30 protein-coding genes, 3 tRNA genes and 1 pseudogene (2 of these 34 only partly in view) are annotated in these 57,671 nt (G+C 25.0%); 27 read left to right on the top strand and 7 right to left on the bottom strand.

The genetic code is table 11. The features are described 5' to 3' along the window. Window positions 1–714, top strand: partial view of an aspartate carbamoyltransferase gene (gene pyrB, locus AB4W73_RS02750; RefSeq protein WP_367680317.1) — the 3' portion only. It extends 207 nt beyond the left edge of the window; the window shows 714 of its 921 coding nt (coding positions 208–921); the start codon falls outside the window, past its left edge; it ends in the stop codon at window positions 712–714. 617 nt (window positions 715–1,331) lie between these two features. Here the strand turns inward: pyrB and ruvB are convergent. Together ruvB and AB4W73_RS02740 are read right to left on the bottom strand one after the other, a co-directional pair. Then, window positions 1,332–2,336, bottom strand: a complete 1,005-nt coding sequence (gene ruvB, locus AB4W73_RS02745; protein WP_367680316.1) for a Holliday junction branch migration DNA helicase RuvB — start codon at window positions 2,334–2,336, stop codon at window positions 1,332–1,334. Between the two features lie 1,688 nt (window positions 2,337–4,024). Beyond that, complete coding sequence (locus AB4W73_RS02740) at window positions 4,025–4,201, bottom strand: hypothetical protein (RefSeq protein WP_367680315.1); 177 nt, start codon at window positions 4,199–4,201, stop codon at window positions 4,025–4,027. Window positions 4,202–6,874: 2,673 nt separating this feature from the next. Here AB4W73_RS02740 and hha point away from each other — a divergent pair. The 5 genes from hha (at window position 6,875) to AB4W73_RS02715 (ending at window position 14,772) form a co-directional block, all read left to right on the top strand. After that, entirely contained in the window at window positions 6,875–7,078 is a 204-nt protein-coding gene (gene hha, locus AB4W73_RS02735) for a hemolysin expression modulator Hha (RefSeq protein ID WP_367680314.1), read from the top strand. A 120-nt stretch (window positions 7,079–7,198) separates the two neighbouring features. After that, window positions 7,199–7,687 carry a tRNA (adenosine(37)-N6)-threonylcarbamoyltransferase complex ATPase subunit type 1 TsaE gene (gene tsaE, locus AB4W73_RS02730; protein ID WP_367680313.1) on the top strand — a complete coding sequence of 163 codons (489 nt, stop codon included), beginning with the start codon at window positions 7,199–7,201 and terminating at the stop codon, window positions 7,685–7,687. Window positions 7,688–10,101: 2,414 nt separating this feature from the next. Beyond that, window positions 10,102–11,538, top strand: a complete 1,437-nt coding sequence (gene hldE / locus AB4W73_RS02725) for a bifunctional D-glycero-beta-D-manno-heptose-7-phosphate kinase/D-glycero-beta-D-manno-heptose 1-phosphate adenylyltransferase HldE (protein WP_367680312.1) — start codon at window positions 10,102–10,104, stop codon at window positions 11,536–11,538. A 967-nt stretch (window positions 11,539–12,505) separates the two neighbouring features. Continuing rightward, entirely contained in the window at window positions 12,506–14,377 is a 1,872-nt protein-coding gene (gene dnaX / locus AB4W73_RS02720; protein ID WP_367680311.1) for a DNA polymerase III subunit gamma/tau, read from the top strand. Between the two features lie 83 nt (window positions 14,378–14,460). Further along, window positions 14,461–14,772 carry a YbaB/EbfC family nucleoid-associated protein gene (locus AB4W73_RS02715; protein ID WP_367680310.1) on the top strand — a complete coding sequence of 104 codons (312 nt, stop codon included), beginning with the start codon at window positions 14,461–14,463 and terminating at the stop codon, window positions 14,770–14,772. A 1,198-nt stretch (window positions 14,773–15,970) separates the two neighbouring features. Here AB4W73_RS02715 and groL read toward each other — a convergent pair. Next, on the bottom strand, window positions 15,971–17,620 hold the full coding sequence (groL, locus tag AB4W73_RS02710) for a chaperonin GroEL (RefSeq protein WP_367680309.1): 1,650 nt from the start codon (window positions 17,618–17,620) through the stop codon (window positions 15,971–15,973). 51 nt (window positions 17,621–17,671) lie between these two features. Beyond that, the gene (locus AB4W73_RS02705) at window positions 17,672–17,968 is read right to left on the bottom strand and encodes a co-chaperone GroES (RefSeq protein ID WP_367680765.1); all 297 of its coding nucleotides are present in this window, start codon (window positions 17,966–17,968) and stop codon (window positions 17,672–17,674) included. 217 nt (window positions 17,969–18,185) lie between these two features. Between AB4W73_RS02705 and asd the strand changes: the two genes are divergently transcribed. The 5 genes from asd (at window position 18,186) to pta (ending at window position 29,862) form a co-directional block, all read left to right on the top strand. After that, window positions 18,186–19,295, top strand: coding sequence for an aspartate-semialdehyde dehydrogenase (gene asd, locus AB4W73_RS02700; RefSeq protein ID WP_367680308.1), 1,110 nt, complete (start codon window positions 18,186–18,188; stop codon window positions 19,293–19,295). A gap of 1,916 nt (window positions 19,296–21,211) precedes the next feature. Then, the gene (gene rppH / locus AB4W73_RS02695; RefSeq protein ID WP_367680307.1) at window positions 21,212–21,712 is read left to right on the top strand and encodes an RNA pyrophosphohydrolase; all 501 of its coding nucleotides are present in this window, start codon (window positions 21,212–21,214) and stop codon (window positions 21,710–21,712) included. A gap of 1,759 nt (window positions 21,713–23,471) precedes the next feature. Then, window positions 23,472–24,707: a pyridoxal phosphate-dependent aminotransferase gene (locus AB4W73_RS02690; RefSeq protein ID WP_367680306.1), complete on the top strand. Its 1,236-nt coding sequence runs from the start codon at window positions 23,472–23,474 to the stop codon at window positions 24,705–24,707. Window positions 24,708–26,320: 1,613 nt separating this feature from the next. Next, a complete protein-coding gene (locus AB4W73_RS02685; RefSeq protein WP_367680305.1) occupies window positions 26,321–27,523 on the top strand; it encodes an acetate kinase in 1,203 nt (400 codons plus the stop codon). Window positions 27,524–27,708: 185 nt separating this feature from the next. Then, entirely contained in the window at window positions 27,709–29,862 is a 2,154-nt protein-coding gene (gene pta / locus AB4W73_RS02680; RefSeq protein ID WP_367680304.1) for a phosphate acetyltransferase, read from the top strand. A 1,104-nt stretch (window positions 29,863–30,966) separates the two neighbouring features. Here pta and AB4W73_RS02675 read toward each other — a convergent pair. Beyond that, window positions 30,967–32,220 carry a YadA-like family protein gene (locus tag AB4W73_RS02675; protein ID WP_367680303.1) on the bottom strand — a complete coding sequence of 418 codons (1,254 nt, stop codon included), beginning with the start codon at window positions 32,218–32,220 and terminating at the stop codon, window positions 30,967–30,969. A gap of 3,665 nt (window positions 32,221–35,885) precedes the next feature. On the opposite strand from AB4W73_RS02675, the gene dolP reads away from it, so the two are divergent. The 5 genes from dolP to thiD all read left to right on the top strand — a co-directional run bounded on the left by dolP (window position 35,886) and on the right by thiD (window position 39,657). Continuing rightward, entirely contained in the window at window positions 35,886–36,461 is a 576-nt protein-coding gene (gene dolP, locus AB4W73_RS02670; RefSeq protein WP_367680302.1) for a division/outer membrane stress-associated lipid-binding lipoprotein, read from the top strand. Window positions 36,462–37,218: 757 nt separating this feature from the next. After that, window positions 37,219–37,292, top strand: a tRNA-Cys gene (locus AB4W73_RS02665). Between the two features lie 10 nt (window positions 37,293–37,302). Further along, window positions 37,303–37,389, top strand: a tRNA-Leu gene (locus AB4W73_RS02660). Window positions 37,390–38,518: 1,129 nt separating this feature from the next. Next, a tRNA-Arg gene (locus AB4W73_RS02655) sits at window positions 38,519–38,593 on the top strand. Window positions 38,594–38,853: 260 nt separating this feature from the next. Further along, window positions 38,854–39,657 (top strand): bifunctional hydroxymethylpyrimidine kinase/phosphomethylpyrimidine kinase, encoded by an 804-nt coding sequence (thiD, locus tag AB4W73_RS02650; protein WP_367680301.1) that lies wholly within the window; start codon window positions 38,854–38,856, stop codon window positions 39,655–39,657. 581 nt (window positions 39,658–40,238) lie between these two features. Here the strand turns inward: thiD and plsB are convergent. Continuing rightward, complete coding sequence (gene plsB / locus AB4W73_RS02645; RefSeq protein ID WP_367680300.1) at window positions 40,239–42,683, bottom strand: glycerol-3-phosphate 1-O-acyltransferase PlsB; 2,445 nt, start codon at window positions 42,681–42,683, stop codon at window positions 40,239–40,241. Window positions 42,684–43,276: 593 nt separating this feature from the next. Here plsB and ffh point away from each other — a divergent pair. The 7 genes and pseudogenes from ffh (at window position 43,277) to gpsA (ending at window position 50,720) form a co-directional block, all read left to right on the top strand. Next, on the top strand, window positions 43,277–44,638 hold the full coding sequence (gene ffh, locus AB4W73_RS02640) for a signal recognition particle protein (protein ID WP_367680299.1): 1,362 nt from the start codon (window positions 43,277–43,279) through the stop codon (window positions 44,636–44,638). A 179-nt stretch (window positions 44,639–44,817) separates the two neighbouring features. Further along, window positions 44,818–45,042, top strand: a pseudogene (gene rpsP, locus AB4W73_RS02635) (30S ribosomal protein S16); the annotation flags it as partial. 399 nt (window positions 45,043–45,441) lie between these two features. Then, window positions 45,442–45,990 (top strand): ribosome maturation factor RimM, encoded by a 549-nt coding sequence (gene rimM, locus AB4W73_RS02630; RefSeq protein ID WP_367680298.1) that lies wholly within the window; start codon window positions 45,442–45,444, stop codon window positions 45,988–45,990. Continuing rightward, entirely contained in the window at window positions 45,987–46,790 is an 804-nt protein-coding gene (gene trmD / locus AB4W73_RS02625) for a tRNA (guanosine(37)-N1)-methyltransferase TrmD (protein ID WP_367680297.1), read from the top strand. The genes rimM and trmD overlap by 4 nt, the downstream gene beginning before the upstream one ends. 221 nt (window positions 46,791–47,011) lie before the next feature. Then, window positions 47,012–47,401 carry a 50S ribosomal protein L19 gene (gene rplS, locus AB4W73_RS02620; protein ID WP_367680296.1) on the top strand — a complete coding sequence of 130 codons (390 nt, stop codon included), beginning with the start codon at window positions 47,012–47,014 and terminating at the stop codon, window positions 47,399–47,401. A 1,210-nt stretch (window positions 47,402–48,611) separates the two neighbouring features. After that, on the top strand, window positions 48,612–49,055 hold the full coding sequence (locus AB4W73_RS02615) for a rhodanese-like domain-containing protein (RefSeq protein WP_367680295.1): 444 nt from the start codon (window positions 48,612–48,614) through the stop codon (window positions 49,053–49,055). Between the two features lie 669 nt (window positions 49,056–49,724). After that, window positions 49,725–50,720, top strand: coding sequence for an NAD(P)H-dependent glycerol-3-phosphate dehydrogenase (gene gpsA / locus AB4W73_RS02610; protein ID WP_367680294.1), 996 nt, complete (start codon window positions 49,725–49,727; stop codon window positions 50,718–50,720). Window positions 50,721–51,447: 727 nt separating this feature from the next. Here the strand turns inward: gpsA and prfC are convergent. Further along, the gene (gene prfC / locus AB4W73_RS02605) at window positions 51,448–53,037 is read right to left on the bottom strand and encodes a peptide chain release factor 3 (protein ID WP_367680293.1); all 1,590 of its coding nucleotides are present in this window, start codon (window positions 53,035–53,037) and stop codon (window positions 51,448–51,450) included. Between the two features lie 860 nt (window positions 53,038–53,897). On the opposite strand from prfC, the gene AB4W73_RS02600 reads away from it, so the two are divergent. The 4 genes from AB4W73_RS02600 to fmt all read left to right on the top strand — a co-directional run. Further along, a complete protein-coding gene (locus AB4W73_RS02600; protein ID WP_367680292.1) occupies window positions 53,898–54,815 on the top strand; it encodes an ABC transporter ATP-binding protein in 918 nt (305 codons plus the stop codon). Between the two features lie 19 nt (window positions 54,816–54,834). Then, a complete protein-coding gene (locus AB4W73_RS02595) occupies window positions 54,835–55,605 on the top strand; it encodes an ABC transporter permease (RefSeq protein ID WP_367680291.1) in 771 nt (256 codons plus the stop codon). Between the two features lie 1,043 nt (window positions 55,606–56,648). Then, window positions 56,649–57,188: a peptide deformylase gene (gene def, locus AB4W73_RS02590; protein WP_367680290.1), complete on the top strand. Its 540-nt coding sequence runs from the start codon at window positions 56,649–56,651 to the stop codon at window positions 57,186–57,188. A 22-nt stretch (window positions 57,189–57,210) separates the two neighbouring features. Then, a protein-coding gene (gene fmt / locus AB4W73_RS02585) for a methionyl-tRNA formyltransferase (protein ID WP_367680289.1) crosses the window boundary here: on the top strand, window positions 57,211–57,671 show its start. 502 nt of this gene lie beyond the right edge of the window; the window shows 461 of its 963 coding nt (coding positions 1–461); the start codon lies at window positions 57,211–57,213; its stop codon lies off the right edge, out of view.

Genomic DNA, 57,671 nt, shown 5'->3' with positions numbered 1-57,671 from the left:
TCTGTACTTAGTTTTCCCAGCAATAATACCTCTTTAGATAAAGGAGAAACAATTATTGATACTTTGCGTATTATTTGTACATATGTTGATGCAATTGTGATTCGTCATCCTCAAGAGGGTAGTGCGCATTTAGTAATAGAATATTCTAATGGCATACCCATTATAAATGCAGGTGATGGCTCCAACCAACACCCGACCCAAACTTTGCTAGATTTATTTACTATTAAAGAAACACAAGCGCGTTTAGATAACCTAGATATTGCTATAGTAGGAGATTTAAAATACAGTCGTGCAGTACATTCTCTTACACAGGCTCTAGCAAAATTCTGTAATAATCGTCTTTTTTTTGTTGCTACAGAGACATTAGTAATGCCTAATAATATTTTGAAAATGTTAGATGAAAAAGGAATTACTTATAGTTTGCATACTCACCTTAGAGAAATACTACCGCAGTTAGATATACTATATATAACCCGCATACAGCAAGAACGTTTAAGTAAATTAGAACACGCTAACGTTAAAATTCCATTCATGTTACAAGCATCTGATCTTATTACAGTACGTCATAACTTTAAAATATTGCATCCATTACCTCGCATGGGGGAAATTAGTATTAATGTAGATAAAACACCTTATGCTTATTATTTTCAACAAGCAGGTAATGGTATTTTTGTTCGGCAAGCGATACTAGCATTAGTATTAAATACTAATTAATATTATAATAACAAACTTATCCTTTCTCTATTTATCTATTACGAATAAATATATCATTGTAACGCATTATCATATCTAATAAATTACTTAAAATATTAATTTTTTATATCTAAGAGTTAATCTAAGTAATATCGTTATTAGCTTATAGCTAGCTATTAATTAATTATAATACCAGAAATAACTCAGATAATATAATTACACAAATTTATCAATTACCTAAAATATTAAAACTATTATTAAAAAATAAAATTACCCTTATTAATTTTAGAAAAATAATAATTTTCATTAAAAATTTAATAATTTTCTGCAATTAATATTAGTTACTAATTTTTTATCTAGAATAATATTCTATTTTTATATCCCTAGATCATAATTAAAACTATATATTATCTAAAAATACATAAATAGAAAATTGAATTTTTTATTATGTAAACTTGATAACTTACTCATCATACTTCTTAAAGATTTACTATTTGCTATAAAGCTATGTATAACAAATTTTTTAGCATTACTTAGTCTAATAATTCTTATATATTAGTATATACTATATAGTAATTTTTTATAATAGTTACCTTATTTTATATAATAAACTAAAGTATATAAAAATTTTTTTATAACTATTTTGTATATATAAGACCAAAGTGCTGATAAGCATGATTAGTAGCTATTCTGCCACGAGGAGTTCTCTGGATAAATCCTTGTTGGATAAGATATGGTTCTAGTACGTCTTCAATAGCTTCACGTTCTTCACCGATTGCTGCTGCTAAATTATCCACCCCTACAGGTCCACCCATAAATTTATTAATAATTGCTAATAATAACTTTTGATCCATATAGTCGAAACCTTCTATATCGATATTAAGCATATCTAGTGCTTTAGTTGCTACATCACCGTCAATTACACCATTAACTTTGACTTCAGCAAAATCACGAACACGACGTAATAAACGGTTAGCAATACGTGGTGTGCCTCTAGAACGTCGTGCTAACTGATACGCTCCTTCTAAACTTAATTTTAATTTTAAATAACAGGCGCTACGAATAAGAATATGTTCTAAATCAGTAACTTGATAAAATTCAAGTCGTTGTACAATACCAAATCGATCACGTAATGGCGAAGTTAGTGAACCTGCTCTGGTCGTCGCCCCAATTAATGTAAATGGAGGTAAATCTATCTTAATTGAGCGTGCAGCTGGACCTTCGCCAATCATAATATCTAGCTGATAATTTTCCATTACTGGATATAAAATTTCTTCTACTATCGGGGGTAAGCGATGAATTTCATCAATAAAAAGTATATCATATGGTTCTAGATTAGTGAGTATAGCAGCTAAATCACCTGCTTTTTCTAATACTGGCCCCGAAGTAGTACGAAGATTAACTTTCATCTCGTTAGCTACAATATTAGCTAATGTAGTTTTACCTAAACCTGGAGGACCAAATATTAATAAATGATCTAAAGCATCATTGCGCTGCCTCGCTGCTTGAATAAAAATTTCCATTTGTTCTTTAACATGTGATTGTCCAATGTATTCAGTTAAAAATTTAGGGCGTATTGTCCTATTAATAATTTCTTCATTATTTACTACACTAGCTGTAATTAAGCGATCTACTTCGATCATTTTTTACCTTATTTCTTATATTGTACATAGAATTAAACTTATTATAAATCGTCATTTATTATAGTAAATCGAATTAAAATATTTATAGTAACACAGTAAGAATTATACATACTCTATTACATAAAGATTATAAGTGTTCTGTAATGCATAATTTATAGCACATAGTAAGTTTTATAAAAAACTTGCAAATGATTTTAGTTAGTAAATTAATTAAGTTAAGTAGTATATTTACTATCTGCTTTGAATTATAATAAGATTAAGATAAATAATTTTTTAAAAAGTTTCCTCTTATAGTATATAAGTGCTAATAAAAATTAGGTACAAAAACTTATTCAATATATCTTTATATTTGCTATTACTTTATAAGTAATTTATTAAAAATAAGTTAAACATATTCATGTTTATTCACTTTTTTATTATATAAAAATAAATTACATATTTCTACCAAACCTAAATTATTAATCTAACCTATGACCTAATAATAGATAAATTTATGGAAACCTATTTGTAATATTTATTATCATAATTTTTAGCTTATATTTAACTTATTATTATATTTATAATTTCTTAAATCTTTAGTATTAGTTTTTTATTATTATACACTTATTAATGACTAATAATGACATGCTAGTCAACAATAGTTATATATGGCTTACTCTGCTTAATAATTAATTATAGTTATTTTTATATAGTTGTTAGTATTTTACTTCTATTTATTTAGCAACTATTTTATAGTTTTTATTATTTATTAATTAACAATAAAGTAAGTTAGTAGTAACCAGTAGTTTTGCTAAGATCCATTTAAATAGCATTGCTCCCAAACCAACCTAAAAATAATTTAGCAATAATTAAAGGTTAATTAATAATTAGTGATATACCTTTATCATCTAAATAGGAAGTTATAATATTAATAAGAATTAATAAAAGAAATTTATAATAAGAAAAGTAAAAAAATATAATTGATATTAATCTTGCTACTAATAATTTTTTCTATAATCTAAATAATTTTAAATTAGTATTTAAAAGATGAAGGCGTATTTTAATTTAAGGTAAAAACTAATTTATAAGTGTGGATATACATGATGAATAATGTTAAATTTATTTAGATTAATAGAATCTTATATCTAAAATTCTTAATATACCAAGCATTAATAAGATTAATAAAGTTAGATTAGTAAAAATCTATTGGCTATTTCTAATATTATAATTTTGAATAGGAGTTCCTAGTATATCAGGATAATTTACCTAAGACATGAACTTAATTAACCCGCATTAAGCTATGGAGTAATGAATAACCTTTATATTCACATTTATCGTAAAATTTTCATAATTCTTTTAGTGATAATATTAATTTATATTTACACGATATAGATAATCTATGTCTCAGACGATAACATTAATAATTACATTAATTAATCTACACTAGTTACTACTTGTTTCAATTAAGTAAATATAATTTTATTCCCTTTCTTCTTAAATAAAATAGGCTAATCAATAGTTATAAATACTAGCATATATCCAGTAATACTAATTATTAGTATATAATTAAAATTATAAATTTTTAATAATTGTAATACTTGAGTATTTTCTAACAATATAATCAATGCTTTACTATTCAATTTCTAGTAATAAAATTACTAAATCTAAAAATAAAACCATAAATTAAATTAAAAGCTATCAATAATTTTTTAATTATTATCAGCCATAAGTAAATATTTATTAATAGTTCTAAGAGGTAAAATAAATTTACTAGTAAGTAATTTTCCTTGGCCATGAGAGATAATTAATGCCAACGTATTAAATGAATAATTATGATCTGTAGAACTTAACAAGTACCATAGGTTAGTTATTTTTACCGTGAACATAAGAATAAAAGCTATCATTAATTTTATAACTAAATATTTGGGTCAATCTTATATCTTTTGAGATTACGTGGTGCCCAGAATTTTTTAGATAAAACTAAAGTTATAAATTTAGAAAGAATACTATACTTATTTATTTTCTTAGTTGCTTTCCATTTGGTTAAATAAGATATACGCTTATTACTATATTTAATATCATCAATTTAAATTTCTTTTTTAAAAAGTTATTTAATTTATTTTCTAATATCAATAATTTTTGTAATCAGCATGTTCTTTATTTAATTTATTTTTATCGTATATGATTTTTTATCATTTTTAATTTAACTAATTAACGAAGTTTTTATTTAAAGCTTACTTCAACCTAAATTTTTAAAAGTATAAAATACTACATTATTATAATTTTTAAGTTATCTTCTGTACGAATAATATAGATCTTGCTATCAAGATCTTATAAGGTAATTAGCGAACCTGCTAAATATGTAAAAATTTTTGTACTTTTTATAAACATAATACAGATGATAATACGCTGTATTATAACAATAGATTATCTATTGGTTCAAAATATCTAACTAGCCTTTAATAGACAAAAGTGGGTAATTCAATCTAATTATATCTATATTAATGCAATAACTTTTTAAGACCCGTGATAGTAAATGAATAATTTATTATTAATTCTAAATTAGTTTTATTAAAGCGAGAATCAATAACTAAACTTGTAAGATTTGTATTATTAAATTTATTATGTAAATCTTCTATCATTAGTAATTTTTTATCATACATTTAATTAATAATCTAGCACTAAAGTATTGACACTACCAGATGTTTGATTAAGTAAAGAAGAATTACAACAGTATTACCTTCTCTTCATTCTACAATACACGTATACGCATCAAAATAATGTTGTAAGTTTATCAATCAATAGAACTATAGTGTTAGTAATCTTTTATATATTACGTACTGTAATATCAGTAAGTATAATTACTGATATGCTAGTCGTGTTATTTAATAAAATATAGGCAGGCGAGTAAGAAGAATTTTGGGTTCTTATAGGGAACTATTAAAACTAGGAACCTAGTCTACTATTTTTATATTAATTCAACTACAACATGTTAATATATATTGATAAATGCAATTTAGTATAATGAACGCATTACTATAAAAAAATTTAGAATTATTAGGTGCTTCCTAATTTTCCTATTTATTAATCAAAAATAATGATAAGAAAAATCTTGTGCCATCAAGTACCGTTACCTCATGATAGATATTATGTTACATAGATAATGTTCACCTAACATATCACCTACAGGGTTCGTGCTAATTTTTTAAATTTAGCATTCTTATTTATTTATAATTCTAACATGGTACAAATAATACGACAATGTATTGACTGTAATCTATTATTAATAAATGGTAACGCTCAATATATAATGATGTATATGGGATAATTTAGGTAAGTATTTCAGTAAAAGTTTATAAGGTTTGATAACTTGCTATATTAGAAATTAATTTATTAATTATACTTCTTTAAAAACTCCCATTTATCTAATTTTAATGCTATAAATCACTATAGTTAGATTATATCTTAATTTAAAAACCATTATTACTTATTTTAGTAAAATTTAATATAATTAGATTATTTAATTATGCTAATAGCATTTTGTTTAATGCATGCTAGCTTGATAACTTATAATTATTATGTTATCTTTTGATGCTAAAATTTTTTTCTTTATTTTTTAAGTAGTATTAAGTTTAAATAAATTTTAATAGTTCTAAATAATCTATATATATTACTATTTTAATAATGATGTATATTTGTATATAAAGTTCTTGAGTAATCTAAAATCATAATATTTTTTATTAAAAATACTTATATAAGTAACTGTTTTACTTTTTATTAATGATTGCTTAGTTTTTTTAAGGTATATTTTTTCTAAATAAAATTTTTTATGTTTTGATCAGTTTAAATAGTATTTAGTAGTATTAATAAGTATACACTAATACTGTATATTACTTTTTAATATATAATTATTATTTATCTTATAGTTTTAGTTAACAGAAAAATAACTGTAATACTTTTATAGATACTTAAAGATTATTAATAAATAATCATTTAAACATAATCTAAGTTTTGAACTATTATTATTTATTTATACTTATCTACTATATTAAATATTTTATTATTTTTAAGTTAAACTGTATCGAGTATCAATTAAACAACGAATTTTTTTCTTTAGTATCTTTATTTATTGCTTTATTTAGATATTAATTAATAAAAAACATAATGGATTAGATGATATAAAATTCTTATCAAAAATGGCTATTTTATTCAATTATTTTTCTTATATAAAAATTCTTAATATAATAATATTTCTAGGTAATAATTTTTACTTCTTCTAGTACGTTTAGTAGCTTAAGTAAATATGCTATTTTGTATTATAAATTTAAAAATAACTTCTTTTATGATTTATTTTAAATGATTATGAACTATACTTAGATAAGATAAAATAAATAAAATTTTACATAGAGTTAATAAATGTTATTCTAAGTATATTTTTGATAAAGTATTAATAAATATAATAAATTATGAATAGGATTTAGAGAAATATAATTATGCCATGATTAAACTTAAGAAATTGTTATCCTATATTTATTTGTATATTTAGAAGATTATTTATTATGACAAAAACAGATTATTTAATGCGTTTAAGAAAATGTAGGACTCTTGCTACTTTAGAGAGAGTAATTGAAAAAAATAGGTATGAACTTTCTATTGATGAGCTAGAATTATTTAATTCTGCTGCGGATCATAGATTAGCAGAAGTTATCGCGAATAAATTTTTTGATAAGGTTCCATCTTCAATGTGGAAATATGTTAGATGATGTACAAAATTTTATTGAGTTATATTGAAAGTATAGGTATTCTACTTACAGTAGTTAATTACTTTAATAAAATATGGTATATTTTATTAAACTCATAAAAATTATGATAGGTTTTATAGCATGAAAAAACAGGTTTTATTTTTACCTGATGAAGTTGCTACAATTAATTTAGGTTCTATTTTAGCATCTTTTTGTAATAGTGCTAGTATTATTTATCTTTTTGGTGAATTAGGTAGCGGAAAAACCACTTTTAGTCGTGGTTTTCTTCGTGCCTTAGGTTATTGTGGTAATGTAAAAAGCCCTACTTATACTTTAGTTGAATCTTATTTTTTAGTACCAAGAATAGTTTATCATTTTGACCTGTATCGTCTAACTAGAGAAGAAGAATTAGAATTTATTGGTATCCATGATTATTTTGATCAACAGGCTATATGTTTAGTAGAATGGCCAGAAAAATGGATTAATTTTTTACCTAAAGCAGATATTAAACTTTATTTAGCTTATTATCAGCAGGGGCGTCAAGTCCAATTAGTAGCTTATTCTAAATATGGTGTTGAACTATTACAGCATATAATTACTGAGTTACATTATTTAGTTAATAATATTTAGTTCGTTTAGAATATTTTTCTTTTATTTATTACTAGTTTTATATTTTAATTATTTTACTTTTTCTTAGATAATATTAATTAATTAATTAATTGATATTAAAGTTAATAATAAAATTACTTAAAGTAAAGTAATGATGAATTTTGATTAATACTTATTATATAATTTTTTTATTATAAAATCCTAGTTAATTGTACTAACAGTACAATAGATAATTAGCTAGAATAATATAAAAGATAGATAGAATTACTTAATTACAAGAGTATCTTACTTAAGTTTTTTAATTAACTACAATTAAAAATAGTATTAAATTTTAATTTTTTTGTTATTTTTAATGAGTTAGTTATATTAATAGGTATAATACTATGTAAATTAAGAGATATTATTATATTCATAAAATTAAATCTAAATACGTTATTCTTACTAGATTATATCAATCTAATATTTCTTTATTATTAAAAACTAACTTTAATAATAATAAAATATAGTATCTATTACTAACAAGTAATAGATACTATGGTAAAATTAATCAAGTAATTTATTAGATTTATGTAATTATTTTAATGTACTATAATAAGTTTTACTAACTAAAAATTAAAAATCTCTAATTATAATAGTTTTTTAATAAAATATTAGCAAAATGGTAGATTTTAGACAGAATTTAATATAAATTAGCAAAAATATACTATACTAATTTAGTTAGTATAGTAGTAGTTCACTAATTAAATTACTTAAGGACAAGTAGCGCGTTCTTAGTATTAGATTTATTTTAAAATAAGTTAGTGTATCATGTATATATGTGCATGAAAAGATCTAACTTAGTTACACCAACAAAGTAGTTAAGATATTCTTACAGCATACTTTGATATTATTAATATTAATTATAATGATAAATTAATGTATAAATATGTAGATTATCCTTAATTTATTATAATACAAGCATTAATCACTAAATATTTGTAGTATTATATTTTAATATACTTTAGCTATTTTGTAATAGCTAAACGACTAGCATTTAAGATTTATAGCAAATCCTGTAATTAAACATTCTTAAATAAATACACTAAACATCTTTAAAAACTCTTATTTATCTAATTTTCATGCTATAAATTACTATAGTCAGATTATATCTTAATTTAAACTATTATCTATTTTAGTAATAATCTAATATAATTTTAGATTATTTAATTATACTAATAGTATTTTTACTTAACACATGCTAAGTAAATAACTTATTATTAAGTTATCTTTTAGTATTAAAGAATCTATTTTATTTTTTAAGTAATATTATATTTAAGTAAATTTTACTAGTTCTAGTAATCTATATCTATTACAATTTTAATTGTAATAGATATTTATACATAAAGTCCTTGAGTAATCTAAAATTAGATTATCTTTTATTGATAAAAATTATATAGATAACTGCTTTACTTTTTTATTAACGATTGCTTAGTTTTTAAGATATGTTTTTTTAAATAAAACTTTTTGTGTTTTTATCGGTTTAAATAGTATTTAGTAATGTTAATAAGTATATTCTGATACTGTATATTATTTTTTAATACATAATTATTACTTATTCTATAGTTTTAGCTAACAAAAATAACTATGATAATATCGTAGATATTTAAGGATTATTAATAAATAATTATCTAAATATAATATGAGTTTTTAACTATTATTATTTATTTATACTTATCTATTAGTTAAGTATAGTATAGATCTTATTGCTTAATGTGTAATATAGAAATAATTTATTCTTATATAAGATAGTAGATATTATATACATAATGACTTTTATTGATAAAAATAATTAATATTAGTATATTTATTTAGTAATAACTCTATACGTATTAAGTAACATTTAAATAGTTTAGTATATTTGTTTTAGACTAGCATTTTTATAGTGGTATATATTACTATTTATGCATATCTATAACTTCTTATAAAGCTAACTATGTTAGTAAATTTAATAGGTAAGTAATTTTAGTATTGTACATGGCTGGATAATTTATCCTTTACACGTTAAATTATAAAATTATTACTAATAAATATTTTTTATAAATTTTAAAGAGAAATTTAGTTTGTAATGATAAGACCTAATGTCTTATTTTATAAAATTAAAAACTTATCCTAAGGTTACATAGTAATATACAAGTAAGTATTTTGCATAAAAATTATTAGGATAAAATCTACTACTATAATAGATAAATACCTTAATCATTAAGAAAATAAGCTAGATAAAATTCTATATTAATTATTATTTTTAGACTACTAAGTAAAATTTTAAAATATAATTTATGTTTGTATATTAAAATATAATTAATATAAATTATTACTTTTTATTTTAATTTATTTATATAATAAATAATTATTCGTATTATAAGGAGTTAAGTAATATTAGTTTTAGGGGTCAAAATTTGAAGATTACTCTACCTCATTTTAATCGTGGCAATGTATTAGTAGTTGGTGATCTTATATTAGATCGCTATTGGTATGGATCAACAAATCGTATTTCACCAGAAGCACCGGTACCTATTGTAAAAATAGGCACAAATAGCATTGAAGAACGTCCAGGTGGGGCTGCTAATGTAGCGGTTAATATCGCTGCTCTTGGTGCTTTTTCTCGCGTGATTGGCTTAACAGGCGCTGATAAAGAAGCAGAAGTACTAAAGAATAAATTAAAGGATGCTAATGTAGCATGCAATTTTATTGCTCTACCTAATCATCTTACTAATACTAAACTTCGCGTACTTTCACGTTATCAACAACTTATTCGTTTAGATTTTGAAGAAAGCTTTAGCAACATTGATTCGCAATCATTATTTACGATTATTAAACAAGGATTATCTAGTGCTCAAGTGTTAGTATTATCTGATTATGCTAAAGGTACATTAAATGATATTCAACGCATAATCCAATTAGCACGAAAGAAAAATATTCCTGTTTTGATTGATCCGAAAGGAAGTTATTTTCAAAAATATCGTGGTGCGACTCTATTAACACCAAATTTATCCGAATTTGAATCTGTCGTTGGTCATTGTAAAGATGAAAATGAAATTATTATTCGCGGTATAGAATTAATAAAAAATTTTGCAATTACCGCTTTGTTAGTAACACGATCTGAACAAGGAATGACATTATTACAAGAGAATAAACAACCATTACACTTTCCTGTTCAAGCACAAGATGTATTTGATGTAACTGGTGCTGGTGATACAGTGATTGGTGTTTTGGCTGCTGCTTTAGCAGTAGGTAACTCTTTAGAGGAGTCCTGCTTTTTAGCAAATGCTGCGGCAGGAATAGTCGTGGGAAAATTAGGAACATCAATAGTTTCACCTATTCAATTAAAAAATGCTATTCTAAATCGAGCTAAAACCCGCTTTGGTGTAGTTAGTGAGCAACAGCTAAAAGTTGCAATTAAGCAAGCACGTCATAACGGTGAAAAAATTGTAATGACAAATGGATGTTTTGATATTCTTCATGCTGGGCATGTTTCTTATTTAACTAATGCGCGTAAATTAGGTGATCGCTTAATTGTAGCAGTCAATAGTGATGCCTCAACACAACTCCTTAAAGGTCCTACTCGTCCAGTAAATCCTTTAGAACAACGTATGATGGTACTTGCGGCATTAGAAGTTGTTGATTGGGTGGTATCTTTTGAAGAAAATACACCACAGCGATTAATTAGTGATATTTTACCAGATTTATTAGTAAAAGGTGGAGACTACCAAGCACACGAAATTACTGGTAGCGAAGAAGTATATAAAGCTGGTGGCGAAGTTAAAATATTAAATTTTAAAGATGGTATTTCTACTAGTAATATTATTACAATAATAAAAGACTCTGATAATTAAAATAAAAATTCTTTATCAATAAACTTTTATAAAAAATTACTACGCATCTAAATTATATAATTAAAATCTTATAGCTTAACACTTAATATATAAATAATTCATTTCTGCATAACATCAAAATTATTTATCTATTTATATTTTATTAACATGTATTAGCTATTAAAAAATAAGCTCTAGCTTATATATAAACAACAATACACTTTAGTATAGGAAATAGTAATCTGAAGTAGTAAGTTAAATAAATCAAACATCACTTAGCATTTAATAAAATTATTACTAAATAGATAGAATGGTATTGCACTCTTAGTATAGAGAACTATTCTAATACTTATTAATACAGGGTACTTAACATCTAGCAAAAGTATTAGAAGTATCTATTATATATTAAGGTATATTAAATTTTTGTTATAAAATTTAGTATAGACTCTATGATTTACATTTTAGTAACTAGAATACGTACTAATTTGCTAAACATCACTAAGAGATATTATTAATTAGATGCTTTTAATTATAATGTTAATAACAATATTTTCTATGCCTTATAGTATAAGATTTGATAACTAAAGTATCCTAAAGTAGCGATTATTATGGGCAATGTGTATTCTATAAATACTAGAATATTTAAGATGCAATATGAAAAAAATGAGATAGATTTTAATGCTTTCTTATTTGTTTTCATATTTAAAATTTTATTAAATATAAATTAGATTAAGTTAAAGCGCTTTATATAAATTAATAATACGATATTATCTTTCCATTTTATTATAATTTTATTTAAAATAGATTATAAGAGTATTATTTTATAATATAATATTAAAATATTTTATAGAATTAAATATTATAAATTTTTATGTTTAAGTATTTATAATTTTTTTTAAAAAAACTAAAAATCTATGATAATATAGAAACTATTAATCTTAAAGTTGTATTAAGATAATTAATTGGATTGTTTGACTTATTGAAATTAATGAGCTACCAAGTTCTCGCTCGTAAGTGGCGACCACAAACCTTTCATGAAGTGGTAGGTCAACAATACGTGCTAAAGACATTAATTAACAGTCTTTCATTAGGACGTATTCATCATGCCTATCTTTTATCTGGTATACGTGGTATTGGAAAAACATCAATTGCTCGCTTGTTAGCTAAAGGACTAAACTGCAAACAAGCAATAACTTCAACTCCTTGCAGGCAATGCACTTCTTGTCAAGAAATAGAACAAGGATGTTTTGTTGATTTAATTGAAATTGATGCGGCTTCACGTACTAAAGTCGAAGATACTCGTGTATTATTAGATAATATACAATATGCACCAGTACATGGTCGTTTTAAAGTTTATCTGATTGATGAAGTTCATATGCTTTCTCGTCATAGCTTTAACGCATTATTAAAAACGCTAGAAGAACCGCCAACTCACGTAAAATTTATTCTTGCTACGACTGATGCACAAAAAATACCAGTTACTGTTCTTTCACGTTGTCTACAATTTCATTTAAAAGTTTTAAGTATACAACAAATCTATACTCAGTTAGAAAAAATCTTACAGGTTGAAGAAATTATTAGTGATTCTTATGCTATACAGTTATTAGCTAAAGCAGCAAATGGTAGCATGCGTGACGCACTAAGCCTGACTGATCAAGCTGTTGCCATTGGCCAAGGTAAGATAACTACAGTTTCTGTTAATCAAATGCTTGGCACATTAGATGGGATGCAATCATTATCCATTATTGAAGGATTAGTTAGCGCTGATAGTGTAGCATTAATGGCTCAGATAGAAGAATTAGCATTGCAGGGGGGTATTGACTGGGAAAATCTCCTTGTTGAGATGTTAACGCTATTACATCGTATTGCTATGATACAATTGTTACCTACAATCTTTAATAGCTCATTAAATAATCAGGATACACTAATAGAACAACGTTTACATAAACTAGCAAAAATACTTCCTCCAATTGATATTCAGCTTTATTACCAAATACTACTTATTGGGCGTAAAGAATTGTCTTACGCCCCAGATAAACGTATGGGGGTAGAAATGACCTTACTACGCGCATTGGCATTTCATCCACAAATACCTATCTCGGAATCTCAAATACAATTATTGAGCAGGCCACAAAAAAAGATTAATGCTACTCCACCACTTGTAAGTTCTATGATTAATACTGTAGATAATACTAATAACAAAAAAGAATCTATTCCTTCTACTGTTACGGCTCAGTTATTACAAGCACAAACACAGTTATTTCAACAAAAAAAAAATTTATTAGCTAAGCAAAAATTATCAGTTAAAAAAACTATACTAGTTAAAAAAAATGAGATAAATACAAAAAATACTTGTCATTTACAGGTAAAGATACAACCAATTACTAAAAAATCAGTAACGATACTACAAATTTTACGTAATACATTACAAAATAAAGAAAATCCTGAACTAATGCAAAAATTAAAACAAGAAGCTATTATTCGGGATCCCTGGACTAAGGAGTTAAATAAATTAACTATACCTAAAATAGCGCAACAATTAGCATTAAATACGTTTAAACAAGAAATTACGCCTGAGAATATTTGTCTTCACTTACGTTCTACACAGCACCATTTAAACTCTTTATCAACACAAAAAATTTTAGCTAATGCTCTTAGTACTTTATATGGTAAAGAAATTAAACTAGAGGTAATTGAAGATGATAATATATCACAACTTACTCCATCAGAATGGTATCAAGCTATTTACGTAGAAAAACTAGCGCAAGCGCGTCAATTAATTTTAGCAGATAATAACATTCAAAGGTTATATTATTTTTTTGATGCTGAACTAGATGAAAAAAGTATTATGCCAATTTAATTATTTAGCTAAGCTTACAAAGTACTTTATAACTTCTACGATCAACATAGTAAAGGCTTATAACCTAACGACGAGAAATTAATATGTTAAATATCCTAGAACAAGCTCAAAAAATGCAAGATAATATGCAAAAAGTGCAAGAAAAATTTGCTAAATTAGAAGTAATTGGTGAGTCAGGAGCGGGCTTAATAAAAGTAACCCTAAATGGAGCCTATAGCTGTAAACGGGTTGAAATTGATTTAAGCCTAATGAATGATGGCCAGCAAATATTAGAAGAATTAATAGCAGCTGCATATAACGATGCAGTGAAACGTCTTACAGTATTGCAAAAAAAGAAAATGGCATCTGTAGTTAATGAAATTTCATTACCTCCAGGTATGCAAATACCATTTTAATTCTAATCTCTATTTACCTTAAACTCTTAATAGAAATATCTCATTTATTATCTAATATAGATTTAAGATTAGTATAATAAATAGTTTTCTATTTATTACAATAGTAATTGTAGTAATATGTAATTAGTTTAGTCATTGATAGAGATGATGTATCTAAGATTAATTATTATAATAGTTACCATATTTACACTAAAGAAACTAGTTATATTATTATGCTAATTTACATTGATAGAGCAATAGTTAAAGTTATATAGTAAAAGCTTAATAGATGCTATTATATTATAGGAGTCGTATAAATTAATTGCAAAATAACATCAATATATTTATATTAATTAATTTTTTTAAAAAAGTGATCATATTATATGGTGTCTACTATATTATAAATAAAATTGCTTTCATTAATATAAATCATAGAGTCTATACTAAATTTTATAACAAAAATTTAATATACCTTAATATATAATAGATACTTCTAATACTTTTGCTAGATGTTAAGTACCCTGTATTAATAAGTATTAGAATAGTTCTCTATATTAAGAGTACAATACTATTGTATATTTAGTAGTAATTTTTACTAGATGTTAAGTGATGTTTGATTTATTTAATTTACTACTTCAGATTACTATTTCTTATGCTAAAGTGTATTGTTGTTTATATATAGACTAGAGCTTATTTTTTAATAACTAATACATATTAATAAAATATAAATAGATAATAATCTTGATATTATGCAGAAATAAATTACTTATATATTAAGTATTAAATTATAAGACTATTAATACAGTACTATGTTAGAAATAGTAATAATTACTTTATGTATTAGTACAAATCATAAAATTTAAAATATACCACAGAAATATTTTAAGTATCTTTATAAAAAAATATCTATCTTTATATATATTTACTATTTATCTATAAAATTAATAAAAATATACTTCATTATAGTTATAGTAAAAAATTAAAGATAAGAGCTATAAAATACTTAAATAATAATAACTATTATATCTAATAAAACGACTAAAGTAGAGAGATTATATAACTTTAGATCTCGTAAAGAAACAGATAAAAGAAAAATATTTTTAATACAAATATAACTTTAACTAATATAAAAAATACAAACGAGCAGGACAACCTGCTCGTTTTTACTATGGATAAAGCTACCAATAAGGAATTATATTCTTTATTGAATAGAGCAGAATTACATCATACCACCCATTCCACCCATTCCACCCATTCCACCACTAGAGCCTGTATCAGTATTTTTTTCTTCACGTGGTAAATCAGATACCATACACTCAGTAGTAATCATTAGACCAGCAATAGATGCAGCATATTGTATTGCAGAACGAGTAACCTTAGTTGGATCTAAAATACCCATTTCGATCATATCACCATATTTTTCAGTTTGTGCGTTATAACCAAAGTTACCACTTCCTTTTCTTACTTTATCAGCTATAACAGATGCTTCTTCACCAGCATTAACTACGATCTGACGTAATGGGGCTTCCATTGCTTTAAGGGCAACAGTAATACCTACATTTTGATCCTGATTATCACCTGTTAAATGACCAAGAGCAGTAGCAACACGAATTAAAGCTACACCACCACCAGATACCACACCTTCCTCTACAGCTGCTCTAGTTGCATGTAAAGCATCTTCTACACGAGCTTTTTTCTCTTTCATTGCAACTTCAGTAGCTGCACCAACTTTAATAACAGCCACTCCACCAGAAAGTTTAGCAACACGTTCTTGTAATTTTTCTTTGTCGTAGTCAGATGAAGCTTCTTCAATTTGTTGTTTAATCTGAACTATACGAGTCGCAATTGTATTTTTATCGCCCACACCATCAATAATAGTAGTAGCATCTTTAGTAATAATAATACGTTTTGCTTGTCCTAGATCTTCAAGAGTAACTTTTTCTAAAACTAATCCTACTTCTTCAGATATAACAATACTCTTAGTTAAAACAGCAATGTCTGATAGCATTGCTTTACGGCGATCACCAAAACCTGGTGCTTTAACCGCAGCAACCTTAACAATACCACGCATAGTATTTACTACTAGCGTTGCTAATGCTTCACCTTCAACATCTTCTGCAATAACTAATAAAGATTTACCCGCTTTCGCTACCGCTTCTAATATTGGTAGAAGTTCACGGATATTAGAAATTTTCTTATCAACTAATAAAATAAAAGGATTCTCAAGTTCTACAGTAGAATTTTCTGGCTTATTAATAAAGTAAGGTGATAAATAACCACGATCAAACTGCATACCTTCTACTACGGTAAGCTCATTATCGAGACCAGTAGCTTCTTCAACTGTAATAACACCTTCGTTACCTACTTTACCCATTGCTTCTGCAATTAATTCACCAACAACCTCATCAGAGTTTGCAGAAATAGTACCTACTTGAGTAATAGCTTTTGGATCAGCACAAGGTTTTGATAATTTTTTTAATTCTTGAACTGCTGAATCTACTGCTTTATCAATACCACGTTTTAGATCCATCGGATTCATGCCTGCGGCAACAGCCTTTAAGCCTTCAGTAACAATAGCTTGTGCTAATACTGTCGCTGTAGTTGTACCATCTCCTGCAGCATCATTTGCTTTAGAAGCTACTTCCTTTACCATTTGCGCACCCATGTTTTCAAACTTATCTTCTAGTTCAATTTCACGAGCAACAGAAACACCATCTTTAGTTATGCTTGGAGAACCAAAAGATTTATCTAGAATTACGTTACGACCTTTAGGTCCTAAAGTAACTTTTACTGCATCAGCAAGAATATTTACACCACGTAACATTTTTACACGAGCATCATTGCCAAATTTTACATCTTTAGCTGCCATTATTCTATCCCTCAAATTCATTTAGTTTAGAAGACTGATTGATTGTACTACTTATTTTCCAATAACAACGGCTAAAATGTCACTTTCTGACATAATTAACATTTCTTCATCATCAATCTTCTCTACTTTAACTCCATACCCGTCATTAAATACAACAACATCACCTACTTTTACATCTAAAGGTCTGATCTTTCCATCATCTAAAATACGCCCGTTACCAACTGCAAGAATTTTACCACGTGTTGATTTACCAGCAGCTGAACCTGTTAGGACAATACCTCCAGATGATTTATTTTCAACTTCTTCACGTTTAACTATAACGCGATCATGTAATGGCCGAATATTTATTTGTTGTTGTGTCATTTATCGCTCTCCTATAAAGACCTGTATTAAATGCAGGATTGATACCTATTTGCTACCATTAACGGTATCATAATTTACTAAATGGGGGCATTGTAATTCCCTTCAAGGGGAAAACTAAAAATTTTTATTTGTTTTGTTTTCTTTCAAAGAATTTATTAGTTTGTATAATTTTTATATAAATTTATTATGGAACGTAATAATTATGAAAAAAGTTGGTTTTGTTGGCTGGCGTGGCATAGTTGGTTCAGTGTTAATAGAAAGAATGGAAATAGAAAAAGATTTTAACGTTATCTATCCTGTATTTTTTTCTACCTCTATAAAAAATAATCAAAAAACACCTAAGATAGAGGGTCAATACTATGAATTATACCGTGCTAATGATATTGATACGTTATATGAATTAGATATTATTATTAGTTGTCAAGGGGAAAATTATACCCAAGAAATTTATCCTAAACTACGTAAAAAAAGTTGGAAAGGCTATTGGATCGATGCTTCCTCATTATTACGCATGGAAAAAGATACTATTATTATTTTAGATCCAATTAATAAACTTATGATTGAGCAAGGGATAAATAATGGTATTAAAACTTTTGTTGGAGGTAATTGTACTGTAAGTCTAATGCTTATGTCGCTAGGTGGTTTATTTGCTAATGATTTAGTAGAATGGGTTTCTGTAGCAACTTATCAGGCTGCTTCTGGCGCAGGCACGCGTCATATGAATGAGCTTATTAAACAAATGGGTAAATTATATGGTTGTGTAATAAACGAGTTAGTAAATCCAGCAAAAACAATCCTTGAGATTGAAAGTAAAGTAACAGCACAGATTCGTAATTGTTCTTTACCTACAGATTATTTTTCTGTGCCATTAGCTGGTAGTTTAATTCCATGGATAGATAGTGCGTTACCTAATAATGGTCAAAGTCGTGAAGAATGGAAGAGTCAAGCAGAAACTAATAAAATTCTTAATACTAAAAAAGTAATCCCAATCGATGGTCTATGTGTGCGTATAGGAGCATTACGTTGCCATAGCCAAGCATTCACCATTAAATTAAAAAAAGACGTATCACTAAAAACTATTGAAAAAATTATTACCCAACATAATGAATGGGTACGAGTAATCCCTAATGAACCAGAGCTAACTAAACATAGACTTACACCAGCTGCGGTTACTGGTACACTAAATATTCCAGTTGGGCGTTTACGTAAACCTAACATGGGAAATAAATATTTATTAGCATTTACTGTCGGTGATCAATTACTGTGGGGAGCAGCTGAACCACTACGTCGTATGTTACGTATGTTGTTATGATTATATATCGTAGAAGATTTTAGAATCCATCTTGTTTTCTTGGCAATGCTAAAAGGGAAAATAGGCGAGATAGGTTATTTAATAGCTACTATTATTATATTAGTAATTAAGACGCTAATCTTAGTTAACTACGTAAAAACGTTCTATATTAATTTTAATAAATTAAAATAATTTTTATTTTATAACTAATTAAAAATTTTTAATTCTTATTAAGAATAAAATAAAATAAATGTATACTTTTGATACTTATATTTAAAAACTTTTTAATATTAAAGTTATACCTGCTAAAATCAAAAATAAGTAATAGTACTTAACTAATAAATTCTTTGATTAATAAAATCCTAGTAGATTAAGTAATAAGTATTGTTATTATAATAACAACCACAACCATAACCACAAACGCCGTAACAAATAAAAGATTAAAGAATCTAATTATTATTGTTATAAGATTTAAAATAAAAATAATATTTAATACATAATTTATATAATAGTGTTCTTAAAAACTAATATTATTACTATAATAATTTTATTTTTAAGAACAGGTTCATGAATTTTTTCAATTAACTTCTAAACTATAAATAACTATTACAGAATAGATTAAAATCACGTATTAGAATACTTTTACAAAGTAAACACTAGATTAGTTAGCCTAATAATCTAATAATAGAAATTAGCAATGCTAGATACATAAATATTACTACAGTAAATCCAACCTACTCAACTTAAGTTTATCATGTTTTTGGTAATTTTAAAATAATTAAAACTAGAAAAAGGAAAATAATTTTATTTACATTAAAATAATCTTTATAATAGTTAACGTATTTAGAAATAACACATTTAGGATTAATAATTCATTTAAATATTACCTATACACCTTATAAAAATACAAAAAATATTACAGTATTATTTAATTTAATTATAATCAAAATTAAGTTTAATTATTAGTTTTTTAAAAAATAAAATAATAACTAAATAACTTATAAATAAAGCCTTTTTAGATAAAATTATAGATAATATTATAATTAGGCATCTTATTTCATCAATTATATTTTTATTATAATAATTGGCAGCCTTTAGTTATAATTATAAAGCTTTACTGTAAGCGGGTAGTAATACTTTAAATCTTACCTAAGATAATTAAATCTATGAGTCCTCTTTAGTTATAGCAAAATTATTTTATTTACTTAGCATACAAACTCCTAGAATAGGAGATACTAAATTAGTGATTAGTCAAAGAAATATAGTACTCTTTTTTAGGTACCATAATGCTTTATAAGGTTTATTAAAATAGTTTTTAATTTAAGCTAATATTAATAAATTCTTCTATTACTTACTGCTAACCTTAATATCTAGGTGAAATTTTAACAACATACTTATCTATTATTTTCTTCAAATTAGTAGGAATAATTTATTGAACTTATCGCTAAATACTCTAAAATAAAATTATATAATACTTGAGCAAGAAGAATATCTCATATTCATTATATGAAAGTAATGAAAAAATAAATATATATGAGATCTTATTTAAAAATTAATTTACATGGTAAAACTTATCAATAGATTAAAAAGTAAACTAAAAAATTTAATTAGTACGATAATTTTCTTTAGTGTACTAAAAGGTATCTAATAATAAATTAGATGATATTCTAATAATAGATATAATTATTTTTATTTTAAATACTAAATTTTTAATAAAAACAAATAAAATATTAATTTTTATCTATAAATTTTAAGATTACTTAATTAAATTAATATTATTTTTTAATTTACAATTCTAATATAGAAAAATTTTTATATTTATAAATTATATACAGATATTATTATCTCACATAAACCCATAACCAATAGTTTACCACTTATAATTATTATGAAACAATCGGAGTATCTTTAAATTATAAGTTAATCGAGGTGGTTTAGTGATTGATAAAGATGGCTACCGCCTAAGCGTTGGTATTATACTCTGTAATCGACAAGGGCAAGTTCTATGGGCTCGACGTTATGGTCAGCATTCTTGGCAATTTCCTCAGGGTGGAATTAAATTTAGTGAAATACCAGAACAGGCAATGTACCGTGAGCTCTTTGAAGAAATAGGTCTAAGTAAAAAAAATGTTTGTATACTAACTTCGAGCCGTAACTGGTTACGTTATAAACTACCTAAACGTTTAGTGCGTTGGGATACAAAACCGGTATGTATTGGCCAAAAACAACGCTGGTTTTTGTTACAACTAACTGGGAATGATTCTGATATTAATATAGAACGCAGTAGTATTCCAGAATTTGATAACTGGATTTGGGTAAGTTATTGGTATCCAGTGCGTCAAATTGTTTCTTTTAAACGCGATGTATACCGCAGGGTTATGAAAGAATTCGCAACCACAATAATGGCAATGCATGTCATTAATAATAAGCATAAATAATAAATGTAGATAATTAATAACATTAATTATCTACATTAGTAGCATGATTACTAATTTTTATTTTATTTTGTTTTTTTACTTTCTTATTGCCAATTTAAAATTTATTTAAATACTGTAATATATTTTTTATTTTTAGTGTTTTATCAAACATTTTTATAAATTTTATAATAGAAATATACTGTTATAAAAGTTATAGTATTTTATTTAATAACTTTTAATCATTTCAATCATACCCATTAGTACTATTTAATTTTACAACTTACACGTTAATTGTTTTCTAGTTATAAGATTTATAAAATATCTAATATAACTTTATTATTTATATAAATTAAACCTAAATATTAAGATAAAGAATTAATAACTGTAATATTATATATTATATATATTATCAAATATCTTACAGGTTCTTAAATAATAGTAATCTACCACAATTAGATAATTTTAGTATCAGTAACTAATTTGCTTTAAATAAAATTATCTACTATTTTTAAATTTAGAATACTATCAAAGATAGTATACCTTTTTATTATAGCATTGTATAATATAATCTAATATAATATAATATTCAGAATATCAATTTAATTTAATCAAATTATTTATTATATTTAATCACTATACTAATTAACAAAAAATTAATATTAGAATATATTATTAAATAATTTTATATTAATTAGTTCTGTAGCTAAATTATTTCTTTAATTTTATTATTGTTATATATATATAATTTATATATTCCTTATATATTCTTTCTTTTATTAAGATATAAATAAATCATTTAAAATAAAAATACCTAATAAAATAGTATTTTTAGTTAACATACAAGTATTAATAGTAAAAATTTAATACTACTAAAATTATAATAGTATATTTATTATTTTATTCATATATTTTTAAAATTTTATTATTCAAAATTTTATATATTTAATTGTAATACGTAATTAACTAACTAGGATAATTAAAATAATAGTAATATTTAAATTATCTTTTTATATATTAACAAAAAGTCTTACAATATAGCTATATAAAAAATAATTGTACAAACAAGCAGAAATATATTGATATATTGATTAATTATTTTACTGAAATCAATTATATGATATAAAACTTATTATATTTTTAAAAATAAGAATAATTTAAAAAAATTTTATGCTATATCTACTACTAATCACTAAAAGTAAAAATAATTTATTACTACCTTAAATATTCTAAACATTTAATTTTTTAGTTTACTAAAAACTTAATTTTTAATAATTCTTTTTATAAATAGCATAAAAGTAAATAAATATTTTATTGTTAAAAACATAGAAAAATAACTAAATATTAAATATTTTTAAGTTAAAAGCAGCTCACTAGTATAGCAATAATAAATAAATAGTAATTATATCATAAAATCTGTTTCATAATTTATAAAATTAATAGTTAAATAAGATTTAAATACTCTATGTTAAAAACAGTAATATTAAATAACTATGTTTTATAATTAAAAAAATTTTTTTGGAAACCCTTAAAAATCTTATAAAATTTTACTGCATACTATAAGTATTATGTTATCTAATATTCATAATTTTTACGTACTTATATATACACTAGTAATTAATGTATTTTATAAGCATTTTAAATACGCATAATATATTATAATTTTATAAGAATCTAATATAAAAGTATAAGTCTTTAAAAATCCATAACATCAAAGTGTATTAAATATTATTTACCTTATTTTATATGAAAGATCTATTTTAATTAACAGAAGGCTTATTTTATGTTGCTTATTAAAAAATCTAGCAAACCAATTAAGAAAGCTAATAAACTAGAAAATGTAGATTATGATATTCGTGGCTTAGCATTAAAAGAAGCAAAACGTCTTGAAGAAGAAGGTCATAAAGTATTAAAGCTTAATATTGGCAATCCAGCATCTTTTGGTTTTAATACATCTAATAAAATTCTAGTTGATGTTATACGTAATTTACCAATGGCTCAAGGCTATTGTGATTCAAAAGGACTATATTCTGCACGTAAATCTATCATGCAGCACTATCAAGAACAGGGAATGCATGATTTGACAGTAGAAGATATTTATATTGGTAACGGTGTTTCTGAGCTTATTCAGCAAGCGATGCAAGCATTACTTAATGCTAATGACGAAATACTTATACCAACACCTGACTATCCATTATGGACTGCTGCAGTATCATTATCTAATGGCAAGGCAGTGCATTATTTTTGTGATGAAAGTGCTAGTTGGTTTCCTGATCTTAATGATATCTGTAAAAAAATTACATCAAACACTCGCGGTATTGTAATCATTAACCCAAACAACCCAACAGGAGCAGTTTATAGTAAAGAACTATTAAAAGATATTAGTGCCATTGCTCGTAAACATAATCTAATTATTTTCGCCGATGAAATCTACGATAAAATCCTCTATGATAATATGATACATTACTCTATTGCTACCCTAGCTCCTGATCTATTTACCATAACTTTTAGTGGCTTATCTAAAACTTATAGCGCTGCTGGTTTTCGTCAAGGTTGGATGATATTGCATGGTCCAAAAAAACATGCAATAAGCTACATAGACGGTTTAGATACACTATCTTCAATGCGCCTTTGCGCTAATGTACCAATGCAATATGCTATACAGGCAGCATTGGAAGGTTATCAGCGTATAAATGAATTTATTAAACCAGGAGGACGTTTATACGAACAACGTAATAAAGTCTGGGAACAGATTAATCAGATTGAAGGTGTAAGTTGTGTTAAACCACGTGGAGCATTCTATATGTTTCCACGCATTGATAAACGCTTTAAAGTATATAATGATGAAAAAATGGTATTAGATTTACTTTCTCAGGAAAAAGTATTATTAGTGCACGGTAGCGCATTTCATTGGCCCAATCCAGATCACTTTCGTATTATTATATTGCCAGTTATAGATGAATTGACAATTGCAATTAATAAACTAGCACAATTTTTTAAAAAATATAAGCAAAAGTGATTATTTAATTAATAATTATAACTCATTAAAACTTATTAAAAATTATCTGAGTATTATTGAGATAATTAAAAGTTTATAAAACTTATTGCTTATATTAAGTGTTATCTGCAGATTTACCGCCTATTTGTTAAGTAGGCGGTATCAAAAATTAAATAAATTGTGATGAAAATAAAGCAGTTAAACATAATACAGAGTATTTATTATGAATTATTTATACTTATTTATTTTATTTTACTATAATTCACACTAACTATTAATATACAATATATGTATTAAAATATTTCTGAGCATAACTTATAAGTTACTTTTATTATTCATATATTAATTATGATTAAAATCACAAATTTAAAATAAATTTCATATTAAATAAGTAATACTACTAATATCTATTATAATACTAATAAAATTGTTATAGTAATTTATTATTATCAATAAATTACTATAACAAATAAATTATCTATTAATATAAAAAATTAAAAATAGTTTCTAATAAATATTAATAAAAAACCTTACTATAAGAATTAAAAGATAATTTTTCTTTATTTAATTAACAATTATCATGATAGTAATTATGAAAATATAGTAAAATAAACTAATTATTTATTAAATTATTTAAATATCTAGAAGAATAACCAGTTAATAATAAAAAAATTTGCTTAAGTTCGAATATAACTAGAAAAAATTACTAAAAAACTATTCTTTAAATCAACCTAATTTATAAAAAATTTATGTAAAATTTCAGTGTTTTTTTAATACATAAATTTAAATTTGTATTATAAATTACTGGAAATATTTAGATTAATTACTCAAATATAAATTTAAGTAATTTAACTATTACTTAATAGTAATGTTATTTTAATGGGTGTTATTCCTTATTAACTTTGCTTAATTTCTAGCACATACCATGAAACTATTGTAACAAAATTAACAATGATGATGTTATTGATTTCTTATGTAGCTACTATAATTTCTATAATTGTAAACTATAAATAAAGAATACAATAGTAATAGTAATAGCAATAGTAATAGTAATAGCGATAGCAATGATAAAAGTTAACTATTTTCTTAATTCTATCTACTAAATTAGCATAAAATTATTAATGGTAATATAAGCAGGTAACAAAAAACATTATGATATAATAGGTACTATTTAGTATTATCATTTTTATTAATAAACATTAAGTATAATTAATATCATATTATTTGATATATAATTAACTTATATAAATCTTACTATAATAATATAATTTTTAATTAAAATTAGTACTAATATCTGACAAATAGCTAAATTTTATATATTTCTTCCTTATTAAAGCACTTAAAATCAGTTTATTAATAAATTTAAGGAGTTATTTATCATAATTTGCTTCTACTTTTACTGAAAGATTAAAATTTCCTGTGTTATGCGGCATTCATAACCTCTTTATACTTTATGTGTACTTTAATCGTTAAGCACTATATATCTATAATTGCATATAATGAACTTTAGTTTCAAGTAACCTATGATTTTCAAGTTATCTTTAGTTTTTAGCTTTTGCAAGAGAACTGCTTTAATCAATTTCTCTCTTTAAACTCTTGGTTTAATTTAATTAGTAAATAAAATAGGTATTTCTATGTTAAATAAGCTAATATTAGTTCTAAATTGTGGTAGTTCTTCATTAAAATTTGCTATTATTAATACAGATAATAATATAGAATATTTGTCTGGTTTAGCTGAATGTTTATCTCTTAATGAAGCCCGTATTCAATGGAAAATAGAGGGCATTAAACAGGAAAAACCATTAGTTGCTAAGGCTAGCCATAAAGAAGCACTAAATTTTATTGTTAATACAATTTTGAAAAAAAAACCAGATCTTTCTACTCAACTGAATGCAATTGGACATCGTATTGTTCATGGTGGTGCAAAACTTATTAAATCAATGATTATTGACAATTACGTTATCCAACGTATTGAAGCTGCAATACCATTTGCTACCTTGCATAATCCTGCTCATCTTATTGGTATTCGAGAAGCATTTTATTTTTTTCCTAATTTAAAAGAAAAAAATGTAGCTGTATTTGATACTGCTTTTCATCAGACTATGCCAGAAGAATCTTATCTTTATGCTTTACCGTATAAATTATATCAAGAATATGGTATCCGTCGTTATGGGGCTCATGGAACTAGCCATTTATATGTTAGTCAAGAAGCGGCAAAAAAACTAGGTAAACCTATAGAAGACCTCAATGTTATCAGTTGTCATTTAGGTAATGGTGGATCAGTCGCAGCGATACGTAATGGTTGCTGTGTTGACACTTCCATGGGATTAACACCATTAGAAGGCCTAGTGATGGGGACGCGTAGTGGTGATATAGATCCTGCAATTATTTTTTATCTTCATAATAAATTTAAAATGAATATTGATCAAATTGAAAAGTTACTTACCACAAGATCTGGATTACTAGGACTAACCGAAGCAACAAGTGATTGCCGTTATATTGAAGATAATTATTATATTACAGTAGAAGCTAAACGAGCAATAGATGTTTTTTGTCATCGTTTAGCAAAATATATCGGTGCCTATAGTACACTAATGGTAGACCGTTTAGATGCTGTTATTTTTACAGGTGGTATTGGTGAAAATTCAGGGTTAATACGTGAACTAACATTGAATAAATTAAAACTTTTAGGTTTTGCTATTGACTTAGATAAAAACATAGTAATGCGTTTTGGTAAATCTGGCTTTATTAATCAAGAAGGTAGTAGGCCAGTTTTAGTTATTGTAACTAATGAAGAACTAATAATTGCACAAGATACTGCGCGTTTAACTACATAAATAAATTCAGAATATAAATACCTATAAATCTGTTCTAATTTTTTTAAATAATGCTTAAATAAGGAAAATAAAGAAAAGTATAGACTACATAGAGTTAATAAGCATTTTAGACTTGTTTCAATAAATATTACAATTAAAATGTGACAAGCATAAAAGATTTTGAATAGGCTCTTAGAGGTATGACCATGTCTCATACAATTATGTTAATCCCCACAAGTACAGGTGTTGGTTTAACCAGTGTCAGCTTAGGTATTATTCGTGCAATAGAACAAAAAGGTGTTTGTCTAAGTGTGTTTAAACCTATTGCTCAACCATGTTTTAATGACGATACATTAGATCATACTACGGCAATTATTAGAGCTAATTCTAGTATTCATACTGTCGAACCACTAAAGATGAGTGAGGCTGAAACATTAGCACTATTAAGTTCTAATCAGCAAGACCTATTAATGGATGAAATAGTTGCTCGTTATGATAAAAATACACGAAATGCTGAGGTAATATTAATTGAGGGCCTGGTTCCAACCCACAAACATCCTTTTGCTAATGCACTGAATTATCAGATTGCTAAAACCTTAAATGCTCAAATTGTTTTTGTTTTAGCATTAGGTTATCATTCATTATGTCAGCTAAAAGAACATATTGAACTCGTTGCCTCTAGTTTTGGTGGTATCGAAAATAAAAATATTGCTGGTGTAATTATTAATAAATTAAATGCCCCTATTGATAAACAAGGACATACTCGTCCTGATTTATATGAAATTTTTGATAATTCTAATAAAAACGAAGTAACAATGTTTCAACAAAACCAGTTATATAACAGAAGCCCGTTACCATTATACGGATGTATACCATGGAGTATTGATCTCATTGCTATCCGTGCTATTGATATCTGTCGACATCTTAATGCTAGCATCATCAATCAAGGCGATATAACTACACGCCGCGTTAAATCTATCATTTTTTGTGCTCTTAGTCTACCTAATATGCTAACATATTGGCGTCCAGGAGTGTTACTCGTCACTTCAGCAGATCGTCCAGATGTGTTGGTTGCTGCCTGTTTAGCAGCGATGAATGGTATTACTATTGGTGCTATTTTACTTACTGGGGGGTATCAAATAGATGATTCTATTAGACAGCTTTGTCAGCGTGCTTTTCAAACAGGTCTACCAATCTTTATGGTTAGTACTAATAGCTGGCAAACATCACTAAATCTACAAAATTTTAGTCTAGAAGTATCAGCAGATGATCACGAGCGTGTTGAGAAATTACAAAATTATATTGCCAGCTATATTAGTAGTGAATGGATTAATTCACTTAGTATTGCTTCTACACGTTTACATCATTTATCACCGCCTGTATTTCGCCATAAACTAACAGAACTAGCTCGTGAAGCAGCTAAACGTATCGTGCTTCCTGAGGGTCAAGAACCACGCACTATGAAAGCAGCCTCTATTTGCGCTGAACGTGGCATTGCTACCCCAGTGCTTTTAGGTGATCCTAAAGAAATTCTTCGAGTTGCAGCAATACATGGTATTAAATTAGGTGAAAATATTGAATTAATTGATCCTGTTATAGTACGTGAACATTATGTTTTCAGACTAATTGAGTTGCGTAAAGAAAAAGGAATGACTGAAATAATTGCGCGTAAACAACTGGAAGATAATGTAGTGTTAGGTACAATGATGTTAGAGCAAAATAAAGTTGATGGATTAGTTTCTGGAGCGCTGCATACCACAGCTAACACTATTCGTCCGGCATTACAATTAATAAAAACAGCACCAGGAAATTCGCTAGTTTCATCAATATTTTTTATGTTACTTCCTGATCAAGTCCTTGTATATGGTGATTGCGCCATTAATCCTGATCCTAGTGCTGATCAACTAGCTGAAATTGCAATTCAATCTGCAGATTCAGCCGAAGCATTTGGTATTGAACCTAAGGTAGCAATGATTTCTTATTCTACTGGAAATTCTGGTGTTGGTAATGACGTAGAAAAAGTTCGTGAAGCTACTCGCTTAGCAAAAGAAAAGCGCCCTGATTTAATTATTGATGGGCCATTACAATACGATGCTGCCATCATGGCAGATGTAGCTAAATCTAAAGCACCTAATTCACCAGTAGCTGGGAAGGCTACTGTATTTATTTTCCCTGATTTAAATACTGGGAATACTACTTATAAAGCAGTACAGCGCTCTGCTGATTTAATTTCTATTGGTCCTATGTTACAAGGAATGCGTAAACCAGTAAATGATCTGTCTCGTGGTGCATTAGTAAATGATATTGTTTATACTATTGCATTGACCGCTATTCAATCTATTAATAGAACAAAGATTTAAATATATATATTTTATAAAAAATTTACTAAATATTAATAAAGTAAAAACACATAAATACAAGCAACTAAAGTATATAAATAAGAAAAATTTAATTTAATAGTATAGGAGAGAATTATACTTATTAACATCTAGCATAATAATAACTATAGAGAATACTTATTCTTAAGGTAATTCTTACTAAAAGTAAAATTCTTATATTAAGAGAGCTACTAATATCAAGTATTGTTTAAAACACGGAGTAATTTAATAATTTAATAGATCCATTACTATAGATTATAGGTATTTAATTAACTATAATGTTATCAAGTAACATTATATTAAAGTTATTAAAATAATATAAGATAATTAACACCTAAAATATTGAGTATTATTAACAGTAACATATAATTAATCTTTTATTATTAAAGGAAATAACAGTGATATTTTATTAGTATTATACTATTATAAATTAATTAGTATTTAAGTTTATTAATAAAAAATTATTTACTTAAATATAAACCTGTTAGGAAACTAACATCCTCTTTTATATAAATATTATTAATTTTCCCTAAATAATAAGATTCTTATGTAATATAAAATAACAAAAATACCAGAGAAGAAAAAAATTTGTCACTTAATTAATACTAAACATAGTTTAACTTAAAAAATAATAAAAACATTTAATATAGTAAATAAAATAAGCAAATAATAAGCAGTTAAAAAATTAGCTTATATTTAGTTAATTGCTTACCAATAACTATTAATAAATACCTATGAGAATATCATACTTATTTTTCTATTAATTAAAACTATAGGATAAATAATAATTATAAGTTATTAATCTAATATGTACTAAATAGAATCTTTAACGAATAGTTATTTATGGTTATTTATTAGGGTGTATTAAATAATCTTTTTATTCTTACTATTAATTGTATTAATTTTAAATTTACTAATTACATGATTATAGATGCTTATATAGTTTTTAAAATAAATCTTATTCATGAATTATTTTCTAGTCTAAACGTTTTCTATATTTTTATTATTAAAAGTTAATCTAGTAGATTAAGTAATCTAACTTAGATATAAAAATTATAATTAAGCATTATTAATAATTTTAGATAATTACCATTCAAGATTTAAAGAAGTATTATACATAAGATTGCTATCTTCAGAATAAGCAACCCCAGCTTTTATTGCTGATAATTCATTAAAGCGATATCCAGTACCTATAGCAATAGCCGTAGAGGTATTATATCCTCCAATTCCAACTGTAATATTTACTTTACCTATATTATATGGTTGAAAAAGACCTATTAATGCCGTAGATGTAGCTAGTCCTAGGTCGATTTTTTTATTTGTCTTATATAACTCATGTTCAAGAGTGATAATTTTTGATGTATTTTTATGAATCATTGTATGCGCAATAGTTGTTATTCTATTAACATGATTTAATTGAGAGATATTAGCAGCATCATGATTTCTGACGCCATTGGCCACGCCTGTAAGAACTCTATCTTCCTGTTTTCCTGTAATAGATACAGTATCACCTTCTGAATCATGAGCAATATAAATGACGCCATCAGGCTCTTGTTTAACTATCCTGTTAATGTGAGATATTTCATTTTTAAGCTGTCCTACTAATGCTTGTGCTTTATGGGCACTTGAATTAGTTAATTGAGCGAAATTTTTAGTTGCCTCAACAGTTGTCTTAAAATCAGCTGCATATTGCTGAGTATTGTTTAAGGATGTTTTAGCTTTAGATTCATGATCACTAATAGTATCTAAGGCTGTTTTAGCATTTTTAGCGTATGTACTAGCTATAGTTTCGTATTGTTGGACTTTAGTTAAAGATGTTTTAATGCCAGTTTTATTCTGATCAATATCATTTTTTATATTATTAATTTTATTATCTATTGCTCTTAACTGTCTAATATTAACTGCATCAGTATCATAAATACCACCTGCAACATGGGTTATTTGACGTGATAATTCATTATCATTATCATTACCAATAGAAACTTCACCTGCTGAATTAATATTCATATTCGAAAATGCTTCAAACATAGTATCTAATGATCTATTTGCTACAGAAAAAGCACCTAAGGCTACAGATTTAGCTGTTTCTGCATGTGAGTTACTACCAATTGCAGTAGCATTTATACCAGATACTTTAGTTTTAGCACCAACTGCTGTACCTCCATGCTGCTCAACTATAGAACGATTACCTAATATGACAGTAGTGTCTTCATATTTATTATTACTAGTTTGATTAATCATACTTTTTCCATATGAATAATTAGCTAAAATCACGTTAATTAGTAGCATAACTAATAAAATTAATTTATTATTCATAATAATATTTCGTTGTGTAATCACAATCTCCTATTTTTACAGGTAAGTTTATTTTTATAAAGCAAGATTAAAATTATAAAAAGTTATAAAATTAATATATTTATATTTCTTTTCTACCTGGTTATATATATTCATGTTTATGCCTATACTCATGATAATCATATTCAGCTAAAAATGAAAAATAAAATACAATAATTACCAAAAAAATGGATTAAGACCACATAATCTTTAAATTTTTAGTAAAATTAAAATTTTCTATTAATTTAGTATTACAAAAGTTATTTATCTAGCATACTAGTCACTAAATTTAATACTATTTATTATATATTTAATACAGGCGTAACTACAATACTTTAATAATAAATTTATTAACAGTATTTTATGATATATAAATCATATACATATATTTAAAAATTTAATTAGGTTATATAAACATTAAGGTATCTTTAAGCTCATTTTTTATGCTGCACTATAGCAAGTTTTATATATTTTAGTATAATTAGTACTTTTATAATTAAATTTTTATTTTTATTTATTTTCCTTCTTACTAATTTTTTAATCATATTTAACTAAAATTAATTATTTTTTATTAATCTAGTTAATTATAAATTTAAAAGATTACTAATAATAAAAATCAAAACTTACTAATCCAGTGCTAGGGTATATAGCTTTATGTTTTAATTAAAGCTATAATTAAAACATAAAGAATAACTTAAGTTTACTAAATACTTATCTTTAGTAAATTTAAAACAACTTATTTTTAGTTAATTTATAGTAAGAGTTTTTAATATTAAAAAGCAGAAAGACCTAAACATAAAAGAAATAGCAAATAACCTTATATTAACAGAGATTTTCTAAAATATTAGCTAAATAAATAAAATAACAGTAACTAATTTATGTTATTTAAGTTTAATAAACATTCCTAATTATAAATATTTACTATTGTATAAATACTTACTAATTACGTATATAGCCTATTTAAGATTTATTAAATATACTTTTATAAGCCTTAAATGGGTATTACCTATAAAAATATTATATTATCTTGGAACAAAAAGTTATATAATATCTAAAAAGATACTATAAAAAATAAAGAAAATAATTAGTTTGTCTTAAAAAAGTATTTTTATAAAAGATACATCTATAATTATCTTATATTAATAAATACTTTAAAGCTACAAAGATTAAAATAATTATAAATATCTATAATTTACAACCTATTAAACTATATAAGTAAGATTAGTTTATTTACTCTTCTAGAAAAGGAGATTTAATATAAGAAATATTTATATTTTTAATAACAGTAATACATTTTACTTAAATAGTTAATTTTCTTGTTTAAAAACTCGAGAAAACTTTAATTTATCTTCACTACTAATATACTAAAAAGGTTATTAAATTAGGATTATATTTTTAATTAATAGTAAAATATAGTAATACTAATATCTTTTTAAGAGCAGCAAGATCTATAGCACAGTGGCACTAAGTCATAAAACCATATAATTAGGGATTAAAAATTTAATTTATAAAAATTACAAAAAATTTGTGTTACATTTTATGTATTAGACAAGTATAAATAAACATAATAATTAAAACTAAGATTATGTTTAGATAATTATTTATTATAATCCTCAAGTATTTACAATAGAATTGTAGTTATTTTTTTTGTTAGCTAAAATTATAAGATAAGTAATAATTACATATTAAAAAGTAATATGCAGTATTAGCGTATACTTATTAACACTACTAAATATTGTTTAAATTGACAAAAAACATAAAGAGTTTTATTTAGAAAAAAGACATACGTTAAGAACTAAGTAGTCATTAATAAAAAAGTAAAACAGTTATCTATATAATTTTTATTAATAAAAGACAATCTAATTTTAAATTACTCAAGGATTTTATGTATAAATAAATCTTATAATTAAAATAATAATAAATATAAATTACTTAGGACTAATAAAATTCATTTAAATTTAATACTACTTAAAAATAAAGAAAAAAATTTTTCAATACAAAAAAATAACATAATAATTATAAATTATTAATTTAGAATGCATTAAATAAAAATACTATTAGTATAATTAAATAATCTAAAGTTACATTAGATTTTAATAAAATAGATAATAATAGTTTAAATTAAAATATAATCTAACTATAGTAATTTATAACATAAAAATTAAATAAATAAGAGTTTTTAAAAATACTTAATATACAAACTAAAATAGGCAATTAACTAAGATTAAGGTATATACTTAAGTTATTAAGTATATCTTTTTCTGCTAATTATCTATCGAGTGTTATGATAATTATATTATCATTTAAATATATTACTATATTATTAGCATATAATATAGTAATATTTATTAAACTTAGAATTAAAATAACAATCAATTTAGTAAATAAACCTAATTTAGGTGCTAATTTATAAGCAATTAGATGAATGGTAGCTAAAAATAATTATGAACATAATATTATTATAGATTATTTTCTTAGAAATAGAAAGTTTTATGATTAATAAAATTTAACTAATAGCATAGTTAAATCTAATATCAATAAAAAAAATAACTATATAAATATAGTAATGACTACTCTATAATATATTGATATGTTATGATAATAAATATTTAGGTATTAGTTAACTATTTTATTAAAATAACAGATAACTAATTATAGTTGATTTGACAGTAGTTATAAGATACTAGATACACTACTTAAGTAAGCAGGACTAGTATTTAAAGTTACTAATATTATATTAAGTAATAGATAAATTAATATGATTACATGTTATAAAACCTAAATTTTCATTGAAGTAAATCTTATATTATAATAGTTATTAATAATACAACAGCTAACATTAAGCTAGCTAAATAATAAAAAATTATATGTAATGTTATGATATAATTAGTAAAATATAGTATTAATTTTTAACAATTTACCCTATTATTCCAATATTATTTTTCTCACTGAGAACTAGTAAAAATAATTATTTAATATATTTAACGTGGATTAATAATAAATTTTCTAAAATTTATACAAATTCTATTAGGTTAATTATTATAATTCTAAATATATTTTTAATAATTAGTTTTATAAAATAACAAAACTAAAGTATTAAATAGAAATAAAATAATTTTATTAGAAAGCATTTAAAGTAAGATTATAGTATAAAAATTTTATTTAATATTATATTTATTGTACTAAAATACTTATTTAGTTAACTATTAATAACAAAAAAATTTTTTATAACGAACTATCTTTATAGTAAATTATAATAGTTTATAACTAGAATATAAATTGCTTTACAATTAAAAAAATTAGCTTACACACTTTTATCTTAAAAATTAATACATCATACTTACCTTTATTAATACTAACAATTTATATAATAAAATTATACTAAATAATAAGTATTTTAGGTAAATAGATAATATATTATAAATATTTTGTATATATCATACAGATCATAACATCATAAAAGCAGCTAAAAAATAGTTACTAGAGAGATAATATTATTATCTTTGCTATCTTTAATAACAATAAACTAGTTATCTTATTAGATTAAAAATGTAGAAATTTATATTTCTTATCATTATGAAATCTAGATACAAAAATATATATTAACAATATATCATTTGTGTAATTTTATTAAGTATAAAGTTATTTTCTAAAAAATACAAGGAGTATAAATGAAAATTAATGCTATTTTTACTATAATATTATGTACTCTGTTACTACAAGGTTGTATTAGTGCTATAGTTATTGGTAGTACTACTATAGCTATAAAATCTGTAACTGATCCTAGAACTATAGGTACACAAATTGATGATGGCACCTTAGAAATACGTATTACTAATGCATTAAATAAAGATCAACAATTAAAAAAAAATGCACGAGTTATTGTTACCGTTTATCAGGGTAAAATTTTACTTACTGGTCAAGCACTTAAAATTTCATTATCTAATCGAGCTAAACAAATTGCTAGTCATACAGAGGGAATTCATGAGATATATAATGAAATTCGTCAAGGAAAACCCATAAATTTAACAACAGTATCATTAGATGCCTGGATTACCACCAAGATAAATTTTCAGCTCTTAGCTAGTAATTTAGTTAAATTATCAAATATAAAAATTATTACCGAAAATGGAGAAGTATTTTTATTAGGGTTAGTTACTAAACAAGAAGGTCAATCTGCAGCAAGAATAGCTAGTAAGATTAGTAAAGTTAAACATGTTACTACTGCTTTTACTTTTATTAAATAAGTTTCTATAATCTAAATTTATAAAGGTTAAGCTAGAATAGTTATAATAAAATAATACGTAAATTAAATATTTTTCTAAGTTAGCATAATACCAACATACTCTAGTATAATAGTTAAAGCTATTTTAGCTTTAATAAACTAAACAGTTCGCATAAAATATACAGATTTTACATTATTATAGCTTTAATTTATTATTACGAGTTAAGTATTATTTAGCTAAATAGATAACAATAGTATTGTATTTTAAAAATATTTAACTACTTTTCTTACGCCTAACCTTTATTACTTTCATATAATTAATATTTTTTATCAAAAATTGACTTAATAAATTATGTTTAGTTTATTTAAATTATTTTTATAATAGTTAAAATTGATTTAAAGTTAATTTTTATGGTTATATGTAAAAATATTATTTCATACTTAACTCTTGTATAAATACGTAACATTGTTATATAAACTAAAATTTTATGATATTACTATTTAGTATAGTTTTAATTAAAGCATTATAAAATGGCATATGGATACTTTGTGAAATAATTTATTGACTAAATATATAAGGTAAGTAAAATATATTATATTAAAATAATAAGATACATACTAAAAAAGAAAATTTTAGGAATGATTAATCAGTAGATCTTTACTAAATTAAAGTTATAGTTACAAAATAAAGTTTTATTTTCTACTTAAAATCTATAGATAATAAATTTGTAACTTTAAATTATAAGAAATAGTTATAAATAAAAAAACCTAAGCAGTTGGGCGCGTTAACAAAGCGGTTATGTAGCGGACTGCAAATCTGCCTAGTCCGGTTCGACTCCGGAACGCGCCTCCAAAATTATTAAGCCCGGGTGGTGGAATTGGTAGACACAAGGGACTTAAAATCCCTCGGTTTTAAGGCCGTGCGGGTTCAAATCCCGCTCTGGGCACCAGTTAACTTTGATTAAAATAATATATTTTACATAATAGAAACTATTAATCTATTATTTTTATTTATATAATTTAAAATAGTAGTAGAGTAATAACAAAATTTTTAGTTTTTAACTATATAAAAAATATATAAGATATTATTCTTTTCTTCAGAGAACACAATACTTAATATGTTCTAGTCTATTGATATAGACTATATATTTTATAGATTCTAAGAGAATAATAGATATTGTTATAGTGATAAAAATGTAGCACTATTAACGTTAGTATATTTAGAATAATATTCTTTAGTGATATTGAATAAATAATTACCTATGCATATATAGGTAATTATTTATAGAGATAATCATTTACTGTAATATAACATTCTGTTCTCTTAGTTTTAGTAAATATTAAAGTAATTATACAAAAGTATATTAAAACTTATTTAAATAAGTTTTAATATAAAAAAGAAGTTAGTATTATATTATTTTTCTATAAAGAATTTTATCTTAAATTTATTTTTATTCGATATAAAAGATATAATTTAATATAAATATTTTTATAAAAACTATCAATTAATATTAGCATATTAATATTTATTTTTATAATTAATTTATATAATCTTTATTATATTAGTAATAATAATACATTTTAAACAAGCTCTTAAATCAATTTAAGTTTTTTCTATCTCCTAAGATTTTTAATACCTATTAATGCAACAATAGCTATCATAAAGGAAAAAACCGAAAATAAAGATTTTTAATAAAGTTACTAAAACTATAAAAATAAGTAATAGAACTTCTAATTTTCATCTAAATTTAATTAAAATTATTATTTTTTTGCGCCTAACTTTTATTGAAATAAAAATACTATTTTTTAAATAAAAACAGTGTTATGGCGTAAAAAATAAAAAAGTTATAAGTATACTATAAAAATCATTCTACTCGTAAACAAATAAAGAAATTACTTTATATTACTTAACTATTTTTATTTTATATAAAATTTTATTAAAATCATAATACATAATATATAGCAACTATTAAATACATATAATTAAAATAATATGTTTAAATAAAAAATTAAAATAAATATTTTATATAAAACTAATTTTAATAAATTAGATATTTTATACTAAAATTAGTTTTATATGTCCCTATAGTTAAATGGATATAACAAACCTCTCCTAAGGGTTTATTACTGGTTCGATTCCAGTTAGGGACACCAGATATAATACTAAATAATATTTTATTTATTATAAATTTAAATAATCCTACATTATAAAAATATTTATCTAATATTAATTAGAATTAAATTCTAAAAATACTTCTATATAGTTTTACGCTATTTATATCCTACAACACGGTTCTGTTATCTTTAAATATACTAGTAGTCTATATATTACAAATCTAATATAGTTACCAATTAATTTAATAAAGAGCACTAATAAAGCATATTTATGAATATATAATGGAGATTATAACCCTTTGAAACGTATTAACGCACTTACCATTGCAGGAACTGACCCTAGTGGTGGTGCTGGTATTCAGGCAGATCTGAAAACTTTTTCTGCGTTAGGAACCTATGGCACCAGTGTAATTACTGCATTAGTTGCACAAAATACTCTTGGAGTGCAAGCAATTTGTGCTGTTGATCACCAATTTGTAGCGGCTCAATTAGACTCAGTATTAAATGACGTGCGTATTGATACATCTAAAATAGGCATGTTAGTTAATGCATCTATCGTACAGACAGTCTCTGAAAAATTACGTAATAATTCTCTTGGTTTTGTAGTACTAGATACTGTAATGCTAGCTAAAAATGGTAATCCATTATTGTTACTAACAGCTATAAAAGCTATTAAACAATATTTATTACCACTAGTTTCTTTAGTAACGCCAAATATACCGGAAGCAGCAATGTTACTGGATTGTACAATTGCAAAAAATGAAAAACAAATGTGTGAACAAGGACGTAGATTACTAGATTTAGGATGCAAAAATGTATTAATGAAAGGAGGTCATCTAAATAGCGAAGAAAGCCCTGATTGGTTATTTACTAACGAAGGAAGTAAATATCGTTTTACTTGTGCTCGAGTAAAAACACGTCATACACATGGTACAGGTTGTACTTTGTCAGCAGCATTATCAGCATTACGACCTAGGTATAGAAATTGGCAAGATAGTGTACAAATAGCTAAAGAATACTTACAGCAGGCATTATTGCAAGCAGATAGTCTAGAAGTTGGTAAAGGGATTGGTCCAATACATCATTTTCATCATTGGTGGTAGTAGTTGTTTCACAATCTATTATAGATCTTATAAGATGTTATCTATTAATAAATATAAAAAATATACTTTCCTGTAAAAAATATATCTATTTGATAGTATTGATTAATATTTATAGTATGCTATTTAAAAGGAAATGCTATTTTATCTTTTTTATTAATAAAATACTAATAAACAAACAGTTCTAATATTATGTAAAAATAAATTATTTGTATATTATAAGTCAATTTATAAGATAAAATTATATTTTTATTTTTCTATAAAAATATAATAGCTAATAATTAGCTGATTATATAATCATTTTATATAAAAAATTAATAGAATTAATTTTTAATTAATACTTATTTGATAAAAATAAATTATAAAATAATATAATAATCATTATTGTGTTATCCTGATTAGGTTTATGAATTTTTTTATCTTTTTATTTTTTATTAAAGAATTTACTAATATAAATATATTAATGAATTTACTATTATAATATTAAAGATGATATTATATAAATAAAATTAAATATAATTATAATTTATCTATTTTTAATATAGTTGCAAAAACTATTTTTAGGTGTTTAATAAAGATTTATTTTATAATATAAAAGTGGTATTAGTTTTTATAGCTATTCTTGTACTTTCAATTATTAATTTCACTTCAGGTTTTATTAGATGGCTTAGTATATGATAAATTTGTAATATTACATTTATTTTAATAGAGTCACTATTTTTATTTATAAAGTTTTCTTTACGTAATTTAATTACTAGTGTTTTAAATATAGCTTTGTCAAGAGATTCAGAAATATTAATACCATGTAATACTAATAGGCGTTGTGCTATAATACGACTTTCTCTTTCTAAAATGCTTCGTGTTATTTGTGGATTAATACTGAGCAAAAAAAAGATAATGGCATAACGTTGCAATATTTCACGTACTCCAGCTGCTAATAGCCGTAAGGGACGAATACGTATTATATTCACTGTTAAATGATTATTAATATCATAAATTAACTGTTGACGAATTAATTCATTAAATAAAGTATCTAATATCTGTGGTAAGTCCTTTTTACTATAATGTAAAAAAAAATCAGCTTGTAATATAGAATAAATTATTTTTATTTGACGTAGAATTTCTATTCGTGTGATACTATTATAGTGAATAATTATACTAGCAATTAATGATGGTAGCACTAATAAATGTTGAATATTATTACGATAATAAGCCATTAACATGGCTTGTTTAGGTGAAAAAATTATAATTTCGTTAATATTGTTTTGCTTTAATTTAAACTTATTCATCTTTAATGCATGTTCAAATAGTTCTTGAGGCGTTTTATTTGGTAAAGTAATGTAATGAGAGTAAATCGTATAACGTAAAAGTTGTAAATAACAATCAAGTTGTTCAAATAATTGAGTGCGTGTTAATGAATGTTTACATGAGGCGGCTAACAGCGCAGTAGAGCATAAATTCATTGCATTAACAGCGGCAGCATTATTAATCCTTACCATAATCTGGATTGCTAAATTATTCACTACTGACGTAAGCCAACTGGGACGTGATGGCGCTTCGATAGTATTAATAGATTCACGCCATTGAGGGATATGGTGATTAAGATAAGTCATTAGCGATAAAGGTTCACCAAAATTTACATAACCTTGTCCTAGATTACGTAATTTAAGTAGACCACGTATTATTTGTAATAAGTTTTCTTTCTCTTTAGCTGCGCCATGTAATTCTTTGATATAAGTATTCACTTCTATTACATGTTCGTAGCCAATATAAATTGGTACTAATGTAATAGGACGTGCACTACCTCGTAACATAGCCTGAATAGTAATAGATAAAATACCAGTTTTAGGTTCTAGTAAGTGTCCTGTACGAGAACGTCCTCCTTCAAGGAAATATTCTATTGAATAACCACAAGTAAATAGTTCACTTAGGTATTCACAAAATACAGCTGAATAAAGTTTATTTCCTTTAAAAGAACGGCGAATAAAGAACGCTCCTAAACGACGAAAAATTGGTCCTGCAGGCCAAAAATTAAGATTAACTCCTGCAGCGATATGTGGTGGTGCTAAGCCTTGATGATAAAGTACATAAGAAAGTAATAAATAATCCATATGACTACGATGACAGGGTATATAGACCATTTCATGTCCATCTTGGGCTAATTGGCGTACTCTTTCTATGTTATGAACATTAATTCCTTGATATAGACGATTCCAGGTCCAACGTAATACATAGTCAGTAAAACGTATCGCTCCATAAGAAAAATTAGCAGCAATTTCTGTCATTAGTAGTATGGCATTTTGCTGAGCTTTTTTATAAGAAATTTTTTTTATACGAACTTCATCTAATAATATTTTTTCAATTGCTTTAGTAGATAGTAATTTATTAAATAAACTTTGGCGAATTGGTAAGATTGGTCCAATAGTCGCTAAACGTTGTCTAGAAAAATGTATATTAGCTATCCGAGCTAATTTATAAGTAATAATTTTGTCGGTATTATAATTGTTTGCTATATAGCGCAATGATACTTTTTTTGAAAAACAAACAAAGCTATCACGACCTAACCACAATAAAACAAGAAATTTTTGTATATTATTAAATAAACGTAATGCACTATATTGCTTATGATCCGATGAACGTCCAAAAATTACCGAAACTAATAATATTTGTATATCTAATTTAAGGTTGTTGTGATGTAACTTTAAATAATCATGAAATAATTTTACTGATTCTTGTTTAAAACAGTGATTAGATGCCTTACTAGAATTCCTAGCGATGAAAATATATCTGGGTAGTAGTTTACCATTTATTTCTAACAAATCTAAGGGATCGGGTAAATTTTGTGCCAAACATTGAGTCCGTAATGTTAGTAATTCAGTTTTAGAGTAATAGGGTAATACATATAAAATAGGACATAAGGAATTTAGGCCTAATTCTATTAATGGATCTACTGGGATAACTTTACTTTTTACCCAAAAATTAAGTGCTAAGTTTAGTAATTTATAGTATATTTTACGCCAACCTGACATAGTAAAGTAAAGCCTCTCGTTAACAATTTAGTACAAGGATACCAGAAACTGTTAATAAAGGTTATAACTCAACGATAATAAGGACTTATTAATTCATAAAAAATTAGATAATAGCATTAATTAATTTTTATAGAACTACCACTACCTATTAATAAAATTTATAGATAATTTAAAAATAAAGCAATTTTTTTACTAAAAGTAATAGTAATTATGTTATTATCGTGACTGTTTATTTCTTTAATTTTGTTAAATTAAAGTATATTTTATTACTAGCATTATTAATGCTAATCTTTACTATTAAAATAATAAATAGTGCTATTAAAATAGTATTATTTATATTTTTAAATATAATTGATTACTAAGTTAAGCGAAATATATTGCTTAGATAATAGTTTATTAGTTATTTTAATAGTTTTTATTTATATAGTATTTTAATTTAACTTAATGTACATAAAATAATAGATTTTAAATAAATTAAATAATTTTAGCTTATGTTATAATAATTATTTTTCTTCATATCATTAGTATAGTGCATTATGCACTATCATATTTTTTGTTACTTAAGCAACTTCTTTATATCTGAGTATAAAACTATGTTTGAAAATTTAACTAATCGATTGTCAGATATAATACGTAATATTAGTGGTCATAGTCGATTAACAGAAAAAAATATTAAAGATGCAGTACATGAAGTTTATATAGCATTACTTGATGCTGACGTGTCTTTGTCAGTAGTACGTATCATTATTAGTAAAATTACAAAACATGCTCTAGGTAAAACTATTAATAGAGAATTTACTCCAGGTCAAGAATTGATAAAAATAGTTAAACATGAACTAACTTTAACAATGGGTGATGCTAATAGTAAATTAAATTTTGCTGTTCAACCTCCTGCCGTTATATTAATGTTAGGGTTACAAGGTACAGGTAAAACTACTAGTGTAGGTAAATTAGGAAAATTTATTAAAACAAAACACAAGAAAAAGGTATTAACTGTATCAACTGATATTTATCGGCCGGCGGCGATACAACAGTTAGAAAAATTAGCACAAGAAGCAGGGATTGATTTTTATCCGTCTCATAAACAAGAAAAACCGATTGATATTGTTAACTCTGCCTTAAAGCAAGCAAAAATCCAATTCTACGATGTATTGATTGTCGATACAGCAGGTCGTTTACACATTGATGATTCAATGATGAATGAAATTAAAAAATTACATGTTGCAGTGAATCCAATAGAAACATTACTTGTAGTTGATGCTATGACAGGTCAGGATGCTGCTAATATTGCGGTGATATTTAATAAGATTTTACCTCTTACTGGGGTAGTATTAACTAAAGTCGATGGCGATGCACGTGGTGGAGCCGCTTTATCTATCCGTCATTTGACAGGTAAACCAATTAAATTCTTAGGAGTTGGCGAAAAAACCGATGCATTAGAGCCATTTTATCCAGATCGTATAGCTTCACGTATTCTTGGTATGGGTGATGTATTATCATTAATAGATGATATTAAAAACACAGCAAATCAAGTTCAAACCCAAAAAATGGCGATTAAACTAAAAAAAGGTTATAAATTTGATTTAAATGACTTCCAGGAACAGCTAAAACAAATACGTAATATGGGTGGTATGAATAATATGTTAAATAAAATACCTGGTATGAATCAATTATCTGATAATATAAAATTGCAGATGGATAATAAAGTAACGGCACGTATGGAAGCTATTATTAATTCAATGACACTAGAAGAACGAGCTAAACCAGAAATTATTAAAGGTTCTCACCGGCGTCGCATTGCTAGTGGATCAGGAGTACAAGTACAGGATATTAACTTTTTATTAAAACAATTTAATGATATGCAACGTATTATGAAAAAAATAAAGAATGGAGGCGTTATGAAAATAATGCGTAACATTAAGGGTATAATGTTACCAGGTTTTCCTAATTCTTGATTACTGTCAAGATAGAAACCTTAAGAGTTAATCTTTAGATTGCTTTTTATACTAAATTTAGTAGAATGTTAAAGTTTTTTATTAGGACAAGATTATCCCTGATAATAAGATCTAAATAAAATAATAATGCGTTATTATTTTATTTAGATCTTATTATCTTATTAATTAAAGAGGATATTATGGTAACCATTCGTCTAGCCCGTGGTGGTGCTAAAAAACGACCATTTTACCAGGTTATTGTTGCTGATAACCGTAATGCGCGCGATGGTCGTTTCATCGAACGTGTTGGTTTTTTTAATCCATTAGCTCCATTAGCACATGGTCGTACTGAGCTTTTACGTTTAAATATAGATCGTATAGAATACTGGCTACGTAAAGGAGCTACTGTTTCTGCACGAGTATCTGGAATGGCAATTTCAGAAACATTAAAAATAAAAGATCTTGTAAGAAATATTCTTATTAGTGAAAAAAAGAAAAAAGTAAAGGAAGTTAAAGAACTTATTAATACTACTAATTTACTTGAAAAAAACAAACAGAAAAACAGCTAACGCTTTTATTAATATTACTACTAATACTTCTAATAAAACTAAAAAATATATCTAAAAAATTACTAATAATAAGTCTATAGTTAAAAATGTATTAACAAAAGTTATACATAATAACTAAAATATAGTTAAAAAAGCGTAATATAGCTAAAAAGCGTAAATATAACTAAAATAGTAAAAGTTATTCAATACAGTAATAAAAGTATTTGAAGAGATTAGAAACTACTTAATTCATTATATTAAGATTAAGGTAGTGGTATGAATAAACAGCTTAATTCTATCGTTTCTATGCAACCAATTATTCTTGGTAAAATAGGATCAGTTTATGGTATTCATGGTTGGCTTAGAGTATTTTCATACACTGAAAATACTAACAATATTTTTAATTATAAACCCTGGTTTGTTCAACAAGAAAGAGAGTGGCAATATATTGAATTAGAGAACTGGAAGTGTCATAATCAAGATTTTATTATAAAAATAAAAAATATTAATAATCGAGAAACTGCAAGTCAACTTACTAACTCAAAGATTATAGTTGATACACTGCATCTTCCCACTTTAAGTAACGGCGAATACTATTGGAAAGATCTTATTGGTTGTCAGATAGTAACTACTCATGGGTATCAACTAGGTAAAATTATTAATATAATAGAAACTGGCTCTAACGATGTAATGATAGTAAAAGCAAACCTAAAAGATGCATTTGGCATTAAAAAACGCTTAATCCCATACCTTGATGGACAAGTTATAAAACAAGTAGATATCATAGCTCAACGGATTGAAGTAGATTGGGAGCCTGATTTTTGAGTGCTAAACTAAGTCAGCATAATAAGTTAAATAAAACTAAGCAAAGTAAAACAAAATGGATTGGTATTATTAGCTTATTTCCTGAAATGTTTCGTGCAATAACCGATTACGGAGTAATAGGTAAAGCAATAAAAAAAGGATTACTAGAGATAACTTATTGGAACCCGCGTGATTTTACTTCTAACCAATATCGTAATGTAGATGATCGTCCTTATGGCGGTGGACCAGGAATGCTTATGATGGCGCAACCATTATGTGCAGCTATTCATGCAGCTAAAGAAAAAGCTAGACTAGCAGTTGAAGTTATTTATCTGTCACCTCAAGGGCGGAAACTAGACCAACAAGGTGTTATCGAACTAACATCATATCAGAAGATAATTCTAGTATGTGGGCGCTATGAAGGAATAGATGAACGTGTAATAAAAACAGAAATTAATCAAGAATGGTCAATTGGTGATTATGTTCTCAGTGGTGGTGAATTACCAGCAATGACGTTAATTGACTCAATATCTCGTTTTATACCTGGTGTTTTAGGTCATCAAGCTTCAGTTAAGGAAGATTCTTTTATTAATGGACTATTAGACTATCCACATTATACTCGTCCTAAAATTTTAAATGGAATGGAAGTTCCTGAGATCCTATTATCTGGTAATCATACCAAAATTCGTTGTTGGCGCTTAAAACAGTCATTAGGTCGTACCTGGCTAATAAGACCTGAACTTCTAACAAACTTAACTCTAACTGAAGAACAAATGGTGCTATTAGCTGAATTTAAACAGGAGTATAAAAACTCTCAATAAGAAAACCAAAATGGTAGGTTCATGCAATAAAGTTACATAAAAACATATTACATTAAAAAAATCTATTATAAACATTATAAATAATACTTAGATCAGTAAAAAAATAAGTATTTTAGATATAATTTTAGAAATTGCTCAATTAAAATATAATGAATAAAATGATTTTAAAGTAATAATCAACCTAATATATTAATTTACCCAGGATAATAAAAAAATTAATTATGAGTAATATTATTAAACAGATTGAACAAGAACAAATGAAAACAAACTTGCCTATATTTCGTTCTGGCGATACCGTAGAAGTTAAGGTAAAAGTAGTTGATAATGAAGGGGCTAAATCGAGATCAAAAAACATAGAACGCTTGCAGGCATTTGAAGGTATTGTTATTGCTATACGCAATCGTGGCCTACATTCTGCATTTACTGTGCGTAAAATTTCTAAGAATATAGGTATTGAACGTGTATTTCAAACCCACTCCCCTGTCATAGATAGTATTGAGGTAAAGCGCTACGGTGCCGTTCGTAGAGCTAAATTATATTATCTACGTACACGTACTGGTAAATCAGCGCGCATTAAAGAGGATCTTAGTCGAAAACGCAATACTAAATGACATTATATCTTCTATCTTTTTAAGAATTATTTAATAAGAAAAAAAGAAAAAATATGCAAAAAATATAGTTTACTTTTATACAACTAAAAATAACTAATAAGTATTTTAACACATTTTCAAAGAAAAGAAAATATAAATAAAATTACTTAACCTAATAATTTATATGCTAATAATAAACATTAATACACCTAATGCCTATATTTATGGCTATACCTATCAATAGTGCATTACTTTTAAGCTTTAATTAGTTATTAATATCGTGGTAAACTTTTATTATTAATTATCTATAATAAATATTATTTTATATCTACCTAAAAATTAAGATAGTAATACAATTTACTAATACTTTAGAAGAAGTTAAACTAACATTATTAAATAAATCATGATGTTATTTTTACTAATCAAAAAAGTTCTTATTAAACTATAATAATACCCCTATAATTTTATTTAAATAAAATTATTAAAAATAAAAAGATAACATTACATTATCAATTTTTATAAAGTGTTTTACTGATCTTATTTATATTTAATAGATTTTAGATCTGAGAAATAAGTAGTAAGATATTAAAATATTATCTTAATTTTTAGTGCTACATCTTAAATATTTTAACATTTATAGAGTTTATGTTACTCATAACAATGACTACCTCTTTAATATATTTTAGATACTAGGTATTAGATTATTCTAAGTATAAAAATGTAATTATTAATGTTAGGATTTATTATTTTTTAATAATTACATATTAATAAAATATTAATTAACAAGTAATTTATTACGTGATTAAATAATTTAAATTTATATTAAATTATCATTGAATAGGTAAAAATAATTTTATTTAAAACTTAATCTAATTGTAGTAATTTATAATATGGAAATCAGATAAATAAGAGTTTTAAGTAATTTAAGATAATATCTTGTTAAATAGAGCGTATTTTAACAAGTTTTCTCTTAGTTTTTTTGTATTAATGCTGACTTGCTGGCTGTCTTTACTGCAGTATGTGACGTACTTTATAATCTTAAATTCTACATTTTAAATATTAAATCTTTTATATAATCTATTACATGTTGTGAATTATATATTATGTAATACTTATATAGTCTTTATATGCTTATATATCATTGAGTTTAAAATATATATTAATGGTATATAATAAATAATAGTTTTACAAAAAAAATTTATTGTTTTTGGTTAATGGAGTTTTTACTTTAATGTTACAGGAAATAATACAATTTATTAATCGTCATCCTATTTTAAGTTTAGTTTGGATAATACTACTGGGTAGTATAATTATTTTTATGTTTAAAAGTTATTTTTCTAATACTAAAGAAATTACTCATAATGAAACAATTCGACTGATTAATAAAGAAAATGCTACTGTAATTGATACACGTAATCATGAAGATTATTGTAAAGGTCATATTGTTAATTCAATTAATATAAACCCAAGCGATATAAAAAATGGTAATTTAACTGGGTTAAAAAAGAATAAAGCACATCCTATTATTATAATTTGTGCTACTGGTATGGTATCTAATTATATAACTAATGATTTATATAAGGTAGGTTTTAAACGTATTTTTATCTTAAAAGAAGGAATATCAGGTTGGAATAGAGAAAACTTACCTTTAGTATGTCTTAAATCAAAAAAATAAGATAAATAGAAAATAGATGAAATTTGCATTATTATTACAATAAGATAATAGTAGTATATTAATATAATTACTATCCTTTGAAATATTTAATTAAAGGTATTTGTATAAATATTAGCATAAAGTAAGATAGATATAGTATTCTATATTTAATGTATTTATATTGAAAATATTTTTTTCAAAATCTTTCATACAACGTAGATTTTTCAGTAATAGTAGTTACTAATAGTAAGTATTGAACTTGATACATATTACATAAAATTATTATTATCAGATAAAACATTATATTAGAAAATAAGTATTTAGAGTAGTGTTATGCATGATAATAAAGTCTCTAAATTTAGGTAAAATAATAAAAATAAATAATAATATAAATAAGAAAAATAAAAACTAATAAAAGAAAGATGTAAAAATTATTTTTATCTGTAAAGTCAAGTAATGGGTATCCTTTTAGTGAAGTAACTACTAAGTTGCTAGAACTTTATTTGTATGTTTATTATTTAAACATAGTGTTTCCTTATGCATATAAGTACATTATGAATTTGATTACTTGTGTAACCTTTATCTACTCTATTTAGCGCTAGTTAACTTTAATATTTTATATAGATTTCTTGGCATAAAAAGCAAAAATAAAGCTAAAGATTAAAATGCTAAATTTTATCAGGATACTTAATGAATAAGAATAATATTTCAATGACGGTTATTGGTGCTGGATCTTATGGCACTGCATTAGCGATAGTTTTAGCACGTAATGGTCATAAGGTGGTATTATGGGGACGTAATGCCTCACATATTCAGGAATTACAGCGTGTTCGTTATAATCATGCTTTATTACCTAATGTTTTTTTTCCTGAAAATTTGTTACTAGAAAGTAATTTATCTCAGGCGCTTAATGGTAGTCGTGATATATTAGTTGTAGTTCCCAGTCACTGTTTTAAAAATGTGCTAAAACAATTACAACCACACTTACATGTTAATACACGTATTGTATGGGCAAGCAAAGGATTAGAAAATGAAAGGGGATATTTATTACAGCAAGTAGCGCAGGAGGTTGTTGGTAAATTTGTGCCTTTGGCAATTATTTCTGGCCCTACTTTTGCGAAAGAGCTAGCTGCTGGACTACCAACAGCTATTACATTAGCTTCTAAAGATAATAGTTTTCGCCAAGATTTAGAGCGATTATTTTATTGCGAGAAAAGTTTACTTGTATATAGTAGTACCGATATTATTGGAGTACAACTTGGTGGTGTAGTAAAAAATGTTATAGCTATTGGTGTAGGTATATCTGATGGTCTTGGTTTTGGAGCTAATGCCCGTGCTGCTTTAATTACTAGAGGCTTAACTGAAATGATTCATTTAGGTACTGCTTTAGGAGCTGATGCGGCTACATTTATGGGCATGTCTGGATTAGGTGATTTAGTTCTTACTTGTACAGATAATCAATCCCGTAACCGTCGTTTTGGTATTGAAATTGGCCAAGGTTGTAGCATACAACAAGCACAAAAAAAAATTAATCAGTTAGTTGAAGGATATCGTAATACTCAGGAAGTATCAACTTTAGCAAACCGTTATGCTGTCAATATGCCAATTATAAAACAAATTTATCAAATATTATACTGTAATAAAAAAGCAAGTGAAGCTGCGTCTACTTTATTAGAGAATTGTTAAATCTTAAAGTTATTTTTAATATTTGCTTTAACTTGTTATTTTTCTTAATTTTTTATAGCTAATTTATATAATAAGTTTATATTATTTTTAATATAAATAGACTAATCTTTATTAATTTATTAAAACTATTTTTTAGAATTTTTTCTAATGAAGTGCTATTATTTTATTATATTTTAAAATAAAAGATAATATAAATCTATAACTTAATTTAAATAAAGTTATAGAAAATTAGAAAGATAATACTATTATATTATTTTGTACGTAACTTTTATTAATAAAAGATATTATAATTTTAGATTACTCAAGGGCTTTATGTATAAATATATCTTATAATTAAAATAGTAATAGATATAGATTACTTAGGACTAGTAAAATTTATTTAAACTTAATGTTACTTAAAAAATAAAGTAGATTCTTTAATACTAAAAGATAACTTAATAATAAGTTATTTACTTAGTATGTGTTAAGTAAAAATACTATTAGTATAATTAAATAATCTAAAATTATATTAGATTATTACTAAAATAGATAATAGTTTAAATTAAGATATAATCTAATTGTAGTAATATAAAACTATATAGTGATTATTGTAAAATTAAACTCCTTATAATAATTCTATAGTACAGGTATACATTAGATAATTAAAAATTTTATAAATATATATTTATTGGTATAAATATTTAAGATTTATAAAAATCTATCAGTATTTAATCTTAATTAATTATTATTAATTTTCATGTATTTTAGAGAATATTATTTCTGGGTAACGCTTTTGCATAAGGTCAAGATTAATCATTGTTGGTGCGATATAACTGAGATTACCCCTTTTGTCCCAAGCTAAATTCTGTTCATTCTTATATTTAAATTCTGCAAATTTTTTTATGTTATTACACTCTATCCAACGAGCAGTAGCAATATTGATTGATTCATATGCTGCTTCAACTTTATATTCATTTTTTAGTCGCGTAGCAACTACATCAAATTGTAGCAATCCCATTACACCGATTATCAAATCATTATTCATAATAGGACGAAATATTTGTACTGCACCTTCTTCTGAAAGCTGTATTAAACCTTTTAAAAGTTGTTTTTGTTTAAGTGAATCACGTAACCTAATACGACGAAATAGTTCAGGAGCAAAATTCGGAATACCAGTAAATTTTATTTCTTCACCTTGAGTAAAAGTATCACCAATCTGGATAATACCATAATTATGTATTCCAATAATATCACCTGCGAACGCTTCTTTAACCTGAGTACGATTGTCTGCTATAAAATTAAGTGCTTCGGAAATTATCACTTCTTTTTTAATACGTACATGATATAGTTTTATCCCTTTTTTATAATAACCAGAAACGATGCGCATAAAAGCTACACGATCTCGGTGTTTAGGGTCCATATTAGCTTGAATTTTAAATATAAAACCAGTAAATTTTTCTTCAGTAGCAAAGACTTGTCTTATATTAGTTTGACGTGGCATGGGTGCAGGCGCCCAGGTAATAAGTCCATCCAATATATGATTAATACCAAAATTACCTAGAGCCGTACCAAAAAATACTGGTGTTAGACTACCTGATAAAAAATTAGAATGAGAAAATCTAGATAATGCTTCCTGTACAAGACTTACTTCTGTACGTAACTGATCTGATAAATCAGCTCCTGTTATTGCATCTAATTCTGGATTATATAATCCTTTTATAAGATGTACTTGCTGAATAGTATGACCTTGACCTTTCTGATATAGATAAATTTCATCTTTATAAAGATGATAAATGCCTTTAAATAACTTACCGCATCCAATAGGCCAGGTAATTGGTACACAAGCAATATTTAGTTTTTGTTCAATTTCATCTAATATTTCTATAATATCCTGGGTATCCAGATCTAATTTATTTATAAAGGTTAAAATTGGCGTATTATGTAATCGAGTTACTTCTATTAACTTACGGGTGCGATCTTCAACTCCTTTAACTGCATCAATTACCATTAAACAACAATCGACAGCAGTTAATGTACGGTAGGTATCTTCAGAAAAATCTTTATGTCCAGGTGTATCAAGTAAATTTAATAAATAATTACGATAAGAAAATTGTATTACTGAGGTTGTAATTGAAATACCACGTTGTTTTTCCATTTCCATCCAATCAGATTTAGCATAATTACTAGAACCTCGTCCTTTTACTGCGCCTGCGGTCTGGATTACTTGTCCAAATAATAACATCTTTTCAGTAATAGTAGTTTTTCCTGCATCAGGGTGTGAAATTATAGCGAACGTTCTTCTACGAGAAATATGTTGTTGAATTGCAGTGCTTAACATTGATTTAAATCTTTTAATATAGATTAGAGTTAATTTTACAGTGTATCGTAAATAATATTATTAAATATAATAGCTTTATTGGAGACTAGTTTTTATATAAGATAATTAGTAAAAGTCTTATAAATAAAGAGTTTTATAAAATATAAAGTAATAAAAATACTAGAAAATAAAAAAATTTAGTTAATATCTATTAGTCATTAAAGAAAATAAACTCTAGTATATATAAACATGATATAATTTAGCATAAGAAATACTAATCTTAAGTAGTAAGTTAAATTAATTAAATATTACTTAGTATCTAATAAAATTACTACTAAATAATATAGTAGTGTTATTACTTAGTATAGAAAACTATTCTAACGTTTATTATTATAGAGTACTTAACATCTAGTAAAGGTATTCAGAATATTTATTATACATTAAAGTATAATAAATTTTATTATAAAACTTTAGTATAAACTCTATAATTTACGTTTTAGTAATTAGAGTATGTAATAATTTATTAGATCTCTTTAAGAGATAGTATTAATTATTAATACTTTTAATTATTAATGTTAATAATAATATTTTTCATACCTAATTTTCCATATTTAGAATAGTCTAAGACTAGATATCTAAAGTATTACAAAGTAATGTTTATTATTATAAATAATATATATTTTATAAGCACTAGAATATTTAAGATGCAATATTAAAAATTGAGTTAGTATTTTAATACTGTCCTACTTATTTCCTCTATACTTATTTCTCAAGATTAAATTTTACAATAGGGGTTTTATAGCTTGATTTAAATCAAGCTATAAAACCCCTATTGTAACATAGTTAAAAGACAATAAATATTTATTAAATAAGGTCTTTTTATGATTTACGCACTAGAACTATCCCAACTTACAAAAATATACTCAGGAGAAGTACAAGCACTACAAGGTATAAATTTACAAGTTACAGCAGGAGATTTTTATGCTTTACTTGGCCCAAACGGAGCTGGTAAATCTACAACTATTGGTATAATTAGTTCTCTAATTAATAAAACAACAGGTAAAATACAAGTATTTGGCTATGATATTGATAAAAATCCTGTTTATGCTAAATATCAACTTGGATTAGTACCACAGGAGTTTAATTTTAATCCATTTGAAACTGTGCTACAAATTATTATGACTCAAGCCGGTTATTATGGTGTAACTCGAAAACAAGCTAAAATAAGAGCAGTAAAATATCTTAGATATCTAGATCTTTGGCAAAAACGTAATGAACGTGCTATCTATTTATCAGGCGGAATGAAACGTCGTTTAATGATTGCTCGTGCACTCATACACAAACCTAAGTTATTAATCTTAGATGAACCAACTGCTGGAGTAGATATTGAATTACGACGTACTATATGGAGCTTTCTAAAAGAACTTAATGATAAAGGAACAACTATTATCTTGACAACGCATTATTTAGAAGAAGCAGAAATACTGTGCCGTAATATTGGTATTATCCAAGATGGAAAATTAGTAGAAAATACTTCAGTAAAGAAATTATTAAATAAATTAAAATCAGAAACATTTATTTTTGATTTAGCACCTAAAAGTCCACTACCAAAATTAGTAGGTTATCACTTTTATTTACAGGATGCTTCTACATTAGAAGTTAATGTTGAACGTGAACAAGGATTAAATAGTTTATTTAGTCAACTTAACTTGCAAGGTATTCAGATACAAAGTATGCGTAATAAAACAAACCGCTTAGAACAACTATTCGTTAACTTACTTAATAATTCTGATAAATAAAAGAAATAGGAGAAACAATATGATTCACTTATATTGGATTGCATTACAAAGTATTTGGATTAAAGAAATTACGCGTTTTAGTCGTATCTGGATTCAAACACTTATACCGCCGATTATTACTACATTACTTTATTTTATTATTTTCGGCAGTCTAATTGGTCCAAGGATTGGTAAAATGGGTGGTGTTAATTACATGCAATTTATTGTACCAGGGTTAATTATGATGGCAGTTATTACAAATGCTTATGCAAATGTTGCCGCATCATTCTTTAATGATAAATATCAACGCAATATTGAAGAACTTCTTATAGCACCTGTGCCAACATGTATCATTATTATTGGTTATATTGGAGGAGGAATAATACGTGGCATTATTGTTGGTATATTAGTAACACTAATCTCTTTATTTTTTGTGCCATTACAAGTATATTCCTGGCTAATATTAGTTTTAACTTCACTATTAACCACAATTTTATTTTCTCTAGGTGGTTTATTAAATGCTGTATTTGCTAAAACTTTTGATGATATTAGCTTAATGCGTACTTTTGTTATTACCCCACTAACTTATTTAGGGGGCGTCTTCTATTCATTAATATTATTACCACCTTTCTGGCAAGTAATTTCTAAACTAGATCCAATTATATATATAATTAATGGTTTTCATTATAGTTTCCTTGGTATTGCTGAAATGTCACTTAATATTACTATTGCGGTATTAGTTATTTTTATTACTATACTTTATACTTTTATTTGGTATTTGATTAATCGTGGTTATGGTTTACGCACTTAACTATTATAAATACTCTCTTAGAAAGATACTTATGCCCTATTATATTAATATTATCTTTTTATACAAAAACAAAATCTTATTAAAAATAATATTTTATTTAGTTAGTAGTTTAGATAGCATCTAATAAAACTATATTTAAGTTTAAAGTTATATTAATAGTAATAGTAAGTTTACATAATAAAAATTTAATTTAATTTTTTAAACACTATTAGCAAGTAAACTAAGTTAATAGATAAAAATCTAATATAATATATAAAAATATTAGTTTCGTATTAAACATAAAAATTTTAATTATATTATATAAGTTTATCTATACCTATTATATTTTTACCTATATCTATTTAATACAATTAGTAGTAAAATTTAAGAATACTAAATCTAATAATTAAGTTTTTTAATTATTTTAATATTAATGCTAATATAAATTATAGTCCAAAAAGTATTGACAAACTATATAGTAATTGATAACTAAAATAATATAATAAACATTACATTATATAATTATTTTTATTAAAAAATATTAATTAATCAATAGATTAAGTTTATTTTCATAGTAATTTATATAGTTTCTATTATAAAACTTTATATCTAAATAATATAGAAGCAGGATGCTTTAGTGTATTTTATATTTATTTAATTATTTTATAATATCTTATTTATCTTATAACTTTAACTAACAAAAAAATAAATACGATATTATCGTATACACTTAAGGATTATTAATAGCAATCTTTTTACTATAATTTTAATTTTTAGTTTATTTTTTTATACCTATCCTTTTATTAAAGTTATTTATATTTTTTATATATATTATGTAAATACTAACTAGCAAAGAAATTTCTTTTTTAAGCACTTTTATTATTTTATATTTCATATATCCTTTATACATAAATCTTTACTAATATTCTTGTATAATTTTAGGTTCTGAAAAGCCTAATAAGTGATAATATTAATTAAATATAAAAGTATTTAGAAATTAAATATAAAAATATTTAAAATAATAAATAAATACCTTCATTTTTCATGTATAGATCTAAATATTTATGTCAGTATTAGAAATATTACGTTTTCCAGACAAGCGACTACGTATAATTGCAGAGCCAGTTAAAAAAGTAAATGATAGGATTCAGCGTATTGTGCATGATATGTTTGAAACTATGCATAATAAAAAAGGCATTGGTTTAGCAGCAACACAAGTTAATATACACCAACAGATTATTACGATTAATATTATTAGTGATCATTATGAAAATGACGTAATAAAACCATCTAATCAATCTTGGGTTTTAATTAATCCTAAGTTACTACATACTAGTGGTGAGACTAGTATTGAAGAAGGGTGTCTATCTATTCCTGGGCAATACGCACTTATACCTCGTGCTGAAAAGGTAATGATTAAGGCGTTAGATATTAAAGGTGAGTTATTTTATCTCGAAGCTCATGGTTTATTAGCTATTTGCATTCAACATGAGATAGATCACCTAATAGGTAAATTATTTATTGATTATTTATCACCACTTAAACGTCAGCGTATTCGTCAGAGATTAGATAAAATTGCAAAGTTTAAAGCACGAAGTAAATAAAAGTTTTATTTAGGAGATTTAAGTGTGTAATTCCTTAAAAATTATTTTTGCAGGAACGCCTAATTTTGCAGCGTATCACCTTAGTGCATTACTAGGATCCAAGCACCAAATTATTAGTGTACTTACTCAGCCTGATCGGTTAGCTGGTAGAGGAAATAGATTAACACCTAGTCCTGTAAAAGTATTAGCACAACAGTATAATATTGCTTTATATCAACTAAAATCACTACACCTAAAAGAGGATCAGCAATTAATTTCTGATCTTGTTGCTCGTTGGCAGGTTGATATTATAGTAGTAGTTGCTTATGGTATAATTTTACCACCAGCAATACTAACTATGCCACGTTTAGGTTGCATTAATGTCCACGGCTCATTATTACCACGTTGGCGTGGTGCTGCTCCAATTCAGCGTGCATTATGGGCTGGTGATAAAGAAAGTGGTATTACTATTATACGTATGGATACTGGACTAGATACTGGTAA

The sequence above is a fragment of the Candidatus Fukatsuia anoeciicola genome, assembly GCF_964059965.1.
GTDB classification, from domain to species: domain Bacteria; phylum Pseudomonadota; class Gammaproteobacteria; order Enterobacterales; family Enterobacteriaceae; genus Fukatsuia; species Fukatsuia anoeciicola.
Note: the sequence above shows the minus strand (reverse complement) of the source record. Positions and strands in the feature narration are given on the sequence as shown.

Bases quoted from the DNA above. Each gene is read 5' to 3' on its own strand.
- AB4W73_RS02690 (WP_367680306.1), top strand. From the start codon at position 23,472: ATGTTGCTTATTAAAAAATCTAGCAAACCAATTAAGAAAGCTAATAAA.
- pta (WP_367680304.1), top strand. From the start codon at position 27,709: ATGTCTCATACAATTATGTTAATCCCCACAAGTACAGGTGTTGGTTTA.
- AB4W73_RS02600 (WP_367680292.1), top strand. From the start codon at position 53,898: ATGATTTACGCACTAGAACTATCCCAACTTACAAAAATATACTCAGGA.
- gpsA (WP_367680294.1), top strand. From the start codon at position 49,725: ATGAATAAGAATAATATTTCAATGACGGTTATTGGTGCTGGATCTTAT.
- AB4W73_RS02615 (WP_367680295.1), top strand. From the start codon at position 48,612: ATGTTACAGGAAATAATACAATTTATTAATCGTCATCCTATTTTAAGT.
- AB4W73_RS02740 (WP_367680315.1), bottom strand. From the start codon at position 4,201: ATGTTCACGGTAAAAATAACTAACCTATGGTACTTGTTAAGTTCTACA.
- groL (WP_367680309.1), bottom strand. From the start codon at position 17,620: ATGGCAGCTAAAGATGTAAAATTTGGCAATGATGCTCGTGTAAAAATG.
- def (WP_367680290.1), top strand. From the start codon at position 56,649: ATGTCAGTATTAGAAATATTACGTTTTCCAGACAAGCGACTACGTATA.
- hha (WP_367680314.1), top strand. From the start codon at position 6,875: ATGACAAAAACAGATTATTTAATGCGTTTAAGAAAATGTAGGACTCTT.
- asd (WP_367680308.1), top strand. From the start codon at position 18,186: ATGAAAAAAGTTGGTTTTGTTGGCTGGCGTGGCATAGTTGGTTCAGTG.
- tsaE (WP_367680313.1), top strand. From the start codon at position 7,199: ATGAAAAAACAGGTTTTATTTTTACCTGATGAAGTTGCTACAATTAAT.
- ffh (WP_367680299.1), top strand. From the start codon at position 43,277: ATGTTTGAAAATTTAACTAATCGATTGTCAGATATAATACGTAATATT.
- AB4W73_RS02595 (WP_367680291.1), top strand. From the start codon at position 54,835: ATGATTCACTTATATTGGATTGCATTACAAAGTATTTGGATTAAAGAA.
- prfC (WP_367680293.1), bottom strand. From the start codon at position 53,037: ATGTTAAGCACTGCAATTCAACAACATATTTCTCGTAGAAGAACGTTC.
- AB4W73_RS02685 (WP_367680305.1), top strand. From the start codon at position 26,321: ATGTTAAATAAGCTAATATTAGTTCTAAATTGTGGTAGTTCTTCATTA.
- AB4W73_RS02715 (WP_367680310.1), top strand. From the start codon at position 14,461: ATGTTAAATATCCTAGAACAAGCTCAAAAAATGCAAGATAATATGCAA.
- dnaX (WP_367680311.1), top strand. From the start codon at position 12,506: ATGAGCTACCAAGTTCTCGCTCGTAAGTGGCGACCACAAACCTTTCAT.
- rimM (WP_367680298.1), top strand. From the start codon at position 45,442: ATGAATAAACAGCTTAATTCTATCGTTTCTATGCAACCAATTATTCTT.
- plsB (WP_367680300.1), bottom strand. From the start codon at position 42,683: ATGTCAGGTTGGCGTAAAATATACTATAAATTACTAAACTTAGCACTT.
- dolP (WP_367680302.1), top strand. From the start codon at position 35,886: ATGAAAATTAATGCTATTTTTACTATAATATTATGTACTCTGTTACTA.
- rplS (WP_367680296.1), top strand. From the start codon at position 47,012: ATGAGTAATATTATTAAACAGATTGAACAAGAACAAATGAAAACAAAC.
- ruvB (WP_367680316.1), bottom strand. From the start codon at position 2,336: ATGATCGAAGTAGATCGCTTAATTACAGCTAGTGTAGTAAATAATGAA.